The sequence below is a fragment of the Microvirga terrestris genome (assembly GCF_015694425.1).
GTDB lineage: Bacteria > Pseudomonadota > Alphaproteobacteria > Rhizobiales > Beijerinckiaceae > Microvirga > Microvirga terrestris.
On sequence record NZ_JADQDN010000005.1, the window covers coordinates 57,338 to 113,135 of the forward strand.

Here is a 55,798-nt window from a genome sequence, read left to right on the forward strand (position 1 = left end):
TCCTGGCGCATCGTGAGCTTGCCCTCGCGCACCATTTCCAGGGTGGCCGACAGGGCCGAGGCCAGCACGGTCGGGCGCATGGCCGGCTCGACCATGTATTCCACAAGATAGGTATCGAGGGTCACCCAATCGCTCAGGTGCCCGACGAGGCGCTCCAGGGCTTCCCGGGCCTCGACCAGGGACCAGACATTCCGCTTATGCAGGGAAACCCTGGCGTTGAACCGCATCTGCCGCTGGTGGGCATAGGCCTTGAGCAGATCGTAGAGCGTCCCCTCATAGTGGGAATCCCGGTTGATGATCACCGGCTCCGGGGCGCCGCGGGCGAAGACGTCGCGGCCGAGCCAGGCGCGCTCACCCATCCGCTTGGCCGCCTCGCGGATCGCCTCCAGGCGGCGCAGGCGCAGGGCCAGGGCCGTGGCCAGATCCTCGGCGCTCGGCTCCTCGCCCTTCGGCGGCTCGGGCAGCAGGAGGCGGGACTTGAGATAGGCCAGCCACGCCGCCATGACGAGGTAGTCGGCGGCCAGCTCCAAGCGCATACGCCGGGCCGCCTCGATGAAGGTGATGTACTGTTCGGCGAGCGCCAGGATCGAGATGCGGTGAAGGTCAACCTTCTGGCGGCGGGCCAGTTCGAGCAGCAGGTCGAGCGGCCCTTCGAACCCGTCCACGTCCACGAGCAGAGCGGGCTCGCTCTCGGCGCGCTCGTTCAGCTCGACGTCGTCAAAGGGTAAGGGCTTTGCCATGGACGGTACTCAACTCACTTGGCGCGAAGCTTCACGGGCTTTAGGCGATCATCGCAAGCGCGGAATCGAGCCGCGCCCGGGCATCCACAGGATCCAGAGGCTCAGGATCGTGGGTGATGCGCCCTAACGCAGCGTTAGCACGGCGCAGGGCATCGCCCTCAAGGACCGGTGCGGCCTCGGCCACCGCGCACATCTCCTCCATGCTGCCGTTGCAGTGGAGACCCATGTCGCAACCGGCCGCAAAGGCGGCTTCGGTCCGGCTCCGGAAGGAGCCTGAGAGGGCATGCATGGACAGGTCGTCGGTCATCACCAGCCCGTCATAGCCGATATGGCCGCGGATGATCCCCTCCATGACGATGCGGGAGGTGGTGGCGGGATGGTCCGGGTCGAGAGCCGTGTAGACCACGTGGGCCGTCATCGCGAGGGGCATGTCGGTGAGCATCCGGAAGGGCGCGAAATCGTGCCGCTCCAGCTCCTCGCGGGTGGCCACGACGACCGGCAGCGCCAGGTGGCTGTCGGCCCCTGCCCGGCCGTGGCCCGGCATGTGCTTGACCACCGGCATGACGCCACCGGCGAGCAGGCCTTCGGCGGCAGCCCGGCCGAGCACGGCCACCTGCGCGGGCGTCTTGCCATAGGCGCGGTCGCCGATGATGTCGTGAGAGCCCGGCGACGGCACGTCGAGGACTGGCAGGCAATCCACCGTGATCCCGACGGAGCGGAGATCATGGGCGATCAGCCGCGCCCCGAGGCGGGTGATCTCCCGCTGGACGAGAGGGTCGTTGACGTGAAGCTGTCCGTAGGTGCGCCCGGCCGGGTATTTCGGCCAATGCGGCGGCCCCAGGCGCTGAACTCGGCCGCCCTCCTGATCGATGAGGATCGGAGCGTCGACACGTCCGACCGTGTCCCTCAAAGACGCGCAGAGCGCCCTCACCTGCTCAGGATTGTCCACGTTGCGGCGAAACAGGATGAAGCCCCAGGGCTGCGCTTCCCGGAAGAAGGCAGACTCGTCGGGGGTGAGTGTAAGGCCGGAGCATCCAGCAATAAAGGCGCGGGTGTTCATACCCGCGCCTTACGTCCCCTGCTCGGCAGGGTCAAGAAATCTCGCCTGCTAAGCTTGTTCAGTTCAAGGTTCTTTAGTTCTTGGCCACGAAGCACTGGCTGCCTTGGCCCTGCAGCTTGGAGCAAAGCGACGAGGCCTCCTCCTTCGCCATAGGCCCGACCCGGACCCGGTAGACCGTGCTGCCATTCACCTCAGCCTTGCGGATCATCCCGGGTACACCTCCGAGGTCGGCGTATTTGCGCTGGGCCGAGGCAAGGACCGACTGAGCTGCCGCTTCGGAGCCGGCGGTGCCGAGCTGCACGGAGAAACCGCCGGTTGAGGTCGTTTCCGCGGCCGCCGGTGCCATCGGCTGAACCGACGCCACCTGTTGCGGCGCAGGAGTGCTGGTGGGCGTTGCTGCGGCCGGAACGGGCTTCGGGGCCGGAGCCGGAGTGGCCGGAGCCGCCACCGGGGTGCTGGCGGCCGGCTTGGGCTGTGCTGCCGGCAGTTGAGCGGAAGCCGTCTGGATCGGAGCGGAATGGGCCTGGGGCGGCAGAGTCATAGCTGCTGGAGCCGCAGGCTGGGGAGCCGGGGCGTCGCCGGCCGTCGTCCCATCCGGACGTATCGTGACCGTGCGGACCTTCTTCGGCTCACCGAGGTTAAGGCTGGCGGTCTGCTGCGGCTTGCCCGAGGTGCCGATGGTGCCGCCGGTAGCGTCCGCTACGGCGTTGCCGTTCATGCGAACGGCCTGCTGCACGTCGACGGGCTGCTCCTCGCGGTTGACCACCTTGGTGGCGCCGTTCTGGTTGGCACGCTCGTAGATCTGCTTGTTCTGGTTCGGGATCTCGACCCCGCCCGGATTCTGCGGCTGCACCTTGGTCGGCTCGTTGTTCGCCTTGATCAACGGGGGCTCGCCGCCCGTGATGGAGGAGGAGCCTGAGGCCAGGTAGGCCCCGCCACCGCCGAGCACCAGTGCGCCGACCACGGCCGCGATGGCGATCGGACCCTTGCGCGATCGGGTCTTCTCCACCGGCGGGTAGTCGAGGCGGTCGGCGTCCTCATAACCCTGGTCGGGGTACTGAGCGGCCTGATCCGGGTAATAGTCCTGGGCATAGGCTTGGTTGACGTACTGGTCCTGCTCGTAGGACACCTGATCCTGATGAGCCGGCTGACGGGCATAGGCCGGCTCGGGCGAACGAACCGGCACCTCGCGCGCGGCTGGCGTCATAGTGTCGCGGACGGCAAAAAGGTCGTCCACCGACGCGCCCTGCTGGCGCGGGCGCGACGCGCCGTCATTGGCCAAAATCGATTGAAATGGATCGTCCTGCCCCACGATCCGGGCCAATTCCGCCAGCGGGTCGCTCCGCGTGGCAGAAGCGTGATGGCCCTGCGGGCTGCCCGCCTGGGCGAGCTGCCGCTCGATCTCATTGAGGTCGATGGCAAAACGGGGCTTCGGTGATTCGCTCATGCGCCGGATCTCCAGTTACGCGACAAGAGCACCTGTTGCTCCGCCGGCACGACGTGACAGGACCCGACGCGATCACCCCCTAAGCGGTTGATCCGCCTTGGGAAACACTATCGCATTTCGTCAGGTGCCGTGACGCCCAGGATTGCGAGACCAGATGCGAGCACGCCCTTCAGGGCATGCACGAGAGCGAGCCTCGCTTGTGTTGACTCTTTATCAGTTAGATTAACAAAGCGTAATTGCGGCAAGTCTTTGCCCTTATTCCATAAGCTATGGAAGGCGCTGGCGAGATCGTAGAGGTAAAATGCGACCCGGTGCGGCTCATGTGCTTCCGCCGCAGCCTCGATCACCCTCGGGAACTGGGCGATGCGGTGGATGATGTCCATTTCCGCTTCGTCACCCAGGATCGAGAGATCGGCCCGCTCGAGCTGAGCCGCCGAGAAGTCTGCGCCTGGATAAGCCTCCCCCGCCTGCCGGAACACGGAGGCGCAGCGGGCATGGGCGTACTGGACGTAGAAGACCGGGTTGTCCTTGGACTGCTCGACCACCTTGGCGAGGTCGAAATCCAGTGTCGCGTCGTTCTTGCGGAAGAGCATCATGAAGCGGGTGGCGTCCCGGCCCACCTCGTCGACCACCTCGCGCAGGGTCACGAAGTCGCCTGAGCGCTTCGACATCTTCACCGGCTCGCCGCCGCGCAAGAGCTTAACCATCTGGCAGAGCTTCACGTCGAGGTCGGCCTGGTTGTCGGAGACCGCCTTCACGGCCGCCTGCATGCGCTTCACGTAACCGCCGTGGTCGGCGCCCCAGACGTCGATCATGGAGGTGAAGCCGCGCTCGAACTTGGAGCGGTGATAGGCGATGTCGGAGGCGAAGTAGGTGTAGGAGCCGTCCGACTTCAGCAATGGGCGATCGACCTCGTCGCCGAACGCGGTGGCGCGGAACAGGAGTTGCTCGCGATCCTCCCAGTCTTCGTCCTTCTGCCCCTTGGGGGGCGGCAGACGGCCCATATAGACGAGGGCGCGTGCTTTCAGCACGTCGATCAGCTTCGCGACCTCACCGCCGTTGCCCTGCTGCAGGGAGCGCTCGGAGAAGAACACGTCGTGATGGATGTTCAGCACCGCGAGGTCGCTGCGGATCATGTCCATCATGGCGTTGATGGACGCCTCGCGCACGAGCGGAAGCCACTCGGCCTCGGGCTTGTCGAGCAGGCTCCGGCCATGCTGCTTGGCGAGCATTTCGCCCACGGGCTTGAGATAGTCGCCCGGATAGAGACCTTCCGGGATCTCGCCGATTGCCTCACCCAGGGCCTCCTTGTAGCGGAGATAGGCCGAGCGGGCGAGAACATCGACCTGCGCCCCGGCATCGTTGATGTAGTACTCGCGGGTCACCTTGTAGCCGGCGAAATCGAGCAGCCCGGCGAGTGCATCGCCGAAGACCGCGCCACGGCAATGACCCACATGCATCGGGCCGGTGGGGTTGGCCGAGACGTACTCCACGTTGACCGGAGCGCCCGCGCCCTGGCTGCTGCGGCCGAAGCCGTTCGCATCGACGACGGCGGCGCGCAGCACCTCGTGCAGCACCTGCGGGTTGAGCCGGATGTTGATGAAGCCGGGACCGGCGATCTCGACCTTGGTGACGCGCGGATCGCCTTGAAGATCAGCGACGAGCAGCTCGGCCAGGGCACGCGGGTTCATGCGCGCTTCCTTGGCCAGCACCATGGCGGCGTTCGTGGCGAGATCGCCGTGGGATGGATCGCGCGGCGGCTCGACCACCACGCGGCTGACGTCCAGCCCCGATGGAATCTTAGCCCCTTCGGCCAACCGGCCAAGCGCATCCGCAACCCGCTTCTCGAACAGCCCAAAAATGTTCATGGTACTTTGTCTCTGAAGGCCCCTTGGCCCTGGAATTCTGTGCTGCCGCCTAACGCAGGTCCGGCGTCACGTCAAACAGGCGCCGGTGTTCGAGGATCGCATATCGGTCCGTCATGCCGGCGATGTAATCCGCGACCCGTCGGGCAAGGCGCGGCTCGTCGTCCCGCGGGAGATCCGCCTGCCACTCCTCAGGCATGAGCTCCGGCTCGGCCTTGAAGCGGCGGAACAGGTCCCGCAGCACGTCATCAGCCTGGGCCCGGACCCTCATGACATCCGGGTGGCGGTACATGCGGGCGTAGAGGAAGCGCTTGATCGAGGCATCGGCCTCGGCCATGGCCTTGGAGAAGCATACGACCGTCTCCCCCGCCTGCCGGATGTCGCTCGCGCTCTGCGGCGCCAGGGCCGCGATCCTGCTCTCTCCCTCCTTCACCACGTCCTCGACGAAGCGGGTGATCACGCGCCGGGTCAGTTCGTGGATGCGGCGGGAGAGGTCGAGCTTCGGATAACGGGCGTCGATCTCGGCCAGGAGGTCCGCGATGAACGGCACCTCGCGCAGATCCTCGATTTCAAACAGCCCGGCGCGGAGGCCGTCGTCGATGTCGTGAGCGTCATAGGCGATGTCGTCGGCAATGGCCGCGGCTTGCGCTTCGGCGCCCGCATGGGTAGCGAGCTCCAAATCCTGCTGGGCATTGTACTCGAGGATCGCCAGCGGCACGCCCCGGGCAGCATAGCGCAGGGTCGGCTTACCCTCGGCATCGAGGAGAGGGCCGTTATGCTTGACCAGCCCCTCCAGGGCCTCCCAGGTGAGGTTCAGCCCATCGTAGTCCGCATAGCGGCGCTCCAGACGGGTCACCACCCGCAGCGCCTGGGCATTGTGGTCGAAGCCACCGAAGCCTGCCATGCACTCGTCGAGCGTATCCTCGCCCGTATGGCCAAAGGGCGTGTGGCCGAGGTCGTGGGAGAGGGCCAGCGCCTCGGCCAGATCATCGTCGAGACCTAGCGACCGGGCCAGGGCGCGGGCGATCTGGCTGACTTCGATGGTATGGGTCAGCCGGGTGCGGAAATGGTCGCCCTCGTGATAGACGAAGACCTGCGTCTTGTGCTTGAGCCGGCGGAAGGCCGAGGAGTGGATGATCCGGTCACGGTCACGCTGGAAATCACTGCGAGTCGGGGAGATTGCCTCAGGAAAGAGCCGCCCGCGGCTCCCCCACGGGTCGCAGGCGTAAGGGGCTCGCCATCTCTCGCCAAAGGGCCGCACAGTCATTCCCGGGTTGAAGCCTTGTCAGAGCGCACTTACCTTGGTCATAGCATCTAGTGCAAGATTTGCGTCCTTCGATGGACTGGAAGTGACCATGACCGGTATCACCCTGACTGAGCGCGCCGCCCGCCGCATCAACGAGATCATGTCCGCTGAGCCGGACGGTTCCCACCTGAGAATCAGCGTCAATGGCGGCGGCTGCTCGGGCTTTCAGTATGCCTTCGACGTGGACCGGTCCCGGCAGGACGACGACCTCGTGATCGAGAAGGACGGGGCCACAGTGGTGGTGGACGAGGTGTCCATCCAGTACATGGACGGCTCGGTGATCGACTTCGTGGACGACCTGATCGGCCAATCCTTCAAGATCGAGAACCCCCATGCCACCGCCGCCTGCGGCTGCGGCACCTCGTTCTCGCTGTAAAAGCATTCCGTAACCGACCGCTCTCCCCCACCGGACATTTATAGGCTAAAGGATGCCGGCTCTGATCGGGCCTACTTTGGGGGATCTCATGCGACTTCGTTACCGCGCCGGCGTCTGCGCGCTCGCTCTCTTGGCAGGCTCGGCTGCCCTGCAGCTCGAACCCGCCGTGGTTAGCAACCTGGCTTCCGGCCAAGATCATCAGCGAGTCTCCGTCGAGGCCGTCCGGATTCCGCTCTGGAGCGCCGCTTTCGCCCAATCAGCCGATAGCTTCAGCTTGGACAATGCGCGCTTCACCTGGGGAGACTTCACCTATGAGGCGAAGCGGATCGACTTTTCGGGCGTGACCGTCTCGCGCAATGAGATCGAGTCGCTCTTCTCATCCACCGCTGAGCCGCTGGCCGACCGCCTGATGCGGGTCGGCGCCAAGCAGATCACGTCTCCCGAGATCAAGGTAACACAGAAGATCGGCAAGGAAACGCAGACGATCTTCTACAGGAATGTCTCCCTGAACGACGTCGTCCAGGGGCAGATCGCGAAGGCCGTCGTCGGAACCATGGCGGTCGAGACGACCGGCGCGAAGGGCAACCTCCTGTTCAGCTACGGCCAGACCACCATCAGCGATCTGAACACCCCGGCTTTCGTGAGGCTCTACGAGACAAAGGACGATTCCGCCTCCGCGCCGATGACCAGGATCTATGGCGCCTTCACTATCGAAAACATGGACGTTGTCGATAACGGCGAGAATGTTTCGGTGCAGATCGCCCGGCTGAACGGCCGGGACGTCATGGCCCGGCCGACCAAGGATTCCTGGGGCGGTGCCATGTCGTTCCTCACGGAGATGGGCGGCAAGGACAAGTTGTCTCCTGAGGAGTCGACCCGCCTCACGACGGCGATGGTCGATATCATGGGAGCATTCGACATCGGCTTCATGGAAGCGGTCGACATTCGGATCAAAGCCACGGCAAAAAAGGCCGCCTCGGCGAAGGACCGGAAACCCAAAGATCAGAATTCGCCCGTGACCGGCCGCATCAACCGGATTGCCTATACCGGCAGCACGGAGGGCCAGCCGGCGGACACCCGCCTGGAAGGGCTGGAGATTGGCGATCAGGACGGCCGCGTGAAGATCGGCACCATCAGTCTGACCGGTTTCTCCTTCACGCCGACGCTCAACAGCCTGAAAGCGCTTCAGGGCAAGCCGATCGACGAACTCGACCAGGAGGCGCTCCGCACCCTCATCCCAACGCTCGGAACCCTGCGCCTGTCAGGAATCGATGTGGATGTGCCGAACAGGTCCGGTGAAAAGAAGACCGACCGGGTGAATTTCTCGCTCAAGGATTTCGAGCTGACGGCGGACAAACCCCTGAACGGCCTTCCCACGAATATCCGGATCGAACAGCGCAACCTCGTCATCACGCTGCCTTCGAACAGCACGGACGATCTCGTCAAGCAACTCGCTGCCTTGGGCTACAAGACCCTCGACTCGTCGTTCCTCCTCGCCGCGACTTGGAGTGAAAGTGCCAATGAGATCGCCCTCAAGGAGGTGTCGGTCCAAGGGCAGGACATGGGCAGCCTCTTGCTGACGGGCACCATCGGCAATGTCACCAAGGACCTCTTCAGTGCGGACCAGGCCACCGCCGCGGCGGCGCTGATCGGTGCCAAGGCGAAGGCGGCCGACGTCGTGGTTGAGGACAAGGGCCTGCTCGGGCGCTACCTGGCTCAAGCCGCCAAAGACCAGAAGACCACGCCCGAGGCGCTGCGGACGATCTATGCAAGCGCCGCGCCGTTCGTGGTGTCAGCCATGATTGGCAATTCGGAACAGGCCTCGACTCTGGGTCAGGCCATCGGCCGCTTCATCGCCAAGCCCGGCAAGCTGACGCTGAACGCTCAGCCCAAGAACCCGTCCGGCTTCGGCGTGATGGACGCGATGATGGCGTCCGATCCGAAGGAAGCGCTCGCGAAGCTGAACATCTCGGCGAAGGTGGAGTAGCGCGCCACAGACGAGGCACGCGCTCGGTGTCATCCCCGCGAAGGCGGGGATCCATAGCCACGACATTTCAAGAATCGGCGCTCGGCGCTTCGCCTCTTCCTGCAATATTAGCGTTTATGGATCCCGGGCTCCGCTCACGCGGCCCCGGGATGACAGCGATGTATTGAGCCAGCCTTCTCAAATCAGCATCGGCTGATCCTGCTCAGTCGCCTGCGCCTCCACGACCGCGATGGCCGTGAGGTTGACGATGCCGCGGGCCGTGACGGACGGCGTCAGGATATGGGCGGGCTTGGCCGGGCCGATGAGGATCGGGCCGACCGGGAGCGAATCCGCAAGGATCTTGGTGAACTGGAACGCGATGTTGGCCGCATCCAGGTTCGGCATGATCAGCACGTTCGCCTCGCCCGTGAGGCGCGAATGCGGGTTCACCCGCTCGCGCAGCATTTCGGACAGAGCTGAATCCGCCTGCATTTCGCCATCGACCTCGAGATCGGGCGCACGCTCGTTGATGCAGGCGAGCGCCTCGCGCATCTTCAGTGCCGAGCGGCTGTCGGCGGCGCCGAAATCCGAGTGCGACAGGAGCGCGATCTTCGGCTCCATGCCGAAGCGGCGCACGTGGCTCGCGCAGGCGATCGTCATATCGGCGATCTGCTCAGCGGTCGGGTCGATTTGCACATGCGTGTCGGCGAGGAAGTAGGCGCCCTTCGAGGTGATCACCAGCGACAGGGCCGCCAGCTCATTCACGCCGGGCGCCAGCCCGATGATGTCCTTGATGTGCTTGACGCGGGACTGGAAGCGGCCTTCGAGACCGCAGATCAGCGCATCCGCATCCCCCCGCCTCACGGCCAGCGCGCCGATGACCGTGGAGTTGGTGCGCACGAGCGTCCTTGCCGCGTCCGGCGTGATGCCCTTGCGGCCGGCAGCTTCGACGTATGTCGCCACGTAATCGCGGTAGCGCGGATCGTCTTCCGGGTTCACCAGCTCGAAATGCCGGCCGATCTCCATGGAGAGGCCGAAGCGCTTCATGCGGGTTTCGACCACGTTGGGACGGCCGATCAGGATCGGCTTGGCAAGCCCTTCCTCGACGATGACCTGCACGGCGCGGAGCACGCGCTCGTCCTCGCCCTCGGCATAGATCACGCGCTTCGGGTCGGCCTTCGCCTGAGAGAACAGCGGCTTCATGATGAAGCCGGAGCGGAACACGAAGCGGCCGAGCGATTCCGCATAAGCCTCTAGATCCTCAAGCGGCCGCGTGGCGACGCCGGAATCCATGGCCGCCTGGGCGACGGCCGGCGCGATGCGCAGGATTAGGCGTGGATCGAACGGGCTCGGAATGAGGGACTTGCGCCCGAAGGGATGCGCCTCGCCGCCATAGGCACGTGCCACCACTTCGGAGGGTGCTTCGCGGGCCAAGCCCGCGATGGCCTTCACCGCCGCGGCCTTCATCTCCTCGTTGATGGTCGTCGCGCCCACGTCGAGCGCGCCGCGGAAGATGTAGGGGAAGCACAGGACGTTGTTGACCTGGTTCGGATAGTCCGAGCGCCCGGTGCAGATCATCGCATCGGGACGCGCGGCCTCTGCTTCCTCGGGCATGATCTCAGGATACGGATTGGCGAGCGCCATGATGAGCGGGCGCGGGGCCATCTGGGCTAAAAGTTCGGGCTTGAGCACGCCACCGGCGGAAAGGCCAAGGAACACGTCCGCATCCGGGATCACGTCGGCGAGCGTGCGCGCATCGGTCACTTGAGCATAGACCGATTTCCAGCGGTCCATGAGCTCGTTGCGGCCCTCATGGACCACACCCTTGATGTCCGTGACCCAGATGTTCTCGCGCCTGGCGCCGAGCGATACAAGAAGGTTGAGGCAGGCGAGCGCGGCGGCGCCGGCACCGGAGGTGACAATCTTCACGTCCGCGATGTTCTTGCCCGCCAACTCCAGCGCGTTCATTACGGCGGCGCCGACGATGATCGCGGTGCCGTGCTGGTCGTCGTGGAAGACCGGGATGCCCATGCGGGCCTTCAACCGCTCTTCGACCTCGAAGCATTCCGGCGCCTTGATGTCCTCGAGGTTGATGCCGCCGAAGGTGGGCTCCAACGCGGCGATCACCTCGACGAGCTTGTCCACGTTGTTCTCGGCCACCTCGATGTCGAAGACGTCGATGCCGGAGAACTTCTTGAACAGGACCGCCTTGCCCTCCATCACGGGCTTGGAGGCGAGCGGGCCGATGTCGCCGAGGCCGAGCACAGCCGTGCCGTTCGAGATTACCGCCACGAGGTTCTGCCGCGACGTGAGATTGGCGGCCTGCGCCGGATCGGCGGCAATCGCCTCGCAGGGGGCGGCGACGCCCGGCGAATAGGCGAGCGCCAGGTCGCGCTGGTTGCCGAGGGGCTTGGTCGGCTGGATCTCGAGCTTACCGGGGCGCGGGTACTGATGGTAGAACATCGCCCCCGATTTCAGATCCTGCGAGATGTTGTCTCCCATCCCCGACGCTCCCAACAGCTATTGAATATCTAAGGACCTTGTGAGCGCCCCGCCCCCCGGCGTCAATGTTCTTCTCTCAAGGCATGCAACGTACAACCTAGGACGCCGGCAACCCTCCTCCCCCTTGTGGGGAGGAGTTGGAGGTGGGGGTGACGGCGCCAGTCCTAGATAGGCTATCGCTCACACCCCCACCCTAACCCTCCCCACAGGGGGAGGGAAACGTGTGCCGTATCCTTTACCGACTATGCACTTAGAGGGAGGTCTAAAATGTTTCGGCGGCGCCAAGCGCCGCCGAACATAAGTGCAGTATAAACCGCCGGTCTTACTTCTCCGGCAGGTTCAGCCGGATGTGCAGCTCGCGCAGCTGCTTGGGCGTCACGTCGGAGGGTGCGCCGAGCAGCAGGTCTTCCGCCTTCTGGTTCATGGGGAAGAGCGTGATCTCGCGCAGGTTCTGGGCGCCGCAGAGCAGCATCACGATGCGGTCCACGCCGGCCGCCATGCCGCCGTGGGGCGGTGCGCCGTACTGGAACGCGCGGTACATGCCACCGAACTGCTCCATGACCTCCTTCTCGCCGTAGCCGGCGATCTCGAACGCCTTCACCATGCGGTCGGGGCGATGGTTGCGGATCGAGCCCGAGGCCATCTCGTAGCCATTGCAGACCATGTCGTACTGGAAGGCCGTGATCTTGAGGATCGTGTCCTTGTCAGACGGGTCGAGGGCCATGAAGGCGTCATGGTCGAAGTTCGCCATAGAGAACGGGTTGTGGGAGAAATCGATCTTCTTCTCGTCCTCGTTCCACTCGTATTGCGGGAAGTCGACGATCCAGCAGAACTCGAACCGGTCCCTGTCGATGAGGCCGAGCTCGTCGCCGATGCGCGTGCGCGCCTTGCCGGCAAGCGACGCCGCCTTGTCTTCAGTGCCGGCCGAGAAGAACACCGCATCACCGGACTTGATGCCGGCCTTCTCGCGGATGGCAGCCTGGGCTGCCTCCGGGATGAACTTGGCGATGGGGCCTTTGCCGATGATCTGGCCGCCCTCCTCCTCGAACACGATGTAGCCGAGGCCCGGCGCGCCTTCCGTGCGGGCCCAGTCGTTGAGCTTGTCGAAGAAGGAGCGCGGTTGCGAGGCGGCGCCCGTGGCCGGAATCGCGCGCACGACGCCGCCGGACTTGATGACGTTCTTGAACGCGTTGAAGGTCACGTCCTCGCGGGTGAACACCTCCGACACGTCGGCGATGATCAGCGGGTTGCGCAGGTCCGGCTTGTCGTTGCCGTATTTCAGCATGGACTCCAAATACGGAATGCGCGGGAAGGTCTCCGTGACCGGCTTGCCGTCGGCGAATTCCTTGAAGGTGTCGCGGATCACCGGCTCCATGGTCTGGAAGATGTCTTCCTGGGTGACGAAGCTCATCTCCACGTCGAGCTGGTAGAACTCGCCCGGCAGGCGGTCGGCGCGCGGGTCCTCGTCGCGGAAGCAGGGAGCGAGCTGAAAGTACCGGTCGAAGCCGGAGATCATGATCAGCTGCTTGAACTGCTGCGGGGCCTGCGGCAGCGCATAGAACTTGCCGGGATGGATGCGCGACGGCACCAGGAAGTCGCGCGCGCCCTCAGGTGACGAGGCGGTGAGGATCGGCGTCGTGAACTCGAAGAAGCCGCTCTGCTGCATGCGGGTGCGCAGCGCGTTGACGATCGCGCCGCGCTTCATGATGTTGTTGTGCAGCTTCTCGCGGCGCAGGTCGAGATACCGGTAGGTGAGACGGGTCTCCTCCGGATAGTCCTGGTCGCCGAAGACCGGCATCGGCAGCTCAGCCGCTGGACCTAAGACCTCGATGTCGGTGATGTACACCTCGATCATGCCGGTGGGCAGCTCGGCATTCTCGGTGCCGGCCGGGCGCTTGCGCACCTTGCCGTCCACCCGGATCACCCATTCCGACCGCGCCGTCTCGGCCGTCTTGAAAGCAGGCGAATCCGGGTCGATCACGCACTGGGTCATGCCGTAATGGTCGCGCAGGTCGATGAACAGCACGCCGCCATGGTCGCGGATGCGGTGGCACCAGCCGGACAGGCGGGCGACCCCGCCGACATCGGATTCGCGGAGCGCGCCGCAGGTGTGGGAACGGTAACGGTGCATGGAGGCGGACATGGACAAAAGCCTGCTGGTTCGGTTTGAGGCGCAACATCCATGGGAGGCCGGGGAAGTCAAGGCGCAAGGCTGAAATCGAGGCTGTGCGAGGACGCTCCCTCCCCGGTTTGGGGTGGCGGCTGCAGGCTGATTGTGGCTCGTCTCGGGCACTTATGAGGGAAGCGCGGGAGGCAAGGCGGCTTCGCTGCACTCCGGTGGAGCGGGCGAAGGATCGGGTCGGGACGGGAGATCCGCCCGGACGGGAAGCACCTTGGCCTCCCGCGCACGGCTTTTCGACCCTGAGCCTCGCGCTCCGGCGGGATTAGGGACGACACCCTCAGACCCGCTTCACGGCGCCTCTTGAGCGCAGCCCTTGATGACGATCCTCGGGCTGGCGAGGCTTGGAAGGCGTGCGCATGGCCCTGCCCGAACAGCCGCCATGAACCTCATCCTTCGCTCAGGGCCCTGGCATGCGGGACCAGCGTCTTGTCCCGCAGCGGCCAGAACCGCATCCCGCCTCCACAACCGACGCCTCGGGCGCGCCCCTCGTGAGACAGGACACCACAGATATGGCTCAGCTTAGGAGAATTGTCAAGAACAAATAGGGAACAAATCTTCATTGCTGCTCACAGGAGTTCAAGCGCCGAACTTCTGCAAGACCTCTGCTCTGAGTTCAGCGTCGTGCCTTCTCTGCCCTGCTATGTGTTCGGGGCGGAGCATGCTACTAAGGATTGAATCGACTTAACGTTACAACGATGTTGAGGTGTTCTAGTCAAAGTTAATGGGGCTCAGAATGCAATTCCAACACTGGCGCGAACATCTGAACAAAGGTGATGTCGTCGAAATCGATTGCTCCCACAGATGCAATGTTAAGCTGATGGATGACAGCAACTTCAATCGCTTTAAACGAAGTGATCGACATTCTTACTACGGTGGGCATTATGACAGGTTGCCGGCCCGGATTGTAGTTCCCCACACAGGAACGTGGAACATTACCTTAGACCTCGGCGGAGGATCAGCCAATATCCGCTTTGGAATGCGAGTCATACCCGCTTGAAAGCAGCATTTCACCAGACGCCTCATAGACGGCTACGGCCAATGACTGAATGATCTCATGCATCGTATCACCGTCAGTGCAGGCACCAGAGCTCAACCCCTGATTGTGCTTAGCATCCCTTTCCCAAAGCACATTGCCACAATCTGAAACTGTCTAAACTTTCATAAGGTCTCACCTCGGCAAAGAAAGGAAACGCTATGGCGCGCGCTCAGTACTTTGTTGTCCAACAGAACGGCAAATGGGTCATCAAATTAGGCGATAAGCACTATGGCCCATATGGCTCTGGCACTCAAAGGGAGGCAATCAAGGTAGCTGTCGATGCAGCCAATGCGTCAGGCAAGGATGGGTTTGATGCTCAGGTCCTAGTTCATGGAGCGGATGGTAAGTTTCGTACCGAATGGACCTATGGGAACGACCCCTACCCACCTAAGGGCTGACTACCTCAACAGCCCCAGCCTCTCAGCGATGCCCGCATGGTTGGCTGGGCACCTGCCACATTCGAACGCTTGCTACTTGCAGCCACCAAAGAACTTCGCACAGACACCAAGGGTGAAACCAAGAGTCCAAAAGGATCGTCGACGCTCGCCGATTGTCACTAAACGGCTCGCAGCCTTACCCCCACCGCTTAGCCATCCAGATGCGGTCATGGCCGGGCGGGCGGTCCTTCAGGCGGCCGATCTCGGCATAGCCCTGCTTCCGGTAGAAACCCTCCGCCTGGAAGGTCGATGTGGTCAACTGCGCTCCGATGGCGCCGTGCGTCCGGGCGGCCTCCTCCGCCGTATCGAGCAGGCGCGAGCCATGGCCCTGCCCTCGCAGAGCCTCGTCGACCCAGAAATGGTCCACCTGGAGCCAGCACAGGATGACGGCACCCCGAATGCCGCCGCGCACCCGGTTGTCACCGTCGCGCAGGAACAGGGTAAGGGGGACCAGCGGCAAGGTACCAGTCTGCTCGATCATGTGAGCACGCAAACCAGCCGTCACGTCCTCCGCGCCGGGCGGGCTGGCTTCCTCAAGAACTTCGATCTGCATGGTGTCGCCCCGGTTTCAGCTGCAGCAGTCAAGCTTTATGCGCAACCATCTGCAGTTCATAAAGAGCCCCCTCGACAGCAATACCGCTTCTTGTGCGTGCGCTAAATTTGGATGCCAATCTTCGGCAGAACCCACATGGTGAGGAGGTAGAGCACCATGGTCAGACCGCAGGATAAGGCCAAAGCAAGCCAGAATCCGATGCCGTGCCGAAGCATCATCGGGAAAACGAGAAACATCGGCAATGACGGGAGCACGAACCAGAACGTCGCCTCCGCGTGGCTGGCAATGCGCTCCAGGTCGGAAGTGTCGCGCCACAGCCAGATGATGCCGAGCAGCGAGACTAGCGGCAGCGAGGCAATGAGCCCACCGAGCCCGGGACTGCGCCGCGCGACTTCGGATATGATCATGACCAGAACGCCCGAGACCGCCGCTTTGATGATCAAGTAAGTCATGGCTTTCCTACTCTGTGAGCCGGCAACGCGGGCTTTACTTCATCAATCTCAAATTGCTCGGCACACAGAAATTCTCAAGGCTCAACAGTCGGAAGCGCAGCATCCGTTGCAACCCTTGTCCAGCGTTGATAAGCGACCAAGATGCTTGCTCCCATCTTTCAGGTCGATGCTTTCACCAACCGCCGGTTCAGCGGGAATCCGGCGGCAGTCATGGTGTTTGAGCAGTTTCCGCCCGAGGAAGTGCTGCAGGCTCTTGCGGCCGAAAACAACCTTCCCGAAACCGCCTTTCTGGTTGCCGACAATGGCGACTATCAAATTCGCTGGTTCACGCCGATGGTCGAGGTTCCGCTCTGCGGCCACGCAACGCTTGCAAGCGCGGCGGTCGTCATGGAGCGCCTCGAGCCTAAGCGCGAGGTGGTCGTCTTCCATTCCGCAAGCGGACCGCTCACGGTCAGCCGGTCAGGAACCGGTTACGTCATGGATTTTCCAAGGCGAACCCTAGAGCCCGTGGAAATACCCCCGGAGTTGCCGTCTGCCCTTGGCGCGATGCCAGTCGAAGTGGTTTGGGACGGGTCCAACTTCCTGGCGCGGCTTGCCACGGCCGAGATCGTTCACAATCTCAATCCCGATCTGGCGGCGATTGAAACGCTGGCCCGTTCGGGCGTGATCGTGACAGCACCGGGAGACGCGGGCTTCGATTTCGTGAGCCGCTACTTCGCCCCCGCCAAGGGCATCCCCGAAGATCCCGTGACGGGTGGCGCCCATTGCGGCCTCACGCCGTTCTGGGCGCAGAGGCTGGACAAGACCGCCTTCAGGGCCTTCCAGGCCTCACGACGCGGCGGAGAAATCGTCTGCCGGCTCGTCGGGGATCGGGTTGAGCTCGAGGGAGCCTGCGTCTTTTACTTGGACGGGACGGTTGAGTTTTGAGCCTTTCTTTGGTCACCCACTGTCATCAGGAGCTTGGTCAGGCTCGGGCGCCGAGGCGGCGAGTTGCAACGGCCAGGACCGTATCCTTGAGCCGCGTTTCTCCTTGTTTTTCCGGGAATTTTCCGCCCTCCCGAGTCCCGAAATCCTTGCAGAACAAAGGGTGAAACCCCATATTCTGCCTATGGTTACCACCCTTGCAACATCCCTGTTGAGGCCGGCCCGGAACGCTCCTGTCGAGGAGCGGATCGAGGGTGCTTGGCATGTCTATCCGCTGGAGGCGGCGCTGGAGCTCGATTATGTGGACCAGGCCGGCAATGCGACCCGGCGCTGGGTGCTGGCGCGCGAGCTGAAGGTGGGTCCGGGCAAGATGCTGCTGGGCGGCATCGATATCTTGACCGAGGACGGCTATCGCGGCTTCCGGGTCGACCGGATACAGCGTCTTGAAGATGCGGAAACCGGCTTCGTGGTCGAGCACAACATCCTCGACTGGCTCATGAAGCTCGCCGAGCGGCAGGCCAAGGCGCGCAAGAAGCACCTCGCCCGCATGCAGGCCGGGGCTTAGACCCTGGCTTAACACTCGTCTGCGACAGAAAGGCCGAACGGGCTCTGTCGCCTCTCACGCCCTTGTGCCACCCCGGTCTTTCTGCAACATAGTCTCATAATAACGTTGCGTTGGGGGTTGGGGTGGCCCAGCGATCCTTGTTCCGGCCGCAGGCCGTGATGGCAGCCATGGGCGAGCACTCGTCCGTGTCGATGCCGGTTGCGCCTCTCTCCTGGCAGCTGCTCGGCGGCTTCGTTCTCGCCTGCGTGGCCGTCGTGGTCTTCTTCCTTGGCACCGCCGAGTATGCCCGCAAGGAGACCGCGGGCGGGTCTCTCGTGGCGGCCGGCGGTGCGGTGCGGGTCAGTGCGCTCCGCGGCGGCGTCGTGACGGAACTCAAGGTCAGGGAAGGCGACCGGGTCGCTGTAGGCCAGCCGCTCTTCACGGTCACCTCGCGCCAGGGGCTCGAGGCCGGCGGCACCCTCGATGCGGCAATCCTGGCCGCCCTCGACACACAGACTCAGGTCCTGAACGACCAGATCGCCGCCGATCCGGCGCGCACCGCGAACGAGGTCCGGCGCCTCGATGCTACCATCGTGTCCGTGACGGTGGAGCGGGATGCCCTCCTTGCCCAGCGCAGGATCATGGCCGAGCGGGTTCAGGTGACGGAGGAGCGGCGCAGCACCATCGCGAGGCTTAACGAGCAGGGCCACACCACCCGGGCCGCCCTGCAGGAGCAGGACGAGGCCCTGCTCTCCCGCCGGCAGAATCTGGCCGAGATCGACCGGGACCTCGCGGCGGCCGAGAAGGAGCTGGGCCAGGCGCAGCTCCAGCGCGAACAGCTGCCCGTGCAGCAGGCCGAGCGTCTGGCCCAGCTGCGCCTCAATCTCGCCGACCGGGAACGGCAGCGGGCGGAAGCTCAGGCCCAAAGGGCGCAGGTGATCACCGCGCCGTTGCCTGGGCACGTCACGGCCCTGCAGGTTGCGCCAGGCCAGATCGTCGACGTGAACAAGCCTCTGCTCACGCTATTGCCCGACGGCGCAAGCCTTCTCGCAGAGCTGTTCGTGCCGAGCCGGGCTATTGGCTTCGTCGAGCCTGGCCAGCGGGTGCGGCTGATGGTCGACGCCTTCCCCTATCAGCGCTTCGGCACGATCGGTGGATCCGTGGCGACCGTTTCGCAGGCGGTGCTTTCGCCGAGCGAGATCATCGGCAGGACGGCGCTCACCGAGCCCGCCTACCGGGTCACAGTGCGCCTCGACCGGCAGGTCATCGACGCCTTCGGTCGCGAGGTGCGGCTGCAGCCGGACATGACCCTCAAGGCCGATATCGTGCTGGAGGGCCGCTCCCTCGTCGCCTGGGTGTTCGAGCCGCTCATCAGCGTCAGGGGGCGGATGTGAAGCTCTCCGCCACCCTCGATTATTTCGGCTCCCCTCGCCTGCCCGCGATCATGCAGTCGGAGGCCGCCGAATGCGGACTCGCGTGCCTCGCCATGATCGCCAGCTATCATGGGCGCGAGGTCGATTTGAATGCGCTGCGCCGGCTGTTCTCCATCTCGCTGAAGGGCGTCACCCTCAAGGATGTGCTGGTCATGGGCCAGCGCCTCGGCATGAGCGGCCGGGGCCTGAGGCTTGAACCCGAGCAGCTGAGGCAGGTCAAGCTGCCCTGCATCCTGCACTGGGACATGAACCACTTCGTAGTGCTGAAAGAGGTCGGCGCCAGGAAGGTCACGATCCACGATCCTGCCATGGGCGTGCGCAGCCTAAGCTTCGACGAGCTCGGCCACCGCTTCACCGGCATCGCGCTTGAGCTGACGCCGACGCAAGGGTTCGAGCGGAAGAAGGAGACCTCGCGTCTGAACCTCTCGGCACTCTGGGGCCGGATGCGCGGGGTGAAGCGCGCGCTTGCGCAGGCGCTGGTGCTCTCCGCCGTTCTGCAGCTCATGGTGCTGGCCGCACCCTTCTACATGCAGCTCGCCGTGGACGAGGCGGTGATGAAGAGCGATCAAGGCCTGCTCACGGCACTGGCGCTGGGCTTCGGCCTGCTCATGCTGATCCATATCGGAGCCGACTGGCTGCGCTCGCATGTGCTGTTGTTTTTAAGCGGCGCGCTCAATTTCCAGATGGGCGCCAACCTGTTTCACCATCTGGTGCGCCTGCCGTTGGGCTGGTTCGAGAAGCGCCATATCGGCGATCTCGTCTCGCGCTTCCGCTCGGCCGAGCCGATCCAGCGGCTGATCTCGGAAGGACTTGTCGCGGCTCTCGTCGACGGGGTGATGGCAACGCTGACGCTTGTCATGATCCTGATCTACAGCCCGAAGCTCTCGGGCATCGTGTTCGCGGCACTGGCCCTCTATGCCATCCTCCGCTTTGCCCTCTATCGCGCGTTACGCCAGCGGCAGGAGGAGATCATCGAGGCTGCCGCGAAGGAGCAGACCACCTTCATCGAGACGGCGCGGGCCATCCAGAGCATCAAGATCTTCGGCCGCGAGTCCGACCGGGAGGCGCTGTGGCAGAACCGCTATGCCGACGAGATCAGCCGGGGCATCCGGCACGGCCGCTTTACCATCGGGCTCAAGACGGCCAACGACCTGATCTACGGCATCGAGAACGTGCTCGTGGTCTGGCTCGGCGCCAAGGCGATCATGGCGAACGACATGACCATCGGCATGCTCTACGCCTTCATGGCCTACAAGGAGCAGTTCCTCTCCAAGGCCACCAACCTGATCGAGACCGGCATCCAGTACCGCATGCTCGACCTTCACCTCGACCGGCTGTCCGACATCGCGCTCGCCGAGCGGGAAGACGACCGGCACGGCGACGGCCTCGTGTCGCGCGAGGTCAGGGGTGCGGTGGAGTTGAGTAGCGTGAGCTTCCGCTATGCGGATACGGAACCGGAGGTGTTGTCGGGTGCGGATCTCAAGGTCGAAGCCGGCGAGTTCGTGGCCGTCACCGGCCCGTCAGGTGGAGGCAAGACCACGCTCGTCAAGATCATGCTCGGGCTGTTCAAGCCGATGGAGGGCAGCGTGCTCATCGACGGCACGCCCCTGGAGCATTTCGGCGCCCAAGCCTTCCGCTCGCAGATTGGCGTGGTGATGCAGGACGACCAGCTGCTCTCAGGCAGTATCGCTGAGAACATCTGCTTCTTCGATTCCACGCTCGATCTCGACTGGATGCGCGCCTGCGCTCAGGTCGCAGGGATCGACGACGAGATCATGGCCATGCCCATGAACTACAATACCCTCATTGGCGACATGGGCACCACCCTATCCGGCGGACAGCGCCAGAGGGTGCTCTTGGCCCGCGCGCTCTACCGCCGCCCACGCATCCTGTTCATGGACGAAGGGACATCGCACCTCGATCTCGACAAGGAGCGCGAGGTGAACCGGGCAATGGCGGAATTGAGGATCACCCGCATCGTCATCGCCCACCGGCCCGAGACGATCCGCGCGGCGGACCGGATCGTGGTGCTGCGCGAGGGACGGGTCTCCCCGCCCCTGGACGGCGAGACGTTGGCCTTCACTGAAGCGGCGCGCCAAGTCCCAGGCATCGTCCGAGCCTGATATGGAAAAGGGCGCGACCCCAAGAGCCGCGCCCCTTTGCCTCCTCGGCCCGGTGCGCTGACGCGCCCGGATCGATCAGCGGTCCGAATAGACGATGATCCGGCGGCCGCCTGCGACTCCGGCGAGTTCCTTCTCGCTCAGTTCGACGACGGCTTTCTGGGCCTTCTTATCGGTCTTGGTCTGCGTCTTCTTCATGAAGACCTCCCCCAGCTTGGGTGCCGCTAGGGCACCAAACCCTGGCCGAGCGGCCAGTGAAACAACATAACAACAATCGTGCGACGGGAGTCAATCCGCATCGTTTTACCTTACCGAAAGGCAGTTCACAGACAGGTCGACAGCGGACTCGCAGGCTCCTGCCCGATAAGGTATGAACGGCCTATGGACCTGATCACCTCCACCGACGCCCTGGCCGCCGCCTGCGACCGCCTCAGCCAGCACCCGTTCGTCACCGTCGACACGGAATTCCTGCGCGAGACCACCTATTACCCCAAGCTCTGCCTGATCCAGATGGCAGGGCCTGATCCGGCCGATGCCTGCCTCATCGATCCCCTGGCCGAAGGCATGAGCCTGGAGCCGTTCATGGCGCTCATGGCGGACAGAAACGTTGTGAAGGTCTTCCACTCGGCCCGGCAGGACCTGGAGATCATCTGGAATCTCGGGGGCATCGTGCCCGAGCCCCTGTTCGACACCCAGGTGGCCGCCATGGTTTGCGGCTATGGGGACTCGGTCTCCTACGAGCAGCTCAGCAACGATCTCGCCAAGGCCAAGATCGACAAGTCCTCCCGCTTCACCGACTGGTCGCGCCGCCCCTTGAGCGATGCCCAGCTCACCTACGCGCTCTCCGACGTCACCCATCTGGTGAAGGTGTACGAGGCCCTCGTAAGCCAGCTGCAGGCGAATGGCCGGCTCGAATGGCTCGGCGAGGAGATGTCGATCCTCACCTCGCCCGAGACGTATCAGGCCGATCCGGACAATGCCTGGCGTCGCTTGGCAGGCCGCCTCCGCAAGCAGCGGGAGATCGCCGTGCTGATGGAGGTCGCGTCCTGGCGGGAGCGCGAGGCGCAGAACCGGGACGTGCCGCGCGGGCGCATTCTCAAGGACGATGCGGTGATCGACATCGCCACCTCGGCGCCGCGCAGCGTGGAGGCGCTTGGACGCCTGCGGACCATCCCCAATGGCTTCGAGCGTTCCCGCACCGGCGGCGAGATCCTGGAAGCCGTGGAGCGGGCGCTGGCGCGAGACCCGGCCACGATCCCGATGCCCGAACGCAGCCGCGGCCGCAACAACACCGGCTCCGTGGTTGACCTGCTGAAGGTGCTGCTGAAAGCGGTGGCCGAGCAGGAAGGCGTAGCGCCAAAAATCATCGCCACCGTCGAGGAACTGGAGGCCATCGCCGAAAACGACGATGCCGACGTCCCCTCCCTCCACGGCTGGCGCCGCAAGCTCTTCGGCGACAAGGCGCTGGCGCTCAAGAACGGCCAGCTCGGGATGGTTCTGGAGCGCGGGCGGGTGAAGCTGCGGGAGATTGCTTCGGCTTGACGCCACGGTGGGCTACCATCTCTCTGAAAAGCAAGAACCCCGCGGCTTTCCGCGGGGTTCTTTCGTTTGATCGTACTCGAGATCAGATGAAGAGGAGATCAGTGTACTTCAGCGTCGTCTTGTTGCTGAGCTTCGCGATCTCGGTCATGCCGGCAGAACCCGAGCCATCCTTGTCATAGGACAGCACGCCGCTCTTCTTGTTGTAGACGAAGAAATCGTCGCGGTCCTTGGCTTCGTCGCCGAGCGTGAAGAAAGCCTTCTTCAGCTTGAGCGGCTTGCTTTCGGTGCCCTTCTTGATGCTGGCGTAGAGCGACTTGTTGGATTTGAACAGGGAGTTCTCCAGCCACAGATCGTCAGCCGAGCTCTTGAAGTCCTTGATCGTGTCCGTGTTCGACTTCGCGATCTTGGTGTCGAAGATGAACTTGTCATTGCCCGATCCGCCGATCACCAGATCCTTGCCGCCCTTGCCGTAGATCCTGTCGTGACCTGCACCGCCGTTGAGGGTGTTCTTCGCGCCCGTGCCGAGCAGGATATTGTCGCGGCTATTGCCGGTGAGTGAGGCGGCGCTTCCGGTCAAGTAGACGAAATCGATATCCGAGTCCGCGCTCAGGGTGAACGTGGTCGAAGCATAGACGACATCGTAACCGCTGCTGTCGACAACTTGATCGCCGGCGTTGTCCACGTGATAGACGTCGTTGCCGCCGCCGCCCTCCATTCGAGTGGCTCCACCTTTGCCGTGGAGGATGTTGCTGCCCTCGTTACCGACGATAACCCGCGTGTACTCATTGCCGGTCAGGTTGATTGGGGTCGTCCCAGCCGCAGCCTGCAGCACTTCGACCTCGGCATACTCGAGGCTGTAGGAGGTGCTTGCAACGGCGGTATCCCAACCGTTTCCAGACGCCTCGCGGATATGATCGCCTGCGTTGTCGATAATGTAGGTGTCGTTGCCGCTCAGACCTTGCAGATCCTCGGCTCCTTCGCCGCCGTCGAGCGTGTCGTTTCCGCCGTAGCCGATCAGAAGATCATCACCCTTTCCGCCTTTGATGTAGTTGTCGCCGGCATCGCCGGAGAGGGAATCCTTGTAGTCCGTACCGATGATGTTCTCGAAGTTAACCCAGGTATCGCTCTGGGAATCGTTGACGCCGCCACCTCCGGCATTAAGGCTTACGGAAACGCCTTTGTCCGAGAGCTGGTACGACACAGTGTCGATGCCCTCGCCACCATCCATGGCCTCATGGCCCGATCCTCCGATCACAGTGTCGTTGCCTGCTCCCGTCGAGAAGAAATGCTTTCTGCCATCGGGGTTTCCGGCATTGCCGATGATCAGGTCGTTGAAGTTCGTGCCGGTGTAGCCTTCGATGTCGACATACTGATCGCCAAAGGCATCGCCGGTATTTTCAGCAATATTCTTGAGGTTGATCACGACGCCGGTCGTGGCCGACGCGTACGAGACATAGTCCCTGTAGGAGTTGCCTGTGCCACCGTCCAGCCTGTCGGCACCCACTCCGCCGATGAGAGTGTCGTCGTAGTTGTCGCCGCCAAGAAGGGTATCGTTACCCATGCCGCCATCCAGAACGTCATTGCCCTCGCCTCCGACGAGCGAGTCGTTCCCGTCGTGTCCATAAATCGTGTCGTGTCCGGCAAGACCATCAATCGTATCGGCATCGTCGGATCCGTTGATCGTATCGTTTCCTGCTGTTGGCGTCGGCGTTGCGGCGAGAGCGCCTGCGGCATTCAGGCGTGAAAGTTCATCGAAGTTTTCTTGGCCGGATGTCATGCTGATCCTCATTTGACGCAAATGACTATGGGTGTTTGCATTTTTGAAAATGCGGATCGGCGTTAATGCATACGAAAATCGCAGCGACAAGTATTCCTAATTCACGAACACCGTGGTGAAATTGCTAGTCCTGTCACTTAACCTAGAGTTATCAGAAGCTTAGCCTTATGGAGCGCGATAGAATATCAATTGCGACCTGTGCGGTAGCACACATTATAGCATAGATTACGATGTATAGTTACTAATAATCAGCATAACTTTACGTAAGAATCACGTGCATAAGTGCAGAGGTAGAACCTATTTGTCTGGGGCAGGCATGAATGCATTGAGCACCGTTCGCTAACCTCGGCCGCCCAAAATAACGCCTTCAGCGAAAGAGTTCCTGTCGAAGACCTAAGAAAATGCTCTAAATCAACCCCTTCAGCCGCAGCATTCCCAATGCCGCTACGGTCGCCGAATCCTTGATCACCCCTTCGGTGACCATCGCCAGCACCTCGTCCAGTGGGAACGCGCGGCTCACCATGTCCTGCTCGGTTTGTTCGCGCTGTGCTTCACCGACCTGAAGTCCTTGGGCAAGATAGATGTGGTACCCTTGAGTCGAGTAGCCGTAGCATTCGAAGAGATGGCCGATATGGGCCATGGACGAAGCCGTCAGTCCCGTCTCCTCGTGCAGCTCGGCCCGGGCGAGTTCCAGCGGATCGGTGCCGGGCGCATCTTCCCATGAACCTTGAGGCAATTCCCAATAGCGGCCCTGCACGGGGTAGCGATACTGCTCCACCAGATGGATCAGGCCGCTGTCGAGGGGCACGATGACGGCGAAATCCGTCTTCTCGACGACGCCGTAGATACCGGGCGAACCATCCCGCCGCTCGATGGCATCCTCCCGCACGCGCATCCAGCGGTTCTCGTAGACGATACGCCTCGAAAGGGTCTTGATGTCAGGACGCGTGAGCTTCGTCATGCCGGCTGTGCCTCGTCGGAGCCGCGTGGAAATCCTGTTCTCCGTCCTGCCCGGGATTGGTCCGGGCATCCATGTCCTGAGGCCGATAATTTGTGGATGGGCGTGACGAGCACGGCCACGACGTGAAAGCGGGCTCTCACCGCCCGAAGATGCCCTTGAAGAACTGGGCCATCTTGTTGTGCTTCTTCTTGCGGTCCACGTCGGCCTGGCTCTTCACCCAGGCGATCTGCACCACGCGGCGCTCGCCGGAGAAGGGCAGATGCCCGTGCCATGAATTGTCGGAGCGCAGGAAGGCGAACATGGTTCCCATGGTGGGCGGCACTTCGAGCTTGTAGCGGTCGTAGTTCTTCTCGTCGTAGAGAACGCGAAGGCGGCCGCCCTCGTCCTGCTGCCATTCGTCGTTCATGTAGACCAGCATGGTCATGACCTTGGACGGCCCATCCGTGTGGATGGAGCCGTATTTCGGCTGCGACTTCCTCATGATGGTGGTCAGGCGCGGATATTGGTGGAGATCCAGGCCGAACTTCTTGGAGAGTTCCTCCGTCAGCTCCGGGCCCTCAAGCTCGTCGATGAGCTGCTTGAAGCGCCCGTGCAGCTTGACCTCGTCGACCGTCAGATAGCCCGGCTTGGTGATGTCGGGAAAATCGCGTCGGAGATCGTCGATGGCGTCCTGCTTCAGGAGGTTGGACGTGAGCAGATACTCGTATGGCTCCGACGAGCGTTCGGCATTGCGCACCGCGGTGAGATCAATCAGCTGCATGGGCATCCCCTAGGCTTGGCATCTCCAGCCGTCACGCTAGCTAGGCAGACGCACGAGGAAACTAACATAGATTAATGATACTTTGGATAGGGATTGCTCTCGGAAGGAAGGGGAGCCGCTTCCTCACACGATCTCGATCACAGCTTCCATGTTCAGAAGCTTGCCCAGGCCCCGCATGCGGCCCGTCAGGCGTTCGTTGGCGAGCGGCTCCAAGTGAGCCGGCAACTGCAGCACGACCTGGCTGCCCCGGGCGAGGAGCGGCACCTGAGGCAGCACACCTTCCATGGCGACCGAGACCGGATAGGCCACGCGCATGAGCGCCGCGAGAAGGCGGGCCCGCTCCAAGAGACGCGGGCCGGCGAGCGACTTGATGCGCGAGCTCACCTTGTCCGGCGAGAGGCCCTCATGCCGAAAAAAGATCGACAGCGCCAGATAAGCGCGACCCGGATGGTCGAGTCCGGCGAAGGCCCCGTAGGCGATGAGGTTGAGGCTCTGCTCGCCCCGGTAGTCGGGATGGGCACGCCAGCCGATATCGGCCAGAAGGCAGGCCGCCCGGCGCAGGCGGATGTCGTCATCCGTCTCCGGCAGGCCAAGGCTGCGGATGAAGGCTTCCGTCCACGCGCACAGCTCCTCGCCATGGCGGGGCGAGCGGGAGCGCAGGAGGTTGAGATCGCTGGCTGCGGCGATGAGCGGGTCGCGCTCGCGGGTCTGCGCGTCGAGCTTGTCGAAGAGCACGCCCTCGCGGACGCCGAAGGCGGAAATCGCCACCTCCTTCGGCTCGCCGAGACGGATGATCTCTTCCAGCACCATGGCGCCGTAGGCCAGCAGCGGGCGGCGGGCCTCGGAGATGCTTTCGATATCCTTGAGGGTCTTCGAGTCGGCCTCCTCCACAAGATGCAGGAAGTCGAGCCCATCCTCGGGATCGAGGATGTAGCCATGCATCACGTGCAGCGGATAATCGTGCGCCGCCTGATGCAGCTTGGCGAGCGCGCGCCATGTGCCGCCCACCGCATAGAAGGTACGGCCATGCAGGTTTTCGAGATATTCGGGAGCGCGTTCAAGAGCTTCGCGCACGATCCTCTGGGCCTTCTTCAACGAGCCGCCGCTGACGTCCAGCAGGGCCAAGCCGCCGAGCGGCATGGTGACGCCCTGCCCCACCTGCGAACCGCGCACGTCCACAAGTTCGAGGCTGCCGCCGCCCATGTCGCCGACGATGCCGTCCGGATCATGGAAGCCCGCGATGACGCCGAGCGCGGAGGCCCGCGCCTCTTCGGCGCCGGACAAAAGGCTGATCGGCTGGCCGCAGGCTTTTTCTGCCGCCTCCAGGAAGGCCGGGCCGTTGGAAGCATCACGCGCTGCCGCGGTGGCCAGCACGAAGATGTCCGACACGTTCATCGTGTCGCAAAGGACGCGGAAGCGGGCGAGCGCCCGAAGCGCCCGGTCGACGGCCTCCTCGTCGAGGCGGCCGGTGGTCGCCACATGACGGCCGAGACCGCAGAGAACCTTCTCGTTATAGATCGGCGTGACCGCGCGGGAGAGGCCCTCATAGGCCACGAGACGCACGGAGTTCGAGCCGATATCGATGATCGCGACCGGGCGTCCGAGCTTGAGCCGACCGGGAGCCTCATGGCTAAGCGCCGGCATGCTACCGCTGCCCGCGCTTGGCGAGCGCTTTGGGGCTGGAGGTCTTGAGGGATTTGCCACGGCCTGAGAGACTCGGGTTCGTCATGAAATACTTGTGCGCGTTGAAGGGCTCCTCGCCCTTGGCCGGCACCACCCGCTGACTCGTTCCGTCGGGCAACACCGTCCAGCTCTGCTCGTTGTCGAGCAGGTTGGCGAGCATGATCTGGTCGAGCACCTGCTGGTGAACGGTGGCGTTGACGATCGGCATCAGGGCTTCGACCCGGCGATCGAGGTTGCGCGACATGAGATCCGCGGACGAGATGTACACGTGGGCCTTGGGGTTGGGCATGCCCTGCCCGTTGCCGAAGGCATAGATGCGCGTGTGCTCCAGGAAGCGCCCGACGATGGACTTGACCCGGATGTTCTCCGACAGACCCTTGATGCCGGGCCTGAGGCAGCAGATGCCGCGGACGATGAGGTCGATCTGCACGCCGGCCGCCGACGCATCGTAGAGCGCATCGATGATGTCGGGATCGACCAGCGAGTTGCACTTGCCCCAGATGGCGCCGGGCCGTCCTGCCTTGGCGTGCGCCACCTCTTCGTCGATGTGCTGGAGAAGTCGCTTCTTGAGAGTGAGCGGCGACACCGCCATGCGCTCCAGCTCCGCCGGCTCGGCATAGCCCGTGACGAAGTTGAAGATGCGCGACACGTCGCGGCCGATCACCGGATCGGCGGTGAAGTAGGACAGGTCCGTGTAGATGCGCGCCGTGATCGGGTGGTAATTGCCCGTGCCCACATGGCAATAGGTGATGAGCTGGCTGCCCTCGCGGCGCACCACCATGGACAGCTTAGCGTGGGTCTTGAGCTCGATGAAGCCGAACACCACCTGAGCGCCCGCGCGCTCGAGGTCGCGCGCCCAGCGGATATTGGCCTCCTCGTCGAAGCGCGCCTTCAGCTCCACCAGCGCGGTGACGGACTTGCCTGCCTCGGCTGCCTCGGCGAGCGCCGCTACGATGGGCGAGTCGGACGAGGTGCGATAGAGCGTCTGCTTGATCGCCACCACGTTCGGATCGCGCGCCGCTTGGCGCAGGAATTGCACCACGGCGTCGAAGGACTCGTAAGGGTGGTGGACGATGATGTCCTTCTCGCGGATCGCCGCGAAACAATCGCCGCTATGCTCGCGGATGCGCTCGGGAAAGCGCGGGTTGTACGGCTTGAACTTGAGGTCGGGACGCTCCAACGCCACAAGCTGCGACAGGTCGCGCAGACCCATCATGCCCTCGACGACGAAGACCTCATCGTGGGTCACCTCGGATTCCTCGGCCACGAAGAGGCGCAGGTCCTCGGGCATGGCCGCCTCGACCTCGAGACGGATCACGCTGCCGCGGCGGCGCTGCTTGAGGGCCGTCTCGAACAGGCGCACCAGATCCTCGGCCTCTTCCTCGACCTCGAGATCGGAGTCGCGGATCACCCGGAAGGCGCCCTGCCCCTGCACGTCGTAGCCCGGGAAAAGCCTACTCGTGAACAGCACGATCATCTGCTCGAGGGCGATGAAGCGGGTGGCGCCGGTCTCGGCGAAATCCGGCAGGCGGATGAAGCGCTCGCCCCGCGACGGCAGGCGGATCAGGGCGTTCAGCACCTTGCCGTCGCTCTGGCGCACCAGCTTCAGGGCGATGGAGGAGCCGAGATTCGGGATGAACGGAAAAGGATGCGCCGGGTCGATGGCAAGCGGCGTGAGCACCGGAAAGACGTGGTTGAGGAAGTAATCCTCGAGCCACGAGGTCTCCGCCTTTGTCAGCCCTCCCCCCTCGACGAGGATGATGCCCTCCTCCAGCAGGATGTCGCGCAACTCGCGCCAGCGCCGCTGCTGGTCGGAGGCGAGATGGGAAACCTCGGTGGAGATCTTAGCGAGCTGCTCCTGCGGCGAGAGCCCATCCTGGGACATGGTCGCCACGCCGGAGCGGACCTGGCCTCGCAGGCCCGCAACGCGGACCATGAAGAACTCGTCCAGGTTCTCGGCCGAGATCGAGAGAAAGCGCAATTGCTCCAGGAGCGGGTGATGGCTGTTGGAGGCCTCCTCCAGCACGCGGCGATTGAACTGCAGCCAGGAGAGCTCGCGGTTGATGAAGCGCTGGGGGAACTTCCGCAGGGCCGCACCGTCGAACTCGATATCCGCCGGGGCCTTCGGCAAAGGAGCCTCGCTGACGGTCTCCACCTCTTTCAGGGCAATCGCGCCACGCACCTCGTTCTCCGCCGCTTCGTTCTTCGGCGTCCGTTTTGCTCTAGGCTTCGTGACGGTTTCACGACGGTTCGACAACAGGGCGTCAGTGTCTGGCTTCACTCGTTCTCATCCGTTTCCTGCGCGGCGCCAAGGATCTCGGCCGCGATCGCTCGTGAAACACGCCGGCCCCGGCTCAGGGCCTCCCGGTCGAGGAGTGCCACGATTTCGGAGGCCTTGGCGAGCGAGCGTTCGATCCGCAGAGCAATATAGTCGACAACGGAGGTATCGACCACGAGTTGCCTGTCCACGAACAGCTTTACCAGCACCGCCTTGAGGAGGGCATCGTCCGGGGCGTCCAGGGCAACGCTCGGCGCCAGCCGGAGGCGGGACAGGAGATCGGGGGTTTTCAGGGACCAGCGGTCGGGCCGCGTCTCGGAGGTGATCAGCAGCGAGGTCTTCTTCTCCCTGGCCAGATTCAGCAGATGGAACAGGGCCGCCTCGTCGCGCTCGCCCCGGTCCATGTCCTCGATGGCGAGCGCCCCGTTCGAGACGAGGTGCGGGACCTTGTCTTGGGTGATCGCCGCCGCATCCACCGTCCAGGCACGGGCGTTCATCGCCCAGATCGAGGCGAGATGGCTCTTGCCGCTGCCGCGGGGACCGACGAGGAGGAGGATCGTGTCCGGCCAGTCGGGCCAAGTCTCGATGAGACCGTAGGCCTGCTCGTTGGAGGGGCTGACGAGAAAGTCCTCGGCGCCGAAGCGGGGATCGAGGGGAAGGTCGAAGGTCAGCTGCTTGGGGGACTCACGCATCGAGATTGGCCTTGTGGTCGATTTCGATGCGAGGCTTGAGGATGACCGGATCCGTGCCGCGATAGAGCGGGCTCGCCAGATATTGGCGCAGGGCAAAGCGGGCGATGACCCCGATGGCCGCCGCGAGCGGCACCGCCAGGAGCAGGCCGACGAAGCCGAAGAGCGCGCCGAAGGCAACGAGGGCGAACATGAGCCAGACCGGATGAAGGCCGACGGATTCACCCACCAGCTTCGGCGAGAGGATGTTGCCTTCCACGAACTGGCCGAAGATGAAGATGCCCAATGTCGCGGCGATCATGGTCCAGTCCGGCCAGAACTGCACGATGGCAACGCCGACCGACAGGATGAGGCCGGTGAGCGAACCCACATAGGGAATGAAGCTCAGGAGGCCCGCCGTCATGCCGATCAGGACGCCGAAGTTGAGCCCGATGAGGGCAAGGCTCACCGCATAGAAGGTGCCGAGGATGAGGCACACCAGGGCCTGCCCGCGCACGAAACCGGCAATCGCCCGGTCGATGTCGCGGGCGATGTCGCGGATCGTATCCCGGTGACTCGTAGGCATCCATGAGTCCACGGTTCGCACCATGCGGTCCCAGTCCACGAGCATGTAGAAGGCCACCACCGGGGTCACCACCAACAGGGAAAAGATGCCGATCAGCGCCTGGCCGCCGGACCACAGCCCCTGGAGGAAGGTGGTCATCCAAGCGATGCCCTGGCTGATCAGGTTGCCGACGGAGGGGGGTGCTGCCGGCAGCACCTCCTCGATACCGAGCTTCCGGATGAGCGGGCCCAACTGCTCGGCCCCGAGTTCCTGGAGTCTGGACACATAGCCGGGCAGCCTCTCCACGAAGGCTCCCACCTGCTGGGCCGCGAAGGGCACCAAGATCATCAGGGCGATGATGAAGACCAGCACGAACAGGACGAGGATGAGAAGGCTGGCGCCCAGGCGCCCGACGCCCAGCTTCTGCAAGCGGTCGGCCAGGGGATCGAGCAGGTAGGCCAGCGCGAAGCCGGCCACGAAGGGCAGCAGGATGCCGCGCAGCACGAACAGCAGCAGAACCCCGACGACCAGCGCCGCAATCCAGAACCCGATCTGCCGTTGAACCGTCATCGGCACCTCATACCTCACCTTTTTGGCCTTCAGGTGGTCATGTGCCTGAGCCAGCCCCCGAGATAGGCACCGGCCGAGGCTATGGTCAAGGCAGCCACCAGCAGCATGGCAGGATCCTCGAGCCCTGCGAGGTCTGCACCGAAGGCATTGGCGGCAAGCGCGAAGGCCGCAAAGGCGATCTGCGCGCCCGTGTTGAGCTTGCTGACAAGGAGCGGCTTAATCTCGACCGGCCGGCTCATGACCCAGGACAGGAGCACCGCCGCCACGATCATCACGTCCCGGAACACCACGACGATGGCCAACCAGCTCGGGATGGCGCCGACGATGGCCAGCGTCACGTAGATGGAGACTAGGAGCGCCTTGTCGGCGATGGGGTCGATATAGGCCCCGAACTCGCTCCTCATGTCGAACCGGCGGGCGATGTACCCGTCGACAGCATCCGAGACCCCCGCCACCACGAACAGGACAAAGGCCGCAACCCACCGCTGCTGCATGATCATGAGGATCACGATGGGCACGATAATGAGACGCCCAATGGTGATGATGTTCGGAATGGTCATCGGAGCCGATGATGGACGCTCAGGGGGCGGAGTTCAATTGGGTGTCTAAGGGGGTGGGGATAACAAGGCTTCTCATTCTCCGACGTCATGGCCGGGCCTGTCCCGGCCATCCCGATGCTGAAAAGCGCCTCGCTCCACCGCATCGGGATCACCGGCACAAGGCCGGCGATGACGTGGAGGGTGTCATTCCCGGGAGGACGCGTTAGCGAAGGGGAAGGGAATCCACTCACAGGCTCAGCGCCATGGATCCCCTTCCCGGCCTACGGCCGCCGGGGACGACACCGCTCCAATCCCCTGCAATTGCTCAAATCCCCTTGCCTCCCGGTCCCTCCCGTCTTACTGCCCACCCCAACACGGGGTGAGCCATGACGACCGAGAAGCAGACGAACGGCCTGACCTATGCCCAAGCGGGCGTCGATATCGATGCGGGCAACGCCATGGTCGACCAGATCAAGCCCCTGGTGCGCTCGACGCGCCGGCCGGGCGCAGATGCGGAGATCGGCGGCTTCGGCGGGCTCTTCGACCTCAAGGCCGCGGGCTTCAAGGACCCGATCCTGGTGGCGGCCAATGACGGGGTCGGCACCAAGGTGAAGATCGCCATCGACACGGGTATTCACGACACCATCGGCATCGACCTCGTGGCCATGTGCGTGAACGACATCATCGTGCAGGGCGCCGAGCCCCTGTTCTTCCTCGACTATTTCGCCACGGGAAAACTCTCGCCGGAGGTCGGCGTCCATATCGTCAAGGGCATCGCCGAGGGCTGCCTCCAGGCGGACTGCGCGCTCATCGGCGGCGAGACCGCCGAGATGCCGGGGCTTTACGCCAAGGGCGACTACGACCTCGCGGGTTTCGCGGTGGGCGCCGCCGAGCGCGGCACGCTGCTCCCCAAGGACGTGAAGGCGGGTGACGTGCTCATCGGCCTTCCCTCCTCCGGCGTCCATTCCAACGGCTTCTCCCTGGTGCGCCGGATCGTCGAGCATTCCGGCCTCGCCTGGGATGCGCCCGCCCCCTTTGCTGCGGCCAAGACCCTCGCCCAGGCCCTGCTGGAGCCGACCCGGATCTACGTGAAGGCGCTGCTGGAAGTGCTCAAAGGCGGCGACGGGATCAACGCGCTCTGCCACATCACGGGCGGCGGTTTTCCGGACAACATCCCGCGCGTGCTGCCCGATGGCGTCGGCGTGCACCTCGACCTCGATGCCATCGCGGTTCCGCCTGTTTTCGGCTGGCTGGCCAAGGCCGGCGGCGTGGCTGAGCCTGAGATGCTGCGCACGTTCAACTGCGGCATCGGTATGATCGTGGTCGCCTCCGCCGATCGGGCGGAGGCCGTCATGGAGCGACTGCGCCAGGCGGGTGAGAAGCCGGTGCGCATCGGCGAGACGATCACCCATACGGGCGGCGAACGCGTGCAGAATTCGGGCTCCCTGAAGCTCTGATGACCCGCCGCGTCGCCATCCTGATCTCGGGCCGCGGCTCGAACATGGCCTCGCTGATCGAGGCCGCCCAGGCTGCCGATTTCCCGGCCGAAATCGCCCTCGTGCTCTCGAACCGCCCCGACGCGGAAGGGTTGGAGCGGGCGAAGGCGGTCGGGATCGCGACCCTTGCCATCGACCACAAGGCCTTTCCCGATCGTGAGAGCTTCGACCGGGCGCTCGATGCCGCGCTGGGCGGGCACGACATCGCCTTCATCTGCCTCGCGGGCTTCATGCGCGTGCTCAGCGACTGGTTCGTGCAGCGCTGGGCTGGGCGACTGGTCAACATCCACCCGTCCCTCCTGCCTCTCTATCGCGGCACGCGGACCCATCGACGGGCGCTGGCGGACGGCGTGCTGGTCCATGGCTGCACCGTCCATTTCGTGGTGCCGGAGCTCGATGCCGGCCCGATCATCGCCCAGGCCGTCGTGCCGGTGGTGCCGGCGGATACCGAGGAGAGCCTTGCCACGCGCGTCATCGTGCAGGAGCATCGGCTTTATCCGCAGGCCTTGCGGATGATCTGCGATGGAACGGCACGGCTCGAGAACGGACGGGTGGTGTTTTCGCGTGGGTGGGACGCGAGCGGGACGCTATATTCACCGGCAGATGCAGAGCGAAACGAACTGCAATGACCGATTGACACATCCTCGGAACGGGCGTGGAATCCTACATGCTGGGGTGGCCTCTATGACGGGAGGAAGCCATGGAATCGCTTAACCGTCGCCAGACCTTGCTCAACATTGCCGCAGCGTCTGTTGTTCTTCCAAATATACCCGCCGCCGCTCAAACGCCCGGCACACCGGAAGGCCGGGAAGTCGCTCCGGGTGTTCGTCGCGTCGAGTACTCGAAGCGCGAGACGATGATCCCGAACTACAAAACGGTCTCGATGCGCGACAACATCTATCAGCCGGGGGCGAGCACCAGCGGTGCAAGCATGGGCAATGACATGGTCTGCCACATGCTTGAGGGCGAGTTGACCGTGGACACTGGGTCCGGCGACACGCTCTACAAAAAGGGTGACGTGTGGTCGTGTGCCAAAGGCATGCCGGAGCGCAGCAAGAATACAGGCACCACGGTTGCCATCATGCGCGTGATCGACCTGCTGCCCGGATAGGCTTGGGCGCACTTTCGCTGACAGGCTGAAACGAAGAAGGCCGGGCTTGCCCGGCCTTTTTGCATCGTTCTCAGATTGAGATCAGATCTGCGGACGCGGCAGCTTGCAGGCGTCGAGGGCCGTGAGGGCCTTTGCGCGGGCGGTGTCGTTGAACACGCCGGTGTCGCGATAGGCCTGGACTTCGTCGATACTCAGGGAGCGCATGGTGCGGCCGGCATAACAGTCGCAGGAGCGGCTGAGCGAAGCCTCGCTGACACCACTCTGGAGCTTCGCCTGCGTGACGGCGCAGGCCTGGCTCACGCGGGCGCGCAGCTGACTGACACTCTCGGTCTTCAGGGCCGGATCGGGTTGGTATTGGGTGGGCATGTTGGAGGCGGCCGCATAGGCGGCAGTCGCGCTCAAGGAAACGGCCGCTGCAACGAGCAGCGCACGGGCGGTCGAGATCATGGATGGCTCCCCAGAGATGAAATCACGTTCGGCGTTTAAGAATAGGCTTGGCCGTCCAGGATCAAGGGGAAGCGGCAAACAGGCTTAAGACTTAACCAACGAGCGCCTCGGCCCGATGGTGCTTCCGCGCCACTAGGGGCTCTAGGGATAGGTCGAGATCCGCCTTTTCAAGCGCCACCCGGTTGTCGTGGAAGGCGGCGCCGCCGTAGGGCGCCACCTGATCGCCGCCGGTGAGCGTGTTGATGCCGCGACCGTACGGATGGGCGGCGTTGGGCCAGATGCCCTCGGCGATGAGCACCCCGCGCCGCACACCCTCGAACAGCTTGGCGCGCAGGAAGACCTCGCCGCGATGGTTCTTCAGCTTCACCCAATCACCCTCGGCGATCCCTTGTTTGTCGGCATCGACCGGGTGGATCATCACCTCGGGCCGGCGCTCCTTGTCGAGGGAGGTCGGGGTCTCGGTGAAGCTGGAATTGAGAAAGTTGCGGGCCGGGCTCGTGGCAAGCCGGAACGGGTGCTCCTCGGTCGCCGCTTCGATCACGCCCCAATGGTCGGGCAAGGCCGGCATGCTGGCCCAGGGACCCATCGCGCCGTTGTTGTAGGAGGGAATCTTGGCCCAGTCGGGCTTGAAGCGGAACCTGCCGTCCGGATAACCGAAGCCCTTGAGGAAATGCGCTTCCTCGAACGGCGGTTGCGCGTCGAAATGAACGTGAGCTTCCAGGTTCTCGAGGGTCCCCCAGCCGGAATTCTGCAGCGTCCAATCGATGATCTCGCGCGGCTCCATGGCAAAGCCGCGATGCTCGGCGCCGAGGCGCTCGGCCAGCCCGCGGAACACCTCGTGGTTCGAACGGCACTCGCCCGGCGGGTCAATGAGCTTCGGGCCGACCTGGAAGTGCTGGTGGCCGCCGCCGGAATAGAGGTCGTCGTGCTCCATGAACATGGTCGCGGGCAGCACGATGTCGGCCATCAGCGCCGTCTCGGTCATGAACTGCTCGTGGACGCACACAAAAAGGTCGCCGCGGGCAAAACCCTGCTTCACCAGCTCCTGTTCGGGCGCCACCGAGACCGGGTTGGTGTTCTGGATCAGCATCGCCTTCACCGGCGGCCCGTTGTAGAGCGCCTGGGGGTCGCCGGTGAGCACGCGGCCGATCTGCGACTGGTCGAGAACCCGAATGCTTTTGTCGATGGCGTCATGGCCTTCGATCAGCGCCTTGTTCCAGTGAAAGATGCCGCTGTTCGAATGCAGCGCCCCGCCGCCCTCATATTGCCACGCGCCGGTGACGGCCGGGATCGACAGGGCGGCATGCATGTTGACCACGCCGTTGCGCTGGCGCGCAAAGCCAAAGCCGAGGCGGAAATAGGTGCGCTTCGTTGTGCCCACGAGCCTGGCGAAAGCCTCGATCTCGTCCACCGACAATCCGGTGATGGCCGAGGCCCAGGCCGGATCGCGGGTGCCCAGATGCTCTTCCAGCTCACGCGGGTGATCGGTGTAGCGCTCCAGGTAGTCCCAGTCCGCATAGCCGTCGCGGAACAGCACATGCATGACTGCACAGGCAAGCGCTCCGTCGGTGCCGGGGCGCAGGACCAGCGCCATGTCGGCCTGCTTCAGGGTGGCGTTGTTGTAGATGTCGATGGCGACGATCTTGGCCCCGCGCTCCTTGCGAGCCTTCATCGCGTGGGTCATCACGTTGACCTGGGTGTGGACCGCGTTGGTGCCCCAGATCACGATGCAGTCGGAGACCGCCATCTCGCGCGGGTCGGCACCGCGAAGATGGCCGGTGCCGGCCACGTAGCCGGTCCAGCTCATGGCCGTGCAGATGGTGGAATACTGGCCGGAATACTTCTTCACGTGGCGCAGGCGGTTGATGCCGTCACGCATCACATAGCCCATGGTGCCGGCATAGTAATAGGGCCAGACGGATTCCGACCCGAACTCCCGCTCCGCCTCCAGGAATTTTCGGGCCACGATATCCAGCGCCTCGTCCCAGGAGATGCGCTCGAACTGGCCCAACCCCTTCGGACCGGTGCGCCGCATGGGATAGAGCAGCCGGTCCGGGTTGTGGATGCGCTCCGCATAGCGGGCGACCTTGGCGCAGATCACCCCGGCCGTGTAGGTGTTGGACTTCGCCCCGTGCACGCGCCCGATGGTGCGCCCGTCGATCACCTCCACCTCAAGGGAGCAGACGGAGGGGCAGTCATGCGGGCAGACCGAGGCGCGGCGTTCGATGCGGGGAGCTTGGTTCATGGCAGGCGCATGATGAGCGAAAGGCCGGAAAATGAAAAGGCCGCCCGGAGGCGGCCTGACCATAAAGGCTATGCCTTGGAGGCTTAGCCGACGATCTCGTTGCCCGAGAAGAACTGGGCGATCTCGATCTTGGCGTTGTCTTGGCTGTCGGAGCCGTGGACCGAGTTCTCGCCGATGGACTTGGCGTAGAGCTTGCGGATGGTGCCCTCGGCGGCGCTCTCCGGGTTGGTGGCGCCCATGATCTCGCGGTAGCGGAGCACGGCGTTTTCGCCTTCCAGAACCTGCACGACGACCGGAGCCGAGATCATGAAGTCCACGAGCTCACCGAAGAAGGGGCGCTCCTTGTGGACCGCGTAGAAGGTCTCGGCCTCGCGGCGGCTCATGAGGATGCGCTTCTGGGCGACGATCCGCAGGCCGGCCTTTTCGATGACGGCATTGACGGCGCCCGTGAGGTTACGCTCGGTCGCGTCGGGTTTGATGATGGAGAAAGTACGCTCGATGGCCATGACAGCTCGCTTCTATTTATGAGGGAAATTGTGAAGTGGGGCGCTTATAGCGGCGAGCCCCCCTGGCCTCAAGCGCCTTTTGCCCTGCCCGCTTGGAAAGCTTAACCGGAGAGCTGGGTCCACTTTTCCGCACGATGCCCTAGTCTTGTCCCAGAGCGGTCCGATGAAGACCGACGTAAAGGGAGTCAACAATGAAAAAAGCTTTCCTTGCCGCCTTCGGCCTTGTCATGCTGGCCCTTCCGGCCCAGGCCCAGTCGGCCGACCCGAGCGGCACCTGGGTGACCCAGAGCGGCGATACCCGGGTCAGGATCGCCCGATGCGGGGCCGAGTATTGCGGCACCATCGCCGCCTCGACCTATCAGAAGGATACCAACAACGCCGACCCGAAGCTGCGGGACCGCGCCATCGTGGGCGTCCAGATGATCTGGGACCTCAAGCCGGACGGGGATGGCTACAAGGGCCAGCTCTACAACCCGCAGGATGGCAAGACCTATACAGGCAAGCTCAAGGTCACGAGCCCCAAAGCCCTGCAGCTCTCCGGCTGTGTCTTCGGTGGCCTGATCTGCAAGTCGCAGACCTGGACGAAGGTGAACTAGGGCCCGAACCCGATCAGGGATGAACCGCCATCGTGTTCCGCCACCCCTGCCAGGCCGTGAGGGCGGCGACGAGCACAAGCAGGATACCGACAGCCCGGGTGATCGCGACGGTCACCCGGGGATTTGAGAGAAGCGCATCGCGGCTGCGGCCGGCCAGGAGCGCCAGCCCGCCATAGACGCTGAATTGGGCGAGCAGGACCAGGATCCCGAGTACAAGCCCCTGCCACCACAATGAGCCGTAGCGCGGGGCGATGAACTGCGGAAAGACCGACAGGGTGAACATGTAGGCTTTCGGGTTGATGACGGACGTCACGGCGCCCTGGCGGAAGGCGACCCAGGGAGAGCGCCGAAGGGCAGGACCGTCGAGATCGACCGTCAGGGAGCTTCGCGCGAGACTGAAGCCGATCCAGGCCATGTAAGCCGCACCCGCGACGATCAGCACGGCAAACACGCTGGGGGCGAATTGCAGGACGACGCCGACGCCCAGGACACCGAAAGCCGTGTGGAAAACGCCCCCCAGGATGATCCCGGCGGTAGCGGCCATTCCGCCGCGCCGGCCATCGGCCAGGGCATTGGCCAAGACGAACATCATGTCCATGCCCGGCACGATGATGATGCCGAGAAGAAGGGCGAAGAAGACCCAGAGATTTTCAGTGTAGCTCATTCCCACCCCGTGCCGGCTTCTTCGGTTCGAGGCAAAGCTCCCTCAACCGAGCGTGGCTGGTATAAAGAGGGCCAACTGACAGCGCTGTGTCAGTTGTGTGAGGCCAGGCGGGAGACGGGAATGCGCAAGGCTGCGCGGCTGTTCGAGATCATCCAGATTCTGAGGCTCGCACGTGCGCCGGTCACGGCTGCCCGCATCGCCGAGCAACTCGAAGTCACAGCCCGCTCCGTTTACCGCGATATCGCGGCTCTTCAAGGAATGCGTGTTCCGATCGAGGGCGGCCGCGGCATCGGCTATGTGCTGCGCCCCGGGTTCGAGCTGCCGCCGCTCATGTTTGCCGTCGAGGAAATCGAAGCGATGGTGCTCGGGCTCGCGCTTCTGGAGCGGACCGGGGACACCGGCCTGAAGGCGGCGGCCAGACACGCGAGCCGCAAGATCGCCTCGGCGGTTCCGGCGCCGCTGCGGACGTCGCTCGAAGCGAACGCCCTTCACGCCTGGGGCACGATCACGCCAGCCCCGGAGGGCATCGATCTCTCGCTGGTCCGCGATGCCATCCGGCAGGAGAGAAAGCTCGATGTGACCTATCGCGACGAGCAGGGCCGAACGACCCGCCGGACGATCAGGCCCTTTGCGCTGATCTATTATTCTGAGGCTGCCACCATAGTCGCGTGGTGCGAACTTAGGGAAGCGATCCGGCACTTCCGAACCGACCGGATCGAGGGAAGCGAGGTCAGGGACGACCGATTCCCTGGCGAGGGCGAGCACCTCAGGCGGGATTGGGTCGCTGGCTGGGCGACCGCAGGCTCATAAGCTGCCTTACCGCGCCTTCTGGCCGAACAGCACGGCCTGAACGGCCGGGTCGGTCAGGTCGGTCTTGTTGCGGTCCTCGGAGCTGACCTTGATGCCGCGCAGGACCGCCGGACGGGCCAGCATCGTCTCGAGCCAGCGCTTCACGTGCGGGAACTCCTCGATGTTCTGGCCCTGGCGCTCCCACAGCTTCGCCCAGGGGGCGATGGCCATGTCGGCGATGGAATACGCGCCGGCGACGAATTCCCGGTCAGCAAGGCGGTTGTTCAGCACGCCGTAGAGGCGGTTGGTCTCGTTGGTGTAGCGGTCGATGGCATAGGGCACTTTTTCCGGCGCATAGATGCGGAAATGGTGCGCCTGCCCCAGCATGGGGCCGAAGCCGCCCATTTGCCAGAACAGCCATTGATCGACCTCGACGCGCGCCCTCTCATCCTGCGGATAGAACTGCCCGGTCTTGCGGCCGAGATATTGCAGGATGGCGCCTGACTCGAACACGGAGATCGGCTCGTCCCCAGGCCCGTCGTGATCGACGATGGCCGGCATCTTGTTGTTGGGCGAGATGTTCAGGAATTCCGGCTTGAACTGATCGCCCTTGCCGATATTCACCGGGTGGATCGTATAAGGCAGCCCGCATTCCTCGAGCATGATGGTGATCTTCCACCCGTTCGGGGTCGGCCAGTAATAGAGATCGATCGGTTGCTGCACGGAAGCCGCCATGAAACGCCTCTCTTCAGGTTACGATACGCATTCGTCCGGGGACGTTAAGACATAAGATCGGGGCTGACACCCTCACCTGCAACGAAAATCCACGAAATCGACGCATGGCAGCTCATCGGGGCTTGCATGTTGCGGCGCGAAGATTCAGAAAGTTTATAACATAAGCAATTCGCCGTGGGGGTGATTCGATGATGAACCGACTTGTGAACGCGGCTCTCGCTGCTGCGATGACCTTCGCGCTCGCCGGTGCCGTGCAGGCCACCGAGGCCAAGCCCAAGAAGGAGCCGAGCGCCGCCCAAATGGCCGCCCGCGAGCGCATGAGCAAGTGCAGCCTCGAGTGGAAAGAAGCCAAGGCCGGCGGCAAGGTCGACAAGGATATGAAATGGCCGAAGTTCTGGAGCGCCTGCAACAAGCGCCTGAAGGACGGCACGAAAGCCTGAACGGTCGAGACACCCCGAACCAACAGGAGGTCTCCGTGAACTGGCTCTCCCGCATCATCACCCGGCAACCGGCTCCTGCGCTCAGAGCCGTGCCGCCACAGCAGGCTCTCTTCATCCGCCTCGATGGAGAGTCGCTTCCTCCCGCCATCTACGAGGAATACAGCCTCGCAGGCTTCGAGAGCCAGTTGGAGATCGCTTTGGGGGGGCTCGGCGAACTCGACGGCCATGCCATCGGGGCGACCGACACGATCATCTATCTCTACGGCCCGGACGCGGAAGCGATGTACCGCGCCGTCGAGCGCATCCTGAAGACTCACCCGCTGGCGCAGGACGCGAGCGTGACGATCCGCAAAGGTCCGCCCGGCACAGCCCGGCACGAGATCTACACGCTGAACTGATGGGCTTTACAGCTTCTTCTTGAAGCCCTCATGGCTGCGGGAGAAGCCGAGACGCTCGTAGAAGCGGTGGGCGTCGCCGCGCGTCTTGTTGGAGGTGAGCTCCATGGCGCGGGCGCCGTGTGTGCGGGCGTGGTCTTCCGCGAAGGCCATCATCCTGGCGCCGATGCCGCTGGAGCGTCGCACAGCTTTCACCTTCACGCTCTCCACCTTCACCCGCATGGCACCACGTCCCGTGAGATTAGGAATGAAAGTGAGCTGGAACGTGCCGACGATCTCATGGCGGTCGACCGCCACGAACAGCCGGTTCTCGGGGCTGCGCTCGATGGCGGCGAAAGCGGCCTCGTAGGCTGGCTTCGTCTCAGGCGACCACGCGTCACCATGGGAGCCCAGCTCATCCTCTTCATGCAGGCGGATGATCGCTTCGAGATCGCCGGCCTGCGCTTCGCGGATCACCAGATTGCTCATGCGGCCGCCCGGGATTCCATCGGCAGCAGATCCTTCCGGCCTTTGAATCCGGGCAGCGCCTCAACCCGTTTCACCCAGGCCTGAATGCCCGGATAGGCGCCGAGGTCGAAGCCGCCGTCGTCCGCGAAGGCAACAACGCCATAAACGTCGATGTCCGCGATGGTGACGCCCTCACCGACGATCCAGTTGCGGCCGGCGAGATGCTCATCGAGCACCTTCAGGGCGGCGTTGCCTCCAGCCTGGCTGAACTCCAGCACCTCCGGTCCGGCGGCACGGATGCCGAGCTTGATCGTCCTGGCGCGATAGACATTCGAGGCGAGCCGGTCGAAATCCCAGTACATCCATTCCCGCGCCTGCAGGCGCTCGTCGAGATTGGCGCCGCCGAACTTGCCCGTCATGTCGGCGAGATATTCCATGATGGCGGCGGACTGGCAGAGATGGCGGCCGTTGTTGCGGTCGATGAGCAGAGGAACCTGCCCATAGCGCTGCTTGGACAGATGCGGCGGCTGCTTATGCTCGCCCTGCATCATGTTGACATGGACATAGTCGAACGGCTCGCCCGCCAGAGTCAGCAGCAGGCCGACCTTGTAGGTCGGGCCGGAAAAGGCAATTCCGTGAAGTTCGAACCGTGTCGCCATGAAAGCCCCCTCGAGCGATGCTGTTGGCCGCAACCCTAGACGCCTCTTTTCCAACAGGAAAGAACCTCCCCTCAAAGACCTGTGATCTGGCGCCCGACACCGACAGATACTATGACAGGGTATTGCATCAGACGGCCGCACCGGGTCGATAGCAGGGGAATTCCAGTGCGCGCCAGGGACATCAGCTTCTTCATCTCTCTCTTCTTCGCCCGCCTGGCGGATCAGATGCTGCTGTTTCTGGTGCCCCTCGTGGTGTTCCAGACGACGCAGAGCCCTGCCCTGTCGGGCCTGGCCTTCTTCATCGAGACTCTGCCCCGATACCTGCTGTTCTCCGTCTGCGGCATCCTCTGCGATCGCCGGTCGCCGGTGACCCTGCTGGTCATCAGCCAGCGCTTCCGCCTGCTCACCTGCGCTATGGGCGTTGCAGGCCACGAGCTTCTTGGCGGCGTCGGCTGGCTGGTCGCGCTGTCGGCGGTGTGCGGGATCCTCTCCACGCAGGGGTTTCTGGCCCGGGAGGTGATGCTACCCCAGATCTTCAGGCAGCAGCGGTTCGAGAAGGTGCTGTCCTATTCGCAGCTGGGCGATCAGCTCGGGATGGTGATCGGCCCGATCCTGGCGGCCGCCCTGCTCGGCCTGTGGCCGTGGCAGATCGTGGTCGGCATCACGGCGTTTCTGTTCCTGCTGGCGGATCTCGGGCTCACCCTGTGGCATCGGTCGAGCCGGATCGAACTCGCTCCACCGGAGGCGGCCTATGACCGCTGGGTCGATCCTTTCCGCATCGCCCTCAAGCACATCTGGCATCTGCCCGGACTGCGAAGGGCCGCCGCGCTGTCGGCCGGGCTGAACTTCGTCTTCGGCGCGACGCTCGCCACATCGGCCGCGATGGTGACGGGCATCCATGGCCAGTCCGAGCAGAGCTACGCGCTCCTGCAGACCGCCAGCGCCATCGCGAGCATCGCGATCCTGGCTTTCCTGGCCCATGTCATCATCCCGCTGAGGGCGATGGGGGCTATCGGCTACACGGCGATCTTCATCGGCGGCCTGCTGACGGCGATCAGCCCCAGTTACGGGGTCTATGCCGCAGGCTACATTCTCGTGCTCGGCTTCGACAGGATGTTCACCATCTATCTCAGGAGCCTGCGCCAGAAGATCATTCCGCAGAAGGATTTCGGCAAGACAACCGGTGCGATGATTACCGTCAACAACCTATCCCAGCCTCTGGCCGGGTTGCTGGTAGGCCTGTTCTCGGGTCCGGAAGGCCCAAGCCTTGTGATCGGCGGCATTTCGCTGGTGATGGGTGCAATCGGCGTCATCGCCGCCGTCAGTGCAGCGCCTGTTCTCAAGCAGGCCAACAGATAGGAGACTACATGCCCAGCAAGGAACGTGAGCGAAGGCTCCTGCAGCAGAGTGTGGCGATCGTCGCCGCCATTCCGGTCGCAACCGGGCTCTATGGCGTTCTGTTCGGGCAGGCGCTCACGGGCGATGCGGTGAGCATTTCGGCGGAGAGTCACTTCCGATTTCTATCCGGCCTGCTGCTGGGCATCGGCCTGTGCTTCTGGAGCACCCTGCCCTCCATCGAGATCCATACGGGCCGCTTCAGGCTTCTTACGCTGCTCGTGGTCATTGGCGGTTTGGGACGGCTGATCGGTCTCGGCCTGACCGGGCTCCCGTCGCTCTTCATGGTCGGCGGCCTGATCGTCGAACTGATCGTCGCCCCGGTCCTGTGCCTCTGGCAGACACGGGTCGCCAACCGCTATGCGGAGGAGCATGGGGTGGCTTAAGGGATGAGCCCTTCGCAAAAGGGGCCGCCGTCGTCGCTCCTCCTGCCCCGACATTGCCGGATTGCGGGCGCATCCTGACACCTTGAGACATGCAGCCGGGGTGCGCCGTCGCAGGCGCGCCAGCGGGCGCTTCGCATTGACATGAGCCATGGATGATCCACGGCCCGGTTCGCACCTCGAAGGAGGTTGCACCATGAACGAACACGAAAAGCTCCTCGCCATTCTTCGGCAATCGGCCGATGCCGGCATCGTCGATGCCATCGAGCGTCTGATCCGGGATGCCCCAGATCATGAACTGAACCGCATCAATGCGCTCGCCTTCGCTGCCAGGCATGGCTTCGACGAGGACGGCGTGATTGCCGCCTTCCTCCATGCCTCCCGGCTCGGGCTGTTCGAGATGTCCTGGAATGTCCTTTGCCCCGGATGCGGCGGCGTCCTTGAATCGGGCATGAGCCTGAAGTCGGTCAATCGGGACGAATATAGCTGCGCCCTCTGCTCGGCGGGCTACGAGCCAACTCTCGATGAAATGGTGGAGGTCACCTTCACGGTCAGCCCGCGCGTCCGCAAGATCGCAGCGCACGATCCCGACACCCTGCCGTTGCATGAATATGCGCGCCAGATCTTCTGGGGCTCCGGCGTCGACCTGCCCGAAGATTTCGAGCGCATGATGGACGAGATCGTGCTCGACGCCGTCGAACTGCCGCCGGGCGAGAGAGCGATCATGTCTCTGCAGCTTCCGGAGGAGTTCGTGATCGTCTTCGAGCCGGTGACTCACGCGGCACAGTTCATCGACGTGCAGGGCGAGCCAACCCGCGAGCGCCAGAGCCTGTCGCTCATCATCAACGAGACCCATCCGCAGCACCAGACCCTCGTCATGCGGCCCGGCCCCTTGCGCATCTCGATCGAGAACCGCACCAACAGGCGCGCCCTGCCTTCGGTCTGGGTCGCGGACGACAAGCTGCATCATCTGCTGAATCGCCGCCGTCCCTTCCTTACGGCAAAGCGCCTGCTTACCAACCAGACTTTCCGCGATCTCTACCGCACCGACACGCTCGACATCGACCAGCGCCTGAAGATCACGAGCCTCACGTTCCTCTTCACCGATCTGAAGGGCTCGACGCAACTCTACGAGCGCGTCGGCGACCTTGTAGCCTATGATCTCGTGCGGTCGCATTTCCAGGTTCTGAACGAGATCGTCGCCTCCGAGTCCGGCGCCGTAGTGAAGACCATCGGCGACGCGGTGATGGCGACCTTCCCGACGCCGGATCATGCGATTTCGGCCGCTTTGCGCATGCGCGAGGCGATGCGCCGCCTCAACGAGGAGCGTGGAAACGAGGATCTGCTGCTCAAGATCGGCATTCACGAAGGGCCGTGCCTCGCCGTGACGCTCAACGACCGTCAGGACTATTTCGGCCAGACGGTGAACATCGCTTCCCGGGTACAAGGCCTCGCCATGTCGCGCTCGATCTTCGCGACCGGTTCCGTGGTCGAAAACCCGCGATCTTCGCGGATCATCGAGAAGCAGGGCCTTCACCCGACGCTGCAGAAGACGGCCCTGCGCGGGCTCAACGACGAGGTCTCGGTTTATGAGATTCCGTAAGTCTCACCGCCCAGTCGCGCCGGTCCTGTGCCTGTGGCAGACACAGGTCGCCAACCGCTATGCGGGAGAGAACGGGGTGGCCTGACGCGCTCCGTCAAACTCTCAGCTCACGTATGCCATCGACGAGGACCTTCGCGCCGATGGCGCCGAAGACGGCGCCGAAACTTCCTTCGATGACACGAAAGAACCGGGCATAGGCCCGCATGGCGATTCCGGTCGAGAAGATCAGCGCGTAGGTACCGTAGATGATCATGGCCGATGCGGAAGCCCCGATGCCGATGGCCAGGAACTGAAGCTTGGAGAGGCTCAAAGAGGCCAGATACATGGAGATCGCGACCCACATCAGGGCAGCTTTCGGATTGGTCATGACCACGAAAAATCCGCGGCGGTAGGCCTCCCCCGCGGGCATCTCGGTGCGCTCCTGAGCCGGCTTCTTCGCTGATGGCACGAAGGCCGTCCTCAGGGCGCGCAGCCCCAGATAAATCAGGTAGCCTCCACCGAGAAGCCGCATCGCGGTAATGGCTTGAGGAAAGGCTTTGAGCACTGCACCGATCCCGAACGCGAACAGGATGGACCAGATGAACACGCCTGTTGCGATCCCGGCCGCAGCGATGGCGCCGGGCGCGCGCCCGCCTCCCAGGGCGATGGAGGACACGGCCATGAGATTCGGGCCGGGCGATATCTGGGCAAGCACGATTCCGGCAAAGATGCCGGCCACTTCGAACATCATGAACGCTGCTCCTGTCCTGTAATCCACACCCGGTCAGACTGAAGCCTGGATGCTTTCAAGCTTCTTTTCAAACCGATACTCCGCCGACTGCGAAATGTCGGCGAGCTGTCGCTGTCCTTCGCCCTGCACATAGCCCAACCGCGTGTAGAGCCGGTGCGCAGTCGTGAAACGCGTGTCGGACCACAGGACGATCCGTGACGCGCCCTTGCGGCGCGCGTACGCCTCGGCCTGATGGACGAGGCGCGAACCCAACCCCATCCCGCGCTGGTCCGGACGCACATAAAGCCGGTGCAGTTCCGCAGTATCGCTTTCCGGGAAATCCACCGCCACGCAGGCGCAGACGCGTTCACGCTCGTCCTCGACGGCCCAGAAGGCGCCGCCGGTCTCATCATACGATGTGCTCGGTGCGCGCAGATCGGGCAGGTCATCGTGGGGATCGACGAAGCAGCCGGGATAATCCGCATAGCAGACCGCGATCAGCCCGTAGAGATCCTGCGCGTCGCCATCGCGGACAGGGCGGACCACCGGGAGGTCTTCAACTTGCAGCATCAGATTCATCATTGCCCCTCATGGTCACCGAGCCGACCGTCGTTTCGAGCATGTCGTGCAGCTGGCGGTAGGCCTTCGCCGACAGATGAACGCCGTCCGTTGTTACTCCTCCGCGCGCTGCTCCCTCGCCATCGCCCAAGGCTCTGTGCAAATCGACAATGGCGGCCGCACGACCGTTCGCAATCTGCACGATTCGACGGCTCAAGGAAGCCATGGCCTCCGCCGAATAGAAGCTCGTGAGGCGCTTCGCCCGCTCGACCGGCGGCGGTGTCATGACGATCACCGGCACGGTGGCAGCTTCGAAGTGGCGAATGATTGTCTCGAAGTGCTGCGTGACCTCGTCGAGAGCCCTCTCGCTGCAATCCTTCTTGGCGTCATTCGTGCCGACGAGCAGCACAGCAATGCTGGGCTCAGCAGAGTTCAGCAGAAGCGGCACCCGCGGCTCGAGCGCCTCGGTCCAGATGCCGGAATAGCCGGCATTCAGTACGGGCAACGAGGCGATGCCGTTCCAATAGAAGCCTTCCACCAGGGAGTCCCCGACGAAGAGAAGGCCGCCCGGCCCGACGGCGGCACGGTGCGAGGCGATCACGATGTCGCGGATCAGCCAGTGCGAGGCGAAGGGACTGGGTTGCGAGGTCACGGGATCAGTGCCTGCATGAGTTCCGGCGGGCGCTGGCGCGCTCCGCCGGGATGGCCTATCGGCCCTACTCGATCCCAAGCTTGCGCTTGAGGATCTCGTTGAGGGCCTGGGGGTTGGCCTTGCCGCCGGTGGCCTTCATGGTCTGGCCCACGAACCAGCCAAGCAGGGTGGGCTTCGCCTTCGCCTGCTCCACCTTGTCGGGATTGGCCGCGATGATCTCGTCCACGGCCTTCTCGATGGCGCCGGTGTCGGTCACCTGCTTCATGCCGCGCTGTTCCACGAGTTCGCGCGGATCGCCGCCTTCCGTGAATACGATCTCGAACAGGTCCTTGGCGATCTTGCCCGAGATCACGTTCTCGCCGATGAGCTCGATGATGACGCCGAGCTGGGCGGCCGAGACCGGGGTCTCCGAGATGTCCTTGCCTTCCTTGTTCAGGCGGCCGAACAGCTCGTTGATGATCCAGTTCGCAGCCGCCTTGCCGTCCCGGCCCTTCGCCACCTCCTCGAAGAAGTCGGCGGAGGCGCGCTCGGCCACCAGCACGCTCGCGTCATAGGGCGAGAGGCCGTAATCGGCCATGAACCGCGCCTTCTTCTCATCGGGCAGTTCCGGCAGTCCTTTCGCGAGATCGTCCACGTATGCCTGGTTAAACTCGAGCGGCAGCAGGTCCGGATCGGGGAAGTAGCGGTAATCGTGCGCCTCCTCCTTAGAGCGCATGGAGCGGGTCTCGCCCTTGGCCGGATCGTAGAGGCGGGTCTCCTGGTCGATTTTGCCGCCATCCTCGAGGATCGCGATCTGGCGACGCGCCTCGTATTCGATCGCTTGGCCGATGAAGCGGATGGAGTTGACGTTCTTGATCTCGCAGCGCGTGCCGAGCTCGTCGCCGGGGCGGCGCACGGAGACGTTCACGTCGGCGCGGAGATTGCCCTTGTCCATGTCGCCGTCGCAGGTGCCGAGATAGCGCAGGATCGTGCGCAGCTTGGTCACATAGGCGCGCGCCTCGTCGGACGAGCGCAGGTCCGGCTTCGACACGATTTCCATCAGGGCTACGCCGGAGCGGTTGAGGTCGACGAAACTCATGGTCGGGTGCAGGTCGTGGATCGACTTGCCAGCATCCTGCTCGAGGTGCAGACGCTCGATACGTACGGTGATCGTCTCGCCGGTCTCCGGCACGTCCACGATCACCTCGCCCTCGCCCACGATGGGGCTCTTGTACTGGCTGATCTGATAGCCCTGCGGCAGGTCCGGGTAGAAATAGTTCTTACGGTCGAAGGTGCTGCGCAGGTTGATCTCGGCCTTGAGGCCTAGGCCCGTGCGGATCGCCTGGCGCACGCATTCCTCATTGATCACCGGCAGCATGCCAGGCATGGCCGCGTCCACCAAGGAAACGTGGCTGTTCGGATCGCCGCCGAAGGCCGTGGAGGCGCCGGAGAACAGCTTGGCTTGGCTCGTCACCTGGGCATGGATCTCCATGCCGATGACGATTTCCCAATCGCCTGTCGCACCTTTGATGAGCTTCTTAGGGTTGACCGGAGCGTTCATGAGCCTTGCGCCTTTAATCTCTTGTATTTGCTAAAGCAGCGGACCCAAAAGTGGAATGCACTTTCGGGACCCATCCGATGCCTCTTTCATAAATGAGAGCATCGTTTGAGGCGGAAAACCGGGTCCACTTTTCCGCACGATGCTCTAGCCGGAGTACGAGCGGCGCTCAACCCGGTCAACCCCTTTCCGGATGAACGGACGTTCAGGGTGATGGCCTAATCGTTAAGATCAGAAATAATTTATGCACAGATTTCGAAAATAATTGCCACGCTGCGATGAAACTCCATCCCACATACGGCGTTGTTCGGGAGGTAAAACGGTCAAGGAGTTTCAAAATGGCTATGGATCCGATGGATCGCGAACCCAACGTCTACAATCGTGAGACCAATGTCTACGATAACACTGGCCGCGGTTCTAACACACTTGCTTACGTGATCGGCGGTCTTGTTATCGCTCTCGGCCTGCTCGCTTTCCTCTTCTATGATGGCGGCAGCAACGAGCCGAGCACGACCGGCAGCACCGGCACCCAGACGGAAAGCTCTGCACCGCGCACCGGTTCCGGCGCCACCGGCGGTTCCTCGACCGCTCCGGCGACCCCGACCACCCCGGCTCCGGCGGCTCCGGCCGCCCCGAAGGCCCCGGCCAACCCGCAGTAATCTAGCGTCTCGCGTTTCACTGCGCAGGATGGGCCTGACCTCACGGTCGGGCCCATTCCTTTTTGGGCTCTGCGCCATGAGCCCGCGAGGGAACCAAGCACAAGCTTGAGCGCTTTCGCTTGGGAGTATCCCACCGGCTGCAAATCAGGAGGCCAACCATGGCGAACAAGTCGAGCTTCACCCCTGAGGAATGGTCCCGGCTTGTTGCAAGCCCCGTTGTGGCCAGCATGGCGATCACCGCGGCCGACCCGGGCGGGCTCTGGAGCCTGCTGCAGGAATCAATGTCCAGCGGCTGGGCGCTGCTCGAAGCCAAGCAGGATGCTCAGGCCACGTCGCTTGTGAAGGCCGTGGCCGATGACATCAGCAACACCGAGACGCGCAGTGCCGTGCGCGAGTCGTTCCAGGCGCAGTTCAAGGGTAGCGAGTTCGCCGACATCAAACGTAAGGCCATCGAGGAGCTTCATGCCGTATCGGGCCTGCTCGATGCCAAGGCTCCCGACGAGGCGGCGGCCTTCAAGTCCTGGCTCTGGAGCGTGGCCCAGAAGTCAGCGGAGGCCGGCAAGGAAGGCGGTTTCCTCGGCTTCGGCGGCGTGGCCGTCAGCGATGCCGAGAAGGCCACCCTGGCAGAGATCGCTACAGCGCTCGGCAGCCCGGCCGGTTCCGGCGCTGGGCTGGCCGAGACCTAACTCCTCGCCAGCCGGCGGGCGGCATAGGCGCCGCTCGCCCAGAGCATGGAGGCGATGAATCGCACGGGGAACAGGGTGAGCCCATCGGACCGCACGGGCGCGATCCAGGGGATCCCTAAGCTGCTGATGGCCCAGGAGACGAGCACGGAGACGGCGAGGGCGACCATGCCGATAATCAGCACCTTGCCGAACTGGTCGGCCTTCCAGCCGAGCCAGACGGCAATCAGGATCAGCACCGGATCGAAGGCGGCAGGCAGCCAGTCCCAGAGGGTGACGACAGGTACGGTCGGACCCACCGAGATCAAGCCCACCAGGCCTGGGGCAGCCTGATGCGGCCGGCGGAATCCTCGATCACCTGACCAGCGGCGAAGAGGGTCTCCTCGTCGAAGGCGCGGCCAATGAGCTGGAGGCCCAAGGGCAGCCCCTGGGCATCGAGTCCGGCCGGGACGGCGATCCCCGGCAGGCCCGCCATGTTCACCGTCACGGTGAAGATGTCGTTGAGGTACATCTCCACCGGATCGCCTGAGCCCTTCTCGCCGATGCCGAAGGCGGCGGACGGGGTTGCCGGGGTCAGGATGGCGTGAACGCCCTGCGCGTAGACTTCCTCGAAATCGCGTTTGATGAGGGTGCGCAGCTTCTGGGCCCGCACGTAATAGGCATCGTAATAGCCGGCAGACAGAACATAGGTGCCGATCATGATGCGGCGCTTGACCTCGCGACCGAAGCCGGCAGCGCGGCTCTTCTCGTAGAGATCGGCGATATCCCGGCCGTTCTCGCGCAGGCCGTAGCGCACGCCGTCATAGCGGGCGAGGTTCGAGGACGCCTCGGCAGGCGCCACGATGTAATAGGCCGGCAGCGCGTACTTGGTGTGCGGCAGCGACACCTCGACGATCTCGGCGCCGGCTGCACGCAGCCATTCCGCGCCCTGGTGCCAGAGCTGCTCGATCTCGGGCGACATGCCGTCGATCCGGTATTCCTTCGGAATGCCGATCTTGAGGCCCTTCACGCCGCGGGAGACCGCCGCCTCGAAATCCGGAACCGGCAGGTCGACGCAGGTGGTGTCCTTGGGGTCGGGGCTCGCCATGGAGCGCAGCATGATGGCCGAGTCGCGCACCGAGCGGGTGATCGGGCCGGCCTGATCCAGCGACGAGGCGAACGCCACCGTGCCCCACCGCGACACACGCCCATAGGTCGGCTTGATGCCGACGGTGCCGGTGAAAGCCGCCGGCTGGCGGATCGAGCCGCCGGTATCGGTGGCAGTGGCGCCGAGGCAGAGATGGGCGGCAACAGCCGCCGCCGAACCGCCCGAGGAACCGCCGGGCACGAGATGCGTGCCTTCGATCGCCCCAGAAGCGCCCGCGCTCACGTTCGAGCCCTCACGCCGCCAGGGCGAGACGACCGGCCCGAAGGCACTAGTCTCGTTGGAGGAGCCCATGGCGAACTCGTCCATGTTGAGTTTGCCGAGCATCACGGCGCCGTCGTTCCAGAGGTTCCGGGTGACGGTGGATTCGTAGGGCGGGTTGAAGTTGCCGAGGATCTTCGAGCCGGCGGTTGAGACCACGCCCTCGGTGCAGAACAGGTCCTTGATGCCGAGCGGGATGCCCTCGAGCGCACCGGCCTCGCCCTTGGCGATCTTCTCGTCGGAGGCCTTGGCCATGGCGAGCGCCTTTTCCGGCGTCTCGAGCACATAGGCGTTGAGCGCCCTCGCCTTCGCAATAGCATCCACATGGGCCTGCGTGAGCTCGGTGGCGGAGAAGGTCTTGGCCTTCAGGCCGTCACGGGCCTCGGCAATCGTGAGATGGGTCAGTTCGGTCACGGGGATCATCCTGTCATCCGGGACGGGGCGGAGCCGCGATCCGGGATCGTCTGGAAGCGATAACTGGTTTGCGCGATCCCGGCTCTTTCGGCCGGGATGACGTTGCTATTCAACGACTTTGGGCACCAGGAAGAAGTTGTCTTCCGTCGCGGGGGCGTTCTGGACGATCTTCTCCGGATAACCGCCATCGGTCACGCCGTCCTGGCGCTTCTTCATCACCATGGGCGTCACGGAGGTCATGGGCTCGATACCCTCCACGTTCACTTCGTTGAGTTGCTCGACGAAGGACAGGATGGCGTTGATCTCGCCCTGGAGATGGGGCACCTCCTCATCCGTCACGGCAATGCGCGCCAGATGGGCGATGCGGCGGACCGTTTTCTCATCGACCGACATAGATGGTCATACCCCTTGGAAATCTGCTGGCCGGGCTATAGCACCCGGTCGCGCCGGGGGGCAACGGCGGATGTGGGGAGCGCCGATGTTCATCGTCATCCCGGACGGAGCGTAGCGAAGGTCCGGGATCGCGTGCAGGATATAGTGCTGTTTCCCTCCCCCTTGTGGGGAGGGGGCTGCGAAACAGCCAGGGTGGGGGTGTTGGCGCCGGACCTTCATAGGCTATCGCTCACCCCCCACCTCCAACTCCTCCCCACAAGGGGGAGGAGGGCTCCAGCGCCACACTCGTTCAACAATCCCGGATCGGCTGCGCCGTCCGGGATGACGAAAAGTCCAAAATCAAACCGTCACACCCACCGTCTTATGCGGCACCACCACCTGAACGCCCTTGCCGTCCATGGCAGCCACGAAGCGGTCGGCGTTGGGCAGGATCATGGGGAAGGAGCCGTAGTGGCAGGGGATCACCGCCTTCGCGGTCTTGAAGTAACGCTCGACGGCGAGCGCCGCGACCTCGGGGCCCATGGTGAACCGGTCGCCGATGGGCACGATCACCACATCCGGCTGGTGGATCTCGGCAATCAGGGCCATGTCGCCGAAGATGTCCGTGTCGCCCATGTGGTAGATTGTCGGCTCGTTCATGGCCTTGACGATGACTCCATTGGCGCTGCCGAGGGGGAAGTTCACGTCCATCTCGACGAGGCCGGATGAATGATCGGCCCGCACGAGCGTCACGGTAAATCCGCCCTGCCCGGTCGTGCCGCCGGTGTTCATGGGATCGAAGTGCTCAAGACCTTGCTTGGCCAGATACATGCACAGCTCGAAATTCGTCACCACCTTGGCCCCGGTCGCCTTCGCGATGTCGAGGGTGTCGCCCACGTGATCCCCATGGCCGTGGGTAAGGAGAATGTGGGACACCCCCTCGGTGATCTTCGCCCTGTCGCCTTCGAAGGCGGGGTTGCCCGTAAAGAAGGGATCGATGAGCACGGCCTTGCCGGCGAAGTCGAGCCGGAAGGCGGAATGGCCATACCACGTGATTTTCATGGAAATACTCTCGTTTTCGGCAAGATGAAATGGAGCGGCTTCAGCCCCTGACCATGTTCCAGAGGAACAAAACGGAAGATCGGGGTTTATGAAGCTAAGCAATAAACATCAAGCCTGCAGGAGGATAGCCATGCCACGCCTCATCGCCAGCCTCGGCCTTGCCGCCGGGATCCTCGCCTCGACCAACGCCTGGGCGGTGGAAATCTCCATCTCGTGCAGCGCGCTCGGCAAGGAATATGAGATCTGCAAGCAGGGCGTCGATGCCTGGGCGAAGAAGACCGGCAACACGGTCAAGATCGTCTCGACGCCGAACTCCGCCACCGAGCGCCTCGCCCTCTACCAGCAACTCCTGGCCGCAGGCGCATCCGACATCGACGTATTCCAGATCGACGTGGTTTGGACTGGCATCCTGGCCGATCACCTCATGGACCTCTCTGCCAAGGGTCAGGCCGACATCGACGATCACCTGCCCGCCATGGTGGAGACCAGCCGCGTCAACGGCAAGCTCATGGCCATGCCCTGGTTTGCCGACGCGGGCCTGCTCTATTACCGCCAGGACCTCCTCGACAAATACAAGCGCCCCGTGCCGCAGACCTGGGCCGACCTGACCGAGACCGCCCGCATGATCCAGGACGGCGAGCGCAAGGAAGGTCGCGGTGATTTCTGGGGCTATGTCTGGCAGGGCCGCGCCTATGAAGGCCTGACCACCAATGCGCTGGAATGGGTGGCCTCGTTCGGCGGCGGCACCATCGTGGACGAGAAGGGCGATGTCACCATCGAGAATCCGAAGGCAGCGGAAGCCCTGAAGGCCGCCGCCGGCTGGGTCGGCACCGTCACGCCCGAGGGCGTGCTCAACTACACGGAAGAGGAATCGCGCGGCGTCTTCCAGTCCGGCAATGCCGCCTTCATGCGCAACTGGCCCTATGCCTGGGCGCTGGCGCAAGGCGCCGACAGCACCATCAAGGGCAAGGTGAGCATTGCGCCGCTCCCGAAAGGCGGCACAGATGGACGCCATGCGGGGACTCTCGGCGGACAGCTTCTCGCTGTCTCCAAGTATTCCAAGAATGCCGATGCCGCGACGGATCTCGTTCTTAACCTGACGGGGCAGCAGGAGCAGAAGCGCCGGGCGGTCGAGGGATCCTTCAATCCTACCATCGTGGCGCTCTACAGCGATGCAGACATTGCCAGGGCCAACCCGTTCATCGGCGATCTCGTGGACGTGTTCACCAACGCGGTGGCCCGCCCCGCCACGGCGACGGGCCAGACCTACAACAAGGTCTCGACCGAGTTCTTCAACGCGGTGCATCAGGTGCTGTCGAAGCGGTCCGAACCAGCCCAGGCACTCAACCGCCTCGATCGTGACCTGAAGCGGATCAAGCGCGACGGCTGGAAGTAGGCATGACGAGCGCCGTCGCCCAAGCGGACGCCCCCGTGCTGCAGCAGGCACGGGGACGCCGCTCGTCGCTGACGCGTTCGCGCCTCCGGTCTGCATGGCTCTTCATCGCTCCAAGCCTCATCATCCTCGCGCTCATCGCCGGTTGGCCCCTGGC

Annotated in this window: 55 protein-coding genes (2 of these 55 cut by a window edge); 23 read left to right on the forward strand and 32 right to left on the reverse strand. The window is 63.8% G+C overall.

The genetic code is table 11. The annotated features are described in order from the left end of the window. From I2H36_RS11445 to I2H36_RS11465, 5 genes are all read right to left on the reverse strand, one after another. Positions 1–740 carry the 5' portion of a segregation and condensation protein A gene (locus I2H36_RS11445; RefSeq protein ID WP_196264035.1) on the reverse strand. It extends 61 nt beyond the left edge of the window, so the window shows 740 of its 801 coding nt (coding positions 1–740); the start codon lies at positions 738–740; the stop codon falls past the left edge of the window. Between the two features lie 40 nt (positions 741–780). Continuing rightward, complete coding sequence (nagZ, locus tag I2H36_RS11450) at positions 781–1,800, reverse strand: beta-N-acetylhexosaminidase (RefSeq protein ID WP_196264036.1); 1,020 nt, start codon at positions 1,798–1,800, stop codon at positions 781–783. A gap of 73 nt (positions 1,801–1,873) precedes the next feature. Continuing rightward, a complete protein-coding gene (locus tag I2H36_RS11455) occupies positions 1,874–3,247 on the reverse strand; it encodes an SPOR domain-containing protein (RefSeq protein ID WP_196264037.1) in 1,374 nt (457 codons plus the stop codon). Between the two features lie 107 nt (positions 3,248–3,354). Continuing rightward, entirely contained in the window at positions 3,355–5,115 is a 1,761-nt protein-coding gene (gene argS, locus I2H36_RS11460; protein WP_196264038.1) for an arginine--tRNA ligase, read from the reverse strand. A 49-nt stretch (positions 5,116–5,164) separates the two neighbouring features. Then, positions 5,165–6,379 (reverse strand): deoxyguanosinetriphosphate triphosphohydrolase, encoded by a 1,215-nt coding sequence (locus tag I2H36_RS11465; RefSeq protein WP_196264039.1) that lies wholly within the window; start codon positions 6,377–6,379, stop codon positions 5,165–5,167. An 88-nt stretch (positions 6,380–6,467) separates the two neighbouring features. Between I2H36_RS11465 and erpA the strand changes: the two genes are divergently transcribed. After that, positions 6,468–6,794 (forward strand): iron-sulfur cluster insertion protein ErpA, encoded by a 327-nt coding sequence (erpA, locus tag I2H36_RS11470; RefSeq protein ID WP_196264040.1) that lies wholly within the window; start codon positions 6,468–6,470, stop codon positions 6,792–6,794. Positions 6,795–6,882: 88 nt separating this feature from the next. Continuing rightward, positions 6,883–8,781: a hypothetical protein gene (locus I2H36_RS11475; protein WP_196264041.1), complete on the forward strand. Its 1,899-nt coding sequence runs from the start codon at positions 6,883–6,885 to the stop codon at positions 8,779–8,781. 177 nt (positions 8,782–8,958) lie between these two features. On the opposite strand, the gene I2H36_RS11480 is transcribed toward I2H36_RS11475, so the two are convergent. Together I2H36_RS11480 and aspS are read right to left on the reverse strand one after the other, a co-directional pair. Further along, a complete protein-coding gene (locus I2H36_RS11480; protein WP_196264042.1) occupies positions 8,959–11,262 on the reverse strand; it encodes an NADP-dependent malic enzyme in 2,304 nt (767 codons plus the stop codon). A gap of 322 nt (positions 11,263–11,584) precedes the next feature. Beyond that, entirely contained in the window at positions 11,585–13,393 is a 1,809-nt protein-coding gene (gene aspS, locus I2H36_RS11485) for an aspartate--tRNA ligase (RefSeq protein WP_196264290.1), read from the reverse strand. Positions 13,394–14,177: 784 nt separating this feature from the next. Here aspS and I2H36_RS11490 point away from each other — a divergent pair. Beyond that, the gene (locus tag I2H36_RS11490) at positions 14,178–14,441 is read left to right on the forward strand and encodes a DUF1883 domain-containing protein (protein ID WP_196264043.1); all 264 of its coding nucleotides are present in this window, start codon (positions 14,178–14,180) and stop codon (positions 14,439–14,441) included. A gap of 197 nt (positions 14,442–14,638) precedes the next feature. Beyond that, a complete protein-coding gene (locus I2H36_RS11495) occupies positions 14,639–14,878 on the forward strand; it encodes a DUF2188 domain-containing protein (RefSeq protein WP_196264044.1) in 240 nt (79 codons plus the stop codon). 175 nt (positions 14,879–15,053) lie between these two features. Here the strand turns inward: I2H36_RS11495 and I2H36_RS11500 are convergent, their stop codons facing one another. Further along, positions 15,054–15,470, reverse strand: coding sequence for a GNAT family N-acetyltransferase (locus I2H36_RS11500; protein WP_196264045.1), 417 nt, complete (start codon positions 15,468–15,470; stop codon positions 15,054–15,056). A 101-nt stretch (positions 15,471–15,571) separates the two neighbouring features. Then, the gene (locus I2H36_RS11505) at positions 15,572–15,922 is read right to left on the reverse strand and encodes a DUF3147 family protein (protein ID WP_196264046.1); all 351 of its coding nucleotides are present in this window, start codon (positions 15,920–15,922) and stop codon (positions 15,572–15,574) included. A 141-nt stretch (positions 15,923–16,063) separates the two neighbouring features. On the opposite strand from I2H36_RS11505, the gene I2H36_RS11510 reads away from it, so the two are divergent. The 5 genes from I2H36_RS11510 to rnd all read left to right on the forward strand — a co-directional run bounded on the left by I2H36_RS11510 (position 16,064) and on the right by rnd (position 22,485). Further along, positions 16,064–16,849: a PhzF family phenazine biosynthesis protein gene (locus tag I2H36_RS11510; protein WP_196264047.1), complete on the forward strand. Its 786-nt coding sequence runs from the start codon at positions 16,064–16,066 to the stop codon at positions 16,847–16,849. 160 nt (positions 16,850–17,009) lie between these two features. Continuing rightward, a complete protein-coding gene (locus I2H36_RS11515; protein WP_246718764.1) occupies positions 17,010–17,411 on the forward strand; it encodes a hypothetical protein in 402 nt (133 codons plus the stop codon). 122 nt (positions 17,412–17,533) lie between these two features. Then, complete coding sequence (locus tag I2H36_RS11520; protein WP_196264048.1) at positions 17,534–18,784, forward strand: beta-barrel domain-containing protein; 1,251 nt, start codon at positions 17,534–17,536, stop codon at positions 18,782–18,784. After that, positions 18,781–20,946 carry a peptidase domain-containing ABC transporter gene (locus I2H36_RS11525; RefSeq protein WP_210331050.1) on the forward strand — a complete coding sequence of 722 codons (2,166 nt, stop codon included), beginning with the start codon at positions 18,781–18,783 and terminating at the stop codon, positions 20,944–20,946. The genes I2H36_RS11520 and I2H36_RS11525 overlap by 4 nt, the downstream gene beginning before the upstream one ends. A gap of 378 nt (positions 20,947–21,324) precedes the next feature. After that, positions 21,325–22,485 carry a ribonuclease D gene (gene rnd / locus I2H36_RS11530; protein ID WP_196264049.1) on the forward strand — a complete coding sequence of 387 codons (1,161 nt, stop codon included), beginning with the start codon at positions 21,325–21,327 and terminating at the stop codon, positions 22,483–22,485. A gap of 82 nt (positions 22,486–22,567) precedes the next feature. On the opposite strand, the gene I2H36_RS11535 is transcribed toward rnd, so the two are convergent. The 8 genes from I2H36_RS11535 to I2H36_RS11570 form a co-directional block, all read right to left on the reverse strand. Next, positions 22,568–24,262, reverse strand: a complete 1,695-nt coding sequence (locus I2H36_RS11535; protein WP_196264050.1) for a calcium-binding protein — start codon at positions 24,260–24,262, stop codon at positions 22,568–22,570. Positions 24,263–24,668: 406 nt separating this feature from the next. Then, positions 24,669–25,223: an NUDIX domain-containing protein gene (locus I2H36_RS11540; protein WP_246718765.1), complete on the reverse strand. Its 555-nt coding sequence runs from the start codon at positions 25,221–25,223 to the stop codon at positions 24,669–24,671. A gap of 136 nt (positions 25,224–25,359) precedes the next feature. Then, the gene (locus tag I2H36_RS11545; protein WP_196264051.1) at positions 25,360–25,983 is read right to left on the reverse strand and encodes a 2OG-Fe(II) oxygenase; all 624 of its coding nucleotides are present in this window, start codon (positions 25,981–25,983) and stop codon (positions 25,360–25,362) included. Between the two features lie 123 nt (positions 25,984–26,106). Next, positions 26,107–27,627: an exopolyphosphatase gene (ppx, locus tag I2H36_RS11550; protein WP_196264052.1), complete on the reverse strand. Its 1,521-nt coding sequence runs from the start codon at positions 27,625–27,627 to the stop codon at positions 26,107–26,109. A gap of 1 nt (position 27,628) precedes the next feature. Further along, positions 27,629–29,797 carry an RNA degradosome polyphosphate kinase gene (locus I2H36_RS11555; protein WP_246718784.1) on the reverse strand — a complete coding sequence of 723 codons (2,169 nt, stop codon included), beginning with the start codon at positions 29,795–29,797 and terminating at the stop codon, positions 27,629–27,631. Positions 29,798–29,943: 146 nt separating this feature from the next. Beyond that, a complete protein-coding gene (locus I2H36_RS11560) occupies positions 29,944–30,636 on the reverse strand; it encodes a P-loop NTPase family protein (RefSeq protein ID WP_196264054.1) in 693 nt (230 codons plus the stop codon). Beyond that, positions 30,629–31,747 carry an AI-2E family transporter gene (locus tag I2H36_RS11565; protein WP_196264055.1) on the reverse strand — a complete coding sequence of 373 codons (1,119 nt, stop codon included), beginning with the start codon at positions 31,745–31,747 and terminating at the stop codon, positions 30,629–30,631. The genes I2H36_RS11560 and I2H36_RS11565 overlap by 8 nt, the downstream gene beginning before the upstream one ends. 29 nt (positions 31,748–31,776) lie before the next feature. Beyond that, positions 31,777–32,307 (reverse strand): CDP-alcohol phosphatidyltransferase family protein, encoded by a 531-nt coding sequence (locus I2H36_RS11570; protein WP_196264056.1) that lies wholly within the window; start codon positions 32,305–32,307, stop codon positions 31,777–31,779. A 365-nt stretch (positions 32,308–32,672) separates the two neighbouring features. On the opposite strand from I2H36_RS11570, the gene purM reads away from it, so the two are divergent. From purM to I2H36_RS11585, 3 genes are all read left to right on the forward strand, one after another. Beyond that, positions 32,673–33,743 (forward strand): phosphoribosylformylglycinamidine cyclo-ligase, encoded by a 1,071-nt coding sequence (gene purM, locus I2H36_RS11575; RefSeq protein ID WP_196264057.1) that lies wholly within the window; start codon positions 32,673–32,675, stop codon positions 33,741–33,743. Then, positions 33,743–34,411, forward strand: coding sequence for a phosphoribosylglycinamide formyltransferase (purN, locus tag I2H36_RS11580; protein ID WP_196264058.1), 669 nt, complete (start codon positions 33,743–33,745; stop codon positions 34,409–34,411). The genes purM and purN overlap by 1 nt, the downstream gene beginning before the upstream one ends. Positions 34,412–34,482: 71 nt before the next feature. Further along, complete coding sequence (locus I2H36_RS11585; protein WP_196264059.1) at positions 34,483–34,893, forward strand: cupin domain-containing protein; 411 nt, start codon at positions 34,483–34,485, stop codon at positions 34,891–34,893. Positions 34,894–34,974: 81 nt separating this feature from the next. Here I2H36_RS11585 and I2H36_RS11590 read toward each other — a convergent pair whose 3' ends face one another. The 3 genes from I2H36_RS11590 to ndk form a co-directional block, all read right to left on the reverse strand. Next, complete coding sequence (locus I2H36_RS11590; RefSeq protein WP_196264060.1) at positions 34,975–35,340, reverse strand: hypothetical protein; 366 nt, start codon at positions 35,338–35,340, stop codon at positions 34,975–34,977. 91 nt (positions 35,341–35,431) lie between these two features. Further along, positions 35,432–37,585 carry a molybdopterin-containing oxidoreductase family protein gene (locus I2H36_RS11595; protein WP_196264061.1) on the reverse strand — a complete coding sequence of 718 codons (2,154 nt, stop codon included), beginning with the start codon at positions 37,583–37,585 and terminating at the stop codon, positions 35,432–35,434. Positions 37,586–37,668: 83 nt separating this feature from the next. Continuing rightward, entirely contained in the window at positions 37,669–38,091 is a 423-nt protein-coding gene (ndk, locus tag I2H36_RS11600; protein ID WP_196264062.1) for a nucleoside-diphosphate kinase, read from the reverse strand. A gap of 191 nt (positions 38,092–38,282) precedes the next feature. Between ndk and I2H36_RS11605 the strand changes: the two genes are divergently transcribed. Next, the gene (locus I2H36_RS11605) at positions 38,283–38,687 is read left to right on the forward strand and encodes a DUF2147 domain-containing protein (protein ID WP_196264063.1); all 405 of its coding nucleotides are present in this window, start codon (positions 38,283–38,285) and stop codon (positions 38,685–38,687) included. A gap of 13 nt (positions 38,688–38,700) precedes the next feature. Here the strand turns inward: I2H36_RS11605 and I2H36_RS11610 are convergent, their stop codons facing one another. Then, positions 38,701–39,351: a LysE family translocator gene (locus I2H36_RS11610; RefSeq protein WP_196264064.1), complete on the reverse strand. Its 651-nt coding sequence runs from the start codon at positions 39,349–39,351 to the stop codon at positions 38,701–38,703. A gap of 120 nt (positions 39,352–39,471) precedes the next feature. Here I2H36_RS11610 and I2H36_RS11615 point away from each other — a divergent pair, with 120 nt between their 5' ends. Further along, on the forward strand, positions 39,472–40,161 hold the full coding sequence (locus tag I2H36_RS11615) for a helix-turn-helix transcriptional regulator (protein WP_196264065.1): 690 nt from the start codon (positions 39,472–39,474) through the stop codon (positions 40,159–40,161). A 6-nt stretch (positions 40,162–40,167) separates the two neighbouring features. Here I2H36_RS11615 and I2H36_RS11620 read toward each other — a convergent pair whose 3' ends face one another. Further along, positions 40,168–40,875, reverse strand: a complete 708-nt coding sequence (locus I2H36_RS11620) for a glutathione S-transferase N-terminal domain-containing protein (RefSeq protein WP_196264066.1) — start codon at positions 40,873–40,875, stop codon at positions 40,168–40,170. Positions 40,876–41,063: 188 nt separating this feature from the next. On the opposite strand from I2H36_RS11620, the gene I2H36_RS11625 reads away from it, so the two are divergent. Together I2H36_RS11625 and I2H36_RS11630 are read left to right on the forward strand one after the other, a co-directional pair. Further along, positions 41,064–41,315 carry a hypothetical protein gene (locus I2H36_RS11625; protein WP_196264067.1) on the forward strand — a complete coding sequence of 84 codons (252 nt, stop codon included), beginning with the start codon at positions 41,064–41,066 and terminating at the stop codon, positions 41,313–41,315. Then, entirely contained in the window at positions 41,258–41,713 is a 456-nt protein-coding gene (locus I2H36_RS11630) for a hypothetical protein (protein WP_196264068.1), read from the forward strand. The genes I2H36_RS11625 and I2H36_RS11630 overlap by 58 nt, the downstream gene beginning before the upstream one ends. A 6-nt stretch (positions 41,714–41,719) precedes the next feature. Here the strand turns inward: I2H36_RS11630 and I2H36_RS11635 are convergent, their stop codons facing one another. Continuing rightward, positions 41,720–42,178 carry a GNAT family N-acetyltransferase gene (locus tag I2H36_RS11635; protein WP_196264069.1) on the reverse strand — a complete coding sequence of 153 codons (459 nt, stop codon included), beginning with the start codon at positions 42,176–42,178 and terminating at the stop codon, positions 41,720–41,722. Then, entirely contained in the window at positions 42,175–42,816 is a 642-nt protein-coding gene (locus I2H36_RS11640; protein WP_196264070.1) for a glutathione S-transferase family protein, read from the reverse strand. Before I2H36_RS11640 ends, I2H36_RS11635 begins: the two co-directional genes overlap by 4 nt. A gap of 165 nt (positions 42,817–42,981) precedes the next feature. Between I2H36_RS11640 and I2H36_RS11645 the strand changes: the two genes are divergently transcribed. The 3 genes from I2H36_RS11645 to I2H36_RS11655 all read left to right on the forward strand — a co-directional run bounded on the left by I2H36_RS11645 (position 42,982) and on the right by I2H36_RS11655 (position 46,197). Next, positions 42,982–44,175, forward strand: a complete 1,194-nt coding sequence (locus tag I2H36_RS11645; RefSeq protein WP_210331052.1) for an MFS transporter — start codon at positions 42,982–42,984, stop codon at positions 44,173–44,175. An 8-nt stretch (positions 44,176–44,183) separates the two neighbouring features. Beyond that, positions 44,184–44,597: a DUF4345 domain-containing protein gene (locus I2H36_RS11650; RefSeq protein WP_196264072.1), complete on the forward strand. Its 414-nt coding sequence runs from the start codon at positions 44,184–44,186 to the stop codon at positions 44,595–44,597. 193 nt (positions 44,598–44,790) lie between these two features. Beyond that, entirely contained in the window at positions 44,791–46,197 is a 1,407-nt protein-coding gene (locus tag I2H36_RS11655) for an adenylate/guanylate cyclase domain-containing protein (RefSeq protein ID WP_196264073.1), read from the forward strand. Positions 46,198–46,291: 94 nt separating this feature from the next. On the opposite strand, the gene I2H36_RS11660 is transcribed toward I2H36_RS11655, so the two are convergent. The 4 genes from I2H36_RS11660 to gatB all read right to left on the reverse strand — a co-directional run bounded on the left by I2H36_RS11660 (position 46,292) and on the right by gatB (position 49,656). Beyond that, positions 46,292–46,927: a LysE family translocator gene (locus I2H36_RS11660; RefSeq protein WP_196264074.1), complete on the reverse strand. Its 636-nt coding sequence runs from the start codon at positions 46,925–46,927 to the stop codon at positions 46,292–46,294. A gap of 33 nt (positions 46,928–46,960) precedes the next feature. Continuing rightward, positions 46,961–47,476, reverse strand: a complete 516-nt coding sequence (locus I2H36_RS11665; RefSeq protein ID WP_196264075.1) for a GNAT family N-acetyltransferase — start codon at positions 47,474–47,476, stop codon at positions 46,961–46,963. Continuing rightward, positions 47,463–48,116, reverse strand: coding sequence for a GDSL-type esterase/lipase family protein (locus I2H36_RS11670; RefSeq protein ID WP_196264076.1), 654 nt, complete (start codon positions 48,114–48,116; stop codon positions 47,463–47,465). The genes I2H36_RS11665 and I2H36_RS11670 overlap by 14 nt, the downstream gene beginning before the upstream one ends. A 64-nt stretch (positions 48,117–48,180) precedes the next feature. Further along, positions 48,181–49,656, reverse strand: coding sequence for an Asp-tRNA(Asn)/Glu-tRNA(Gln) amidotransferase subunit GatB (gene gatB / locus I2H36_RS11675; RefSeq protein ID WP_196264077.1), 1,476 nt, complete (start codon positions 49,654–49,656; stop codon positions 48,181–48,183). Between the two features lie 335 nt (positions 49,657–49,991). Here gatB and I2H36_RS11680 point away from each other — a divergent pair, with 335 nt between their 5' ends. Together I2H36_RS11680 and I2H36_RS11685 are read left to right on the forward strand one after the other, a co-directional pair. Further along, the gene (locus I2H36_RS11680) at positions 49,992–50,312 is read left to right on the forward strand and encodes an LPXTG cell wall anchor domain-containing protein (protein ID WP_196264310.1); all 321 of its coding nucleotides are present in this window, start codon (positions 49,992–49,994) and stop codon (positions 50,310–50,312) included. 158 nt (positions 50,313–50,470) lie between these two features. Beyond that, positions 50,471–50,998: a hypothetical protein gene (locus I2H36_RS11685; RefSeq protein WP_196264078.1), complete on the forward strand. Its 528-nt coding sequence runs from the start codon at positions 50,471–50,473 to the stop codon at positions 50,996–50,998. Here I2H36_RS11685 and I2H36_RS11690 read toward each other — a convergent pair. The 4 genes from I2H36_RS11690 to I2H36_RS11705 all read right to left on the reverse strand — a co-directional run bounded on the left by I2H36_RS11690 (position 50,995) and on the right by I2H36_RS11705 (position 54,248). Then, complete coding sequence (locus tag I2H36_RS11690; RefSeq protein ID WP_425523303.1) at positions 50,995–51,294, reverse strand: hypothetical protein; 300 nt, start codon at positions 51,292–51,294, stop codon at positions 50,995–50,997. The two genes, I2H36_RS11685 and I2H36_RS11690, sit on opposite strands and share 4 nt — an antisense overlap. Positions 51,295–51,299: 5 nt before the next feature. Then, positions 51,300–52,814 (reverse strand): Asp-tRNA(Asn)/Glu-tRNA(Gln) amidotransferase subunit GatA, encoded by a 1,515-nt coding sequence (gene gatA / locus I2H36_RS11695; RefSeq protein ID WP_196264079.1) that lies wholly within the window; start codon positions 52,812–52,814, stop codon positions 51,300–51,302. Between the two features lie 105 nt (positions 52,815–52,919). Beyond that, the gene (gene gatC, locus I2H36_RS11700) at positions 52,920–53,207 is read right to left on the reverse strand and encodes an Asp-tRNA(Asn)/Glu-tRNA(Gln) amidotransferase subunit GatC (protein WP_196264080.1); all 288 of its coding nucleotides are present in this window, start codon (positions 53,205–53,207) and stop codon (positions 52,920–52,922) included. A 339-nt stretch (positions 53,208–53,546) separates the two neighbouring features. After that, a complete protein-coding gene (locus I2H36_RS11705) occupies positions 53,547–54,248 on the reverse strand; it encodes a metal-dependent hydrolase (RefSeq protein WP_196264081.1) in 702 nt (233 codons plus the stop codon). Between the two features lie 130 nt (positions 54,249–54,378). Between I2H36_RS11705 and I2H36_RS11710 the strand changes: the two genes are divergently transcribed. Both I2H36_RS11710 and I2H36_RS11715 read left to right on the forward strand, forming a co-directional pair. Further along, complete coding sequence (locus I2H36_RS11710) at positions 54,379–55,644, forward strand: ABC transporter substrate-binding protein (RefSeq protein ID WP_196264082.1); 1,266 nt, start codon at positions 54,379–54,381, stop codon at positions 55,642–55,644. A 2-nt stretch (positions 55,645–55,646) separates the two neighbouring features. Next, on the forward strand, positions 55,647–55,798 hold the 5' portion of the coding sequence (locus tag I2H36_RS11715; protein ID WP_196264083.1) for a carbohydrate ABC transporter permease. 820 nt of this gene lie beyond the right edge of the window; 152 of the gene's 972 nt are visible here — the first part of the coding sequence; its start codon is at positions 55,647–55,649; its stop codon lies off the right edge, out of view.

Excerpts from the sequence above, each read along its gene's own strand:
- nagZ (WP_196264036.1), bottom strand. The coding sequence starts at position 1,800 with ATGAACACCCGCGCCTTTATTGCTGGATGCTCCGGCCTTACACTCACC.
- I2H36_RS11455 (WP_196264037.1), bottom strand. The coding sequence starts at position 3,247 with ATGAGCGAATCACCGAAGCCCCGTTTTGCCATCGACCTCAATGAGATC.
- argS (WP_196264038.1), bottom strand. The coding sequence starts at position 5,115 with ATGAACATTTTTGGGCTGTTCGAGAAGCGGGTTGCGGATGCGCTTGGC.
- I2H36_RS11465 (WP_196264039.1), bottom strand. The coding sequence starts at position 6,379 with ATGACTGTGCGGCCCTTTGGCGAGAGATGGCGAGCCCCTTACGCCTGC.
- erpA (WP_196264040.1), top strand. The coding sequence starts at position 6,468 with ATGACCGGTATCACCCTGACTGAGCGCGCCGCCCGCCGCATCAACGAG.
- I2H36_RS11475 (WP_196264041.1), top strand. The coding sequence starts at position 6,883 with ATGCGACTTCGTTACCGCGCCGGCGTCTGCGCGCTCGCTCTCTTGGCA.
- I2H36_RS11480 (WP_196264042.1), bottom strand. The coding sequence starts at position 11,262 with ATGGGAGACAACATCTCGCAGGATCTGAAATCGGGGGCGATGTTCTAC.
- aspS (WP_196264290.1), bottom strand. The coding sequence starts at position 13,393 with ATGCACCGTTACCGTTCCCACACCTGCGGCGCGCTCCGCGAATCCGAT.
- I2H36_RS11490 (WP_196264043.1), top strand. The coding sequence starts at position 14,178 with ATGCAATTCCAACACTGGCGCGAACATCTGAACAAAGGTGATGTCGTC.
- I2H36_RS11495 (WP_196264044.1), top strand. The coding sequence starts at position 14,639 with ATGGCGCGCGCTCAGTACTTTGTTGTCCAACAGAACGGCAAATGGGTC.
- I2H36_RS11500 (WP_196264045.1), bottom strand. The coding sequence starts at position 15,470 with ATGCAGATCGAAGTTCTTGAGGAAGCCAGCCCGCCCGGCGCGGAGGAC.
- I2H36_RS11505 (WP_196264046.1), bottom strand. The coding sequence starts at position 15,922 with ATGACTTACTTGATCATCAAAGCGGCGGTCTCGGGCGTTCTGGTCATG.
- I2H36_RS11510 (WP_196264047.1), top strand. The coding sequence starts at position 16,064 with ATGCTTGCTCCCATCTTTCAGGTCGATGCTTTCACCAACCGCCGGTTC.
- rnd (WP_196264049.1), top strand. The coding sequence starts at position 21,325 with ATGGACCTGATCACCTCCACCGACGCCCTGGCCGCCGCCTGCGACCGC.
- I2H36_RS11535 (WP_196264050.1), bottom strand. The coding sequence starts at position 24,262 with ATGACATCCGGCCAAGAAAACTTCGATGAACTTTCACGCCTGAATGCC.
- I2H36_RS11540 (WP_246718765.1), bottom strand. The coding sequence starts at position 25,223 with ATGACGAAGCTCACGCGTCCTGACATCAAGACCCTTTCGAGGCGTATC.
- I2H36_RS11545 (WP_196264051.1), bottom strand. The coding sequence starts at position 25,983 with ATGCAGCTGATTGATCTCACCGCGGTGCGCAATGCCGAACGCTCGTCG.
- ppx (WP_196264052.1), bottom strand. The coding sequence starts at position 27,627 with ATGCCGGCGCTTAGCCATGAGGCTCCCGGTCGGCTCAAGCTCGGACGC.
- I2H36_RS11560 (WP_196264054.1), bottom strand. The coding sequence starts at position 30,636 with ATGCGTGAGTCCCCCAAGCAGCTGACCTTCGACCTTCCCCTCGATCCC.
- I2H36_RS11565 (WP_196264055.1), bottom strand. The coding sequence starts at position 31,747 with ATGACGGTTCAACGGCAGATCGGGTTCTGGATTGCGGCGCTGGTCGTC.
- I2H36_RS11570 (WP_196264056.1), bottom strand. The coding sequence starts at position 32,307 with ATGACCATTCCGAACATCATCACCATTGGGCGTCTCATTATCGTGCCC.
- purM (WP_196264057.1), top strand. The coding sequence starts at position 32,673 with ATGACGACCGAGAAGCAGACGAACGGCCTGACCTATGCCCAAGCGGGC.
- purN (WP_196264058.1), top strand. The coding sequence starts at position 33,743 with ATGACCCGCCGCGTCGCCATCCTGATCTCGGGCCGCGGCTCGAACATG.
- I2H36_RS11585 (WP_196264059.1), top strand. The coding sequence starts at position 34,483 with ATGGAATCGCTTAACCGTCGCCAGACCTTGCTCAACATTGCCGCAGCG.
- I2H36_RS11590 (WP_196264060.1), bottom strand. The coding sequence starts at position 35,340 with ATGATCTCGACCGCCCGTGCGCTGCTCGTTGCAGCGGCCGTTTCCTTG.
- I2H36_RS11595 (WP_196264061.1), bottom strand. The coding sequence starts at position 37,585 with ATGAACCAAGCTCCCCGCATCGAACGCCGCGCCTCGGTCTGCCCGCAT.
- ndk (WP_196264062.1), bottom strand. The coding sequence starts at position 38,091 with ATGGCCATCGAGCGTACTTTCTCCATCATCAAACCCGACGCGACCGAG.
- I2H36_RS11605 (WP_196264063.1), top strand. The coding sequence starts at position 38,283 with ATGAAAAAAGCTTTCCTTGCCGCCTTCGGCCTTGTCATGCTGGCCCTT.
- I2H36_RS11610 (WP_196264064.1), bottom strand. The coding sequence starts at position 39,351 with ATGAGCTACACTGAAAATCTCTGGGTCTTCTTCGCCCTTCTTCTCGGC.
- I2H36_RS11615 (WP_196264065.1), top strand. The coding sequence starts at position 39,472 with ATGCGCAAGGCTGCGCGGCTGTTCGAGATCATCCAGATTCTGAGGCTC.
- I2H36_RS11620 (WP_196264066.1), bottom strand. The coding sequence starts at position 40,875 with ATGGCGGCTTCCGTGCAGCAACCGATCGATCTCTATTACTGGCCGACC.
- I2H36_RS11625 (WP_196264067.1), top strand. The coding sequence starts at position 41,064 with ATGATGAACCGACTTGTGAACGCGGCTCTCGCTGCTGCGATGACCTTC.
- I2H36_RS11630 (WP_196264068.1), top strand. The coding sequence starts at position 41,258 with ATGGCCGAAGTTCTGGAGCGCCTGCAACAAGCGCCTGAAGGACGGCAC.
- I2H36_RS11635 (WP_196264069.1), bottom strand. The coding sequence starts at position 42,178 with ATGAGCAATCTGGTGATCCGCGAAGCGCAGGCCGGCGATCTCGAAGCG.
- I2H36_RS11640 (WP_196264070.1), bottom strand. The coding sequence starts at position 42,816 with ATGGCGACACGGTTCGAACTTCACGGAATTGCCTTTTCCGGCCCGACC.
- I2H36_RS11650 (WP_196264072.1), top strand. The coding sequence starts at position 44,184 with ATGCCCAGCAAGGAACGTGAGCGAAGGCTCCTGCAGCAGAGTGTGGCG.
- I2H36_RS11655 (WP_196264073.1), top strand. The coding sequence starts at position 44,791 with ATGAACGAACACGAAAAGCTCCTCGCCATTCTTCGGCAATCGGCCGAT.
- I2H36_RS11660 (WP_196264074.1), bottom strand. The coding sequence starts at position 46,927 with ATGATGTTCGAAGTGGCCGGCATCTTTGCCGGAATCGTGCTTGCCCAG.
- I2H36_RS11665 (WP_196264075.1), bottom strand. The coding sequence starts at position 47,476 with ATGCTGCAAGTTGAAGACCTCCCGGTGGTCCGCCCTGTCCGCGATGGC.
- gatB (WP_196264077.1), bottom strand. The coding sequence starts at position 49,656 with ATGAACGCTCCGGTCAACCCTAAGAAGCTCATCAAAGGTGCGACAGGC.
- I2H36_RS11680 (WP_196264310.1), top strand. The coding sequence starts at position 49,992 with ATGGCTATGGATCCGATGGATCGCGAACCCAACGTCTACAATCGTGAG.
- I2H36_RS11685 (WP_196264078.1), top strand. The coding sequence starts at position 50,471 with ATGGCGAACAAGTCGAGCTTCACCCCTGAGGAATGGTCCCGGCTTGTT.
- gatC (WP_196264080.1), bottom strand. The coding sequence starts at position 53,207 with ATGTCGGTCGATGAGAAAACGGTCCGCCGCATCGCCCATCTGGCGCGC.
- I2H36_RS11705 (WP_196264081.1), bottom strand. The coding sequence starts at position 54,248 with ATGAAAATCACGTGGTATGGCCATTCCGCCTTCCGGCTCGACTTCGCC.
- I2H36_RS11710 (WP_196264082.1), top strand. The coding sequence starts at position 54,379 with ATGCCACGCCTCATCGCCAGCCTCGGCCTTGCCGCCGGGATCCTCGCC.